The 57,307-nt window shown below is 60.2% G+C and carries 54 protein-coding genes (2 of these 54 running past the window's edge); 22 read left to right on the top strand and 32 right to left on the bottom strand.

Annotation, left to right across the window (positions count from 1 at the left end):
• The 14 genes from lpxB to rpsB form a co-directional block, all read right to left on the bottom strand.
• Positions 1-17, bottom strand: the 5' portion of a protein-coding gene (gene lpxB / locus CKW11_RS16525; protein ID WP_095138359.1) for a lipid-A-disaccharide synthase. 1,114 nt of this gene lie to the left of the window's left edge; 17 of the gene's 1,131 nt are visible here — the first part of the coding sequence; it begins with the start codon at positions 15-17; the stop codon falls past the left edge of the window.
• A gap of 2 nt (positions 18-19) precedes the next feature.
• Positions 20-796: an acyl-ACP--UDP-N-acetylglucosamine O-acyltransferase gene (gene lpxA, locus CKW11_RS16520; RefSeq protein ID WP_095138358.1), complete on the bottom strand. Its 777-nt coding sequence runs from the start codon at positions 794-796 to the stop codon at positions 20-22.
• Positions 793-1,233 (bottom strand): 3-hydroxyacyl-ACP dehydratase FabZ, encoded by a 441-nt coding sequence (fabZ, locus tag CKW11_RS16515; protein ID WP_003222142.1) that lies wholly within the window; start codon positions 1,231-1,233, stop codon positions 793-795. Before fabZ ends, lpxA begins: the two co-directional genes overlap by 4 nt.
• 106 nt (positions 1,234-1,339) lie before the next feature.
• On the bottom strand, positions 1,340-2,395 hold the full coding sequence (gene lpxD, locus CKW11_RS16510) for a UDP-3-O-(3-hydroxymyristoyl)glucosamine N-acyltransferase (RefSeq protein ID WP_095138357.1): 1,056 nt from the start codon (positions 2,393-2,395) through the stop codon (positions 1,340-1,342).
• A gap of 3 nt (positions 2,396-2,398) precedes the next feature.
• Positions 2,399-2,902 (bottom strand): OmpH family outer membrane protein, encoded by a 504-nt coding sequence (locus CKW11_RS16505; RefSeq protein ID WP_003222140.1) that lies wholly within the window; start codon positions 2,900-2,902, stop codon positions 2,399-2,401.
• 45 nt (positions 2,903-2,947) lie between these two features.
• Positions 2,948-5,323, bottom strand: coding sequence for an outer membrane protein assembly factor BamA (bamA, locus tag CKW11_RS16500; RefSeq protein WP_095138356.1), 2,376 nt, complete (start codon positions 5,321-5,323; stop codon positions 2,948-2,950).
• A 74-nt stretch (positions 5,324-5,397) separates the two neighbouring features.
• The gene (rseP, locus tag CKW11_RS16495; protein ID WP_095138355.1) at positions 5,398-6,750 is read right to left on the bottom strand and encodes a sigma E protease regulator RseP; all 1,353 of its coding nucleotides are present in this window, start codon (positions 6,748-6,750) and stop codon (positions 5,398-5,400) included.
• 54 nt (positions 6,751-6,804) lie between these two features.
• Complete coding sequence (gene ispC, locus CKW11_RS16490) at positions 6,805-7,995, bottom strand: 1-deoxy-D-xylulose-5-phosphate reductoisomerase (RefSeq protein WP_095138354.1); 1,191 nt, start codon at positions 7,993-7,995, stop codon at positions 6,805-6,807.
• Entirely contained in the window at positions 7,992-8,798 is an 807-nt protein-coding gene (locus CKW11_RS16485; RefSeq protein WP_095138353.1) for a phosphatidate cytidylyltransferase, read from the bottom strand. Before CKW11_RS16485 ends, ispC begins: the two co-directional genes overlap by 4 nt.
• Positions 8,798-9,553: a polyprenyl diphosphate synthase gene (uppS, locus tag CKW11_RS16480; RefSeq protein ID WP_003222128.1), complete on the bottom strand. Its 756-nt coding sequence runs from the start codon at positions 9,551-9,553 to the stop codon at positions 8,798-8,800. Before uppS ends, CKW11_RS16485 begins: the two co-directional genes overlap by 1 nt.
• A gap of 14 nt (positions 9,554-9,567) precedes the next feature.
• Entirely contained in the window at positions 9,568-10,125 is a 558-nt protein-coding gene (frr, locus tag CKW11_RS16475) for a ribosome recycling factor (protein ID WP_027611028.1), read from the bottom strand.
• On the bottom strand, positions 10,122-10,865 hold the full coding sequence (gene pyrH / locus CKW11_RS16470; RefSeq protein WP_003222124.1) for a UMP kinase: 744 nt from the start codon (positions 10,863-10,865) through the stop codon (positions 10,122-10,124). Before pyrH ends, frr begins: the two co-directional genes overlap by 4 nt.
• Positions 10,866-11,077: 212 nt before the next feature.
• Complete coding sequence (gene tsf / locus CKW11_RS16465) at positions 11,078-11,941, bottom strand: translation elongation factor Ts (protein ID WP_095138352.1); 864 nt, start codon at positions 11,939-11,941, stop codon at positions 11,078-11,080.
• 203 nt (positions 11,942-12,144) lie between these two features.
• Positions 12,145-12,882 (bottom strand): 30S ribosomal protein S2, encoded by a 738-nt coding sequence (gene rpsB, locus CKW11_RS16460; RefSeq protein WP_003222119.1) that lies wholly within the window; start codon positions 12,880-12,882, stop codon positions 12,145-12,147.
• A gap of 373 nt (positions 12,883-13,255) precedes the next feature.
• On the opposite strand from rpsB, the gene map reads away from it, so the two are divergent.
• From map to CKW11_RS16435, 5 genes are all read left to right on the top strand, one after another.
• The gene (map, locus tag CKW11_RS16455) at positions 13,256-14,038 is read left to right on the top strand and encodes a type I methionyl aminopeptidase (protein ID WP_007964271.1); all 783 of its coding nucleotides are present in this window, start codon (positions 13,256-13,258) and stop codon (positions 14,036-14,038) included.
• 41 nt (positions 14,039-14,079) lie between these two features.
• Positions 14,080-16,782 (top strand): [protein-PII] uridylyltransferase, encoded by a 2,703-nt coding sequence (locus tag CKW11_RS16450; RefSeq protein WP_095138351.1) that lies wholly within the window; start codon positions 14,080-14,082, stop codon positions 16,780-16,782.
• Between the two features lie 210 nt (positions 16,783-16,992).
• Positions 16,993-18,192 carry a succinyldiaminopimelate transaminase gene (gene dapC, locus CKW11_RS16445; protein WP_095138350.1) on the top strand — a complete coding sequence of 400 codons (1,200 nt, stop codon included), beginning with the start codon at positions 16,993-16,995 and terminating at the stop codon, positions 18,190-18,192.
• 164 nt (positions 18,193-18,356) lie between these two features.
• Complete coding sequence (locus CKW11_RS16440; RefSeq protein ID WP_095138349.1) at positions 18,357-19,049, top strand: M12 family metallopeptidase; 693 nt, start codon at positions 18,357-18,359, stop codon at positions 19,047-19,049.
• A 264-nt stretch (positions 19,050-19,313) separates the two neighbouring features.
• The gene (locus CKW11_RS16435; RefSeq protein WP_095138348.1) at positions 19,314-19,958 is read left to right on the top strand and encodes a hypothetical protein; all 645 of its coding nucleotides are present in this window, start codon (positions 19,314-19,316) and stop codon (positions 19,956-19,958) included.
• A gap of 21 nt (positions 19,959-19,979) precedes the next feature.
• Here CKW11_RS16435 and CKW11_RS16430 read toward each other — a convergent pair whose 3' ends face one another.
• Complete coding sequence (locus CKW11_RS16430; protein WP_095138347.1) at positions 19,980-21,611, bottom strand: Na+/H+ antiporter; 1,632 nt, start codon at positions 21,609-21,611, stop codon at positions 19,980-19,982.
• Positions 21,612-21,904: 293 nt separating this feature from the next.
• Here CKW11_RS16430 and CKW11_RS16425 point away from each other — a divergent pair, with 293 nt between their 5' ends.
• The 4 genes from CKW11_RS16425 (at position 21,905) to CKW11_RS16405 (ending at position 25,094) form a co-directional block, all read left to right on the top strand.
• Positions 21,905-22,267 carry an ArsC family reductase gene (locus CKW11_RS16425; RefSeq protein WP_003222107.1) on the top strand — a complete coding sequence of 121 codons (363 nt, stop codon included), beginning with the start codon at positions 21,905-21,907 and terminating at the stop codon, positions 22,265-22,267.
• 32 nt (positions 22,268-22,299) lie between these two features.
• Complete coding sequence (gene dapD, locus CKW11_RS16420; RefSeq protein WP_007954762.1) at positions 22,300-23,334, top strand: 2,3,4,5-tetrahydropyridine-2,6-dicarboxylate N-succinyltransferase; 1,035 nt, start codon at positions 22,300-22,302, stop codon at positions 23,332-23,334.
• A gap of 153 nt (positions 23,335-23,487) precedes the next feature.
• Complete coding sequence (locus tag CKW11_RS16410) at positions 23,488-24,693, top strand: aminotransferase class V-fold PLP-dependent enzyme (protein ID WP_095138346.1); 1,206 nt, start codon at positions 23,488-23,490, stop codon at positions 24,691-24,693.
• Positions 24,690-25,094 carry a SufE family protein gene (locus tag CKW11_RS16405; protein ID WP_095138345.1) on the top strand — a complete coding sequence of 135 codons (405 nt, stop codon included), beginning with the start codon at positions 24,690-24,692 and terminating at the stop codon, positions 25,092-25,094. Before CKW11_RS16410 ends, CKW11_RS16405 begins: the two co-directional genes overlap by 4 nt.
• 99 nt (positions 25,095-25,193) lie before the next feature.
• On the opposite strand, the gene tcdA is transcribed toward CKW11_RS16405, so the two are convergent.
• Positions 25,194-26,012 carry a tRNA cyclic N6-threonylcarbamoyladenosine(37) synthase TcdA gene (gene tcdA, locus CKW11_RS16400; protein ID WP_095138344.1) on the bottom strand — a complete coding sequence of 273 codons (819 nt, stop codon included), beginning with the start codon at positions 26,010-26,012 and terminating at the stop codon, positions 25,194-25,196.
• Between the two features lie 381 nt (positions 26,013-26,393).
• Here tcdA and CKW11_RS16395 point away from each other — a divergent pair, with 381 nt between their 5' ends.
• The 4 genes from CKW11_RS16395 (at position 26,394) to CKW11_RS16380 (ending at position 31,637) form a co-directional block, all read left to right on the top strand.
• Positions 26,394-28,985 (top strand): glycosyltransferase, encoded by a 2,592-nt coding sequence (locus CKW11_RS16395; protein WP_095138343.1) that lies wholly within the window; start codon positions 26,394-26,396, stop codon positions 28,983-28,985.
• A 238-nt stretch (positions 28,986-29,223) separates the two neighbouring features.
• A complete protein-coding gene (gene dapE, locus CKW11_RS16390) occupies positions 29,224-30,375 on the top strand; it encodes a succinyl-diaminopimelate desuccinylase (protein ID WP_095138342.1) in 1,152 nt (383 codons plus the stop codon).
• Positions 30,375-31,184: a putative RNA methyltransferase gene (locus CKW11_RS16385; protein ID WP_095138341.1), complete on the top strand. Its 810-nt coding sequence runs from the start codon at positions 30,375-30,377 to the stop codon at positions 31,182-31,184. Before dapE ends, CKW11_RS16385 begins: the two co-directional genes overlap by 1 nt.
• A gap of 75 nt (positions 31,185-31,259) precedes the next feature.
• Positions 31,260-31,637, top strand: a complete 378-nt coding sequence (locus CKW11_RS16380) for a hypothetical protein (protein WP_095138340.1) — start codon at positions 31,260-31,262, stop codon at positions 31,635-31,637.
• 141 nt (positions 31,638-31,778) lie between these two features.
• Here the strand turns inward: CKW11_RS16380 and CKW11_RS16375 are convergent, their stop codons facing one another.
• Positions 31,779-31,988: a cold-shock protein gene (locus CKW11_RS16375; protein ID WP_003222087.1), complete on the bottom strand. Its 210-nt coding sequence runs from the start codon at positions 31,986-31,988 to the stop codon at positions 31,779-31,781.
• 237 nt (positions 31,989-32,225) lie between these two features.
• Between CKW11_RS16375 and plsB the strand changes: the two genes are divergently transcribed.
• From plsB to CKW11_RS16355, 4 genes are all read left to right on the top strand, one after another.
• Entirely contained in the window at positions 32,226-34,724 is a 2,499-nt protein-coding gene (gene plsB / locus CKW11_RS16370) for a glycerol-3-phosphate 1-O-acyltransferase PlsB (protein ID WP_095138339.1), read from the top strand.
• Between the two features lie 97 nt (positions 34,725-34,821).
• Positions 34,822-35,508 (top strand): hypothetical protein, encoded by a 687-nt coding sequence (locus CKW11_RS16365; RefSeq protein ID WP_095138338.1) that lies wholly within the window; start codon positions 34,822-34,824, stop codon positions 35,506-35,508.
• A 50-nt stretch (positions 35,509-35,558) separates the two neighbouring features.
• Positions 35,559-35,957: a YbaY family lipoprotein gene (locus CKW11_RS16360; protein ID WP_095138337.1), complete on the top strand. Its 399-nt coding sequence runs from the start codon at positions 35,559-35,561 to the stop codon at positions 35,955-35,957.
• A 21-nt stretch (positions 35,958-35,978) separates the two neighbouring features.
• Positions 35,979-36,668: a DUF4197 domain-containing protein gene (locus tag CKW11_RS16355; RefSeq protein ID WP_095138336.1), complete on the top strand. Its 690-nt coding sequence runs from the start codon at positions 35,979-35,981 to the stop codon at positions 36,666-36,668.
• 63 nt (positions 36,669-36,731) lie between these two features.
• Here the strand turns inward: CKW11_RS16355 and CKW11_RS16350 are convergent, their stop codons facing one another.
• The 3 genes from CKW11_RS16350 to CKW11_RS16340 form a co-directional block, all read right to left on the bottom strand.
• The gene (locus CKW11_RS16350) at positions 36,732-37,127 is read right to left on the bottom strand and encodes a DUF6124 family protein (RefSeq protein WP_095138335.1); all 396 of its coding nucleotides are present in this window, start codon (positions 37,125-37,127) and stop codon (positions 36,732-36,734) included.
• Between the two features lie 1,133 nt (positions 37,128-38,260).
• Positions 38,261-41,329 (bottom strand): efflux RND transporter permease subunit, encoded by a 3,069-nt coding sequence (locus tag CKW11_RS16345; protein ID WP_095138334.1) that lies wholly within the window; start codon positions 41,327-41,329, stop codon positions 38,261-38,263.
• A gap of 6 nt (positions 41,330-41,335) precedes the next feature.
• Complete coding sequence (locus tag CKW11_RS16340) at positions 41,336-42,436, bottom strand: efflux RND transporter periplasmic adaptor subunit (protein ID WP_095138333.1); 1,101 nt, start codon at positions 42,434-42,436, stop codon at positions 41,336-41,338.
• Positions 42,437-42,530: 94 nt separating this feature from the next.
• Here CKW11_RS16340 and CKW11_RS16335 point away from each other — a divergent pair, with 94 nt between their 5' ends.
• A complete protein-coding gene (locus CKW11_RS16335; RefSeq protein WP_095138332.1) occupies positions 42,531-43,166 on the top strand; it encodes a TetR/AcrR family transcriptional regulator in 636 nt (211 codons plus the stop codon).
• A gap of 106 nt (positions 43,167-43,272) precedes the next feature.
• On the opposite strand, the gene CKW11_RS16330 is transcribed toward CKW11_RS16335, so the two are convergent.
• Positions 43,273-44,055 (bottom strand): class I SAM-dependent methyltransferase, encoded by a 783-nt coding sequence (locus CKW11_RS16330; protein WP_095138331.1) that lies wholly within the window; start codon positions 44,053-44,055, stop codon positions 43,273-43,275.
• Positions 44,056-44,148: 93 nt separating this feature from the next.
• Between CKW11_RS16330 and CKW11_RS16325 the strand changes: the two genes are divergently transcribed.
• Positions 44,149-44,769 carry a hypothetical protein gene (locus CKW11_RS16325; RefSeq protein WP_041063310.1) on the top strand — a complete coding sequence of 207 codons (621 nt, stop codon included), beginning with the start codon at positions 44,149-44,151 and terminating at the stop codon, positions 44,767-44,769.
• A 4-nt stretch (positions 44,770-44,773) separates the two neighbouring features.
• On the opposite strand, the gene CKW11_RS16320 is transcribed toward CKW11_RS16325, so the two are convergent.
• From CKW11_RS16320 to ppc, 7 genes are all read right to left on the bottom strand, one after another.
• Entirely contained in the window at positions 44,774-45,466 is a 693-nt protein-coding gene (locus CKW11_RS16320) for an extensin family protein (RefSeq protein WP_095138330.1), read from the bottom strand.
• A 2-nt stretch (positions 45,467-45,468) separates the two neighbouring features.
• Entirely contained in the window at positions 45,469-46,305 is an 837-nt protein-coding gene (locus CKW11_RS16315) for an oxaloacetate decarboxylase (RefSeq protein ID WP_095138329.1), read from the bottom strand.
• A gap of 33 nt (positions 46,306-46,338) precedes the next feature.
• Positions 46,339-47,199, bottom strand: a complete 861-nt coding sequence (locus tag CKW11_RS16310) for a DUF72 domain-containing protein (protein ID WP_095138328.1) — start codon at positions 47,197-47,199, stop codon at positions 46,339-46,341.
• On the bottom strand, positions 47,199-47,507 hold the full coding sequence (locus CKW11_RS16305; RefSeq protein WP_003222071.1) for a hypothetical protein: 309 nt from the start codon (positions 47,505-47,507) through the stop codon (positions 47,199-47,201). The genes CKW11_RS16310 and CKW11_RS16305 overlap by 1 nt, the downstream gene beginning before the upstream one ends.
• 256 nt (positions 47,508-47,763) lie before the next feature.
• Positions 47,764-48,438 carry a tRNA (adenosine(37)-N6)-threonylcarbamoyltransferase complex dimerization subunit type 1 TsaB gene (gene tsaB, locus CKW11_RS16300; protein WP_095138327.1) on the bottom strand — a complete coding sequence of 225 codons (675 nt, stop codon included), beginning with the start codon at positions 48,436-48,438 and terminating at the stop codon, positions 47,764-47,766.
• Between the two features lie 93 nt (positions 48,439-48,531).
• On the bottom strand, positions 48,532-49,182 hold the full coding sequence (gene adk / locus CKW11_RS16295) for an adenylate kinase (RefSeq protein WP_095138326.1): 651 nt from the start codon (positions 49,180-49,182) through the stop codon (positions 48,532-48,534).
• A 290-nt stretch (positions 49,183-49,472) separates the two neighbouring features.
• Positions 49,473-52,103 carry a phosphoenolpyruvate carboxylase gene (gene ppc / locus CKW11_RS16290; RefSeq protein ID WP_095138325.1) on the bottom strand — a complete coding sequence of 877 codons (2,631 nt, stop codon included), beginning with the start codon at positions 52,101-52,103 and terminating at the stop codon, positions 49,473-49,475.
• A 213-nt stretch (positions 52,104-52,316) separates the two neighbouring features.
• On the opposite strand from ppc, the gene CKW11_RS16285 reads away from it, so the two are divergent.
• The 3 genes from CKW11_RS16285 (at position 52,317) to CKW11_RS16275 (ending at position 54,277) form a co-directional block, all read left to right on the top strand.
• The gene (locus CKW11_RS16285) at positions 52,317-52,661 is read left to right on the top strand and encodes a hypothetical protein (RefSeq protein WP_003222064.1); all 345 of its coding nucleotides are present in this window, start codon (positions 52,317-52,319) and stop codon (positions 52,659-52,661) included.
• Between the two features lie 366 nt (positions 52,662-53,027).
• The gene (locus tag CKW11_RS16280; RefSeq protein WP_095138324.1) at positions 53,028-53,432 is read left to right on the top strand and encodes a DUF4398 domain-containing protein; all 405 of its coding nucleotides are present in this window, start codon (positions 53,028-53,030) and stop codon (positions 53,430-53,432) included.
• Positions 53,433-53,488: 56 nt separating this feature from the next.
• Positions 53,489-54,277, top strand: coding sequence for an OmpA family protein (locus tag CKW11_RS16275; protein ID WP_007964218.1), 789 nt, complete (start codon positions 53,489-53,491; stop codon positions 54,275-54,277).
• A 172-nt stretch (positions 54,278-54,449) separates the two neighbouring features.
• On the opposite strand, the gene CKW11_RS16270 is transcribed toward CKW11_RS16275, so the two are convergent.
• The 4 genes from CKW11_RS16270 to CKW11_RS16255 all read right to left on the bottom strand — a co-directional run.
• Positions 54,450-54,779 (bottom strand): hypothetical protein, encoded by a 330-nt coding sequence (locus CKW11_RS16270; RefSeq protein ID WP_007964217.1) that lies wholly within the window; start codon positions 54,777-54,779, stop codon positions 54,450-54,452.
• Positions 54,776-55,681, bottom strand: coding sequence for an alpha/beta hydrolase (locus tag CKW11_RS16265; RefSeq protein ID WP_095138323.1), 906 nt, complete (start codon positions 55,679-55,681; stop codon positions 54,776-54,778). Before CKW11_RS16265 ends, CKW11_RS16270 begins: the two co-directional genes overlap by 4 nt.
• A gap of 147 nt (positions 55,682-55,828) precedes the next feature.
• Positions 55,829-57,106: a flavohemoglobin expression-modulating QEGLA motif protein gene (locus CKW11_RS16260; protein WP_003222055.1), complete on the bottom strand. Its 1,278-nt coding sequence runs from the start codon at positions 57,104-57,106 to the stop codon at positions 55,829-55,831.
• 24 nt (positions 57,107-57,130) lie between these two features.
• Positions 57,131-57,307: the 3' end of a hypothetical protein gene (locus CKW11_RS16255; protein ID WP_095138322.1), read on the bottom strand. It continues 381 nt past the right edge of the window; 177 of the gene's 558 nt are visible here — the last part of the coding sequence; its start codon lies off the right edge, out of view; the stop codon is at positions 57,131-57,133.

The raw sequence follows: 57,307 nt of genomic DNA, 5'->3' as shown, positions 1-57,307 counted from the left end.
ATACGCAGATTAGCCATGATCAGCGAGTGATGCCGCGAGTCGACGACTGGATCGAGTCACGGAACAGCGCGACTTCCGCGAACTGCGCAGCAGGCTCAGCCAGTTCGGCCAGCGCCTGCTCCACGGTCAGGCCCTGGCGGTACACGGTTTTATAGGCGCGGCGCAGCGCGTGAATCGCGTCTTCGCTGAAGCCACGGCGGCGCATGCCTTCGAAGTTCATGCTGCGCGCTTCGGCCGGGTTGCCGAATACGGTGACGAACGCCGGGACGTCCTTGCCGATGGCGGTGCCCATGCCGGAAAAGCTGTGGGCGCCAATGTGGCAATACTGGTGAACCAGGGTGAACCCGGACAGGATCGCCCAATCGTCAACGTGCACATGCCCGGCCAACGCGGTGTTGTTGACCAGAATGCAGTGGTTGCCAATGACGCTGTCATGCCCGATGTGGGCGTAGGCCATGATCAGGTTGTGATCGCCCAGCGTGGTTTCCGAACGGTCCTGCACGGTGCCACGGTGGATTGTCACGCCTTCGCGAATGACGTTGTGATCACCGATCACCAGACGGGTTTCCTCACCCTTGTACTTGAGGTCAGGGGTGTCCTCACCTACCGAGGAAAACTGGTAGATGCGGTTGTGCTTGCCAATGCGGGTCGGGCCTTTGAGGACCACGTGCGGCCCGATCACGGTACCCTCGCCGATTTCCACACCTGCGCCGACGATCGACCACGGGCCGACCTCGACGCCGTCAGCCAGAACGGCCGACGGATCGATGATTGCGCGAGGGTCAATCAAACTCATAGCTTGCGTTCCGCACAGATGATTTCAGCCGAGCAGACCGGCTTGCCGTCGACCGAAGCCTGGCATTCGAACTTCCAGATCTGGCGCTTGCAGCTGATGAACTTGGCTTCAAGAATCAGTTGGTCACCCGGCAGAACCGGCTGACGGAAACGCAGCTTGTCGGAACCGACGAAGTAGTAAAGGGTGCCGTCGGCCGGTTTCACGTCGAGCATTTTGAAACCGAGGATCCCGGCAGCCTGGGCCATCGCTTCGATGATCAGTACACCCGGCATGATCGGGTGCGCCGGGAAGTGGCCGTTGAAGAATGGCTCATTGATGCTGACATTCTTGTAGGCGCGAATGCGCTTGCCTTCAGTGTCCAGTTCCACCACCCGGTCCACCAGCAGGAACGGGTAACGGTGAGGCAGGTATTCGCGAATCTCGTTGATGTCCATCATTTCGGGGGGAAGCCTATGTAAAGATTGGGAGCGCGACCGACGCGCACTCCTCTAGCAAATCAAGGAGGCAGTCTAGAGGCTGTGCACACTTGATATGGAAATGGTATCAGCCATCAGATGAAGCATTGCTGCCGGGGGTCACTTCCCCGACGCGCTTTTCCAGCTGCTTCAAACGTCGCGCGAGGTCATCGAGCTGACGGATGCGGGCCGCGCTTTTGCGCCATTCGGCCGCCGGTTGCATGGCTGTGCCGGAAGAATAGGCACCCGGCTCGGTAATCGAGTGGGTCACCATGGTCATCCCGGTCAGGAAAACGTTGTCGCAAATATCGATGTGCCCCACCAGGCCGACACCACCAGCGAGCATGCAATGCTTGCCGATTTTGGTACTGCCGGAGATACCGACACACGCCGCCATGGCGGTGTGATCACCGACCTGGACGTTGTGTGCGATCTGGATCTGGTTGTCGAGTTTCACGCCGTTGCCGATGACGGTGTCCGCCAGCGCGCCACGGTCGATAGCGGTGTTCACGCCGATCTCGACATCGTCGCCGATGGTCACGCCGCCGATCTGGGCGATCTTCTGCCAGATACCTTTCTCGTTGGCGAAACCGAAGCCTTCACCACCGAGCACGGCCCCCGACTGAATAACCACCCGCTTGCCGATGCGCACGTCGTGGTACAGCGTCACCCGCGGAGCGAGCCAGCCGCCCTCGCCGATTTCACTGCGGGCACCGATGACGCAATGGGCACCCAGGGTGACCTGCGCACCGATGCGCGCACCGGCCTCGATCACCACGAACGGGCCAATGCTGGCGCTTGGATCAACCACCGCGTCCGGCGCAATCACCGCTGTGGGATGAACACCCGCTGCGGCTTTTGGCTTGGGATCGAACAGGTGCGAGATGCGGGCGTATGCCAGATAAGGATCCGGCACCACCAATGCATTGCCGGCAAAACCCTCGGCATCGGCTTCCTTGAGCAATAGCGCAGCCGCCTGGGAACTTGCCAGGTATTTACGATATTGAGGATTTGCCAGAAAGCTCAACTGAGCTGGGCCAGCCTCCTGCAAGGTGGCTAGCCCAGTAATTTGCTTCTCGGGGTCGCCACGCAGGGTGGCGCCGAGGAACTCGGCCAACTGGCCGAGCTTGATAGTCACGGTCATGGGTTACTTCAGCTGATTCATGCGCTCGATAACCTGGCGCGTGATGTCGTACTGAGGTTTGACATCGATCACTGCGCCACGCTCGAACACCAGGTCAAAACCACCTTTCTTGATGACTTCTTCCACTGCGCTATCCAGTTTCGGCTTCAGTTGCTTGAGCATTTCGCGGTCGGCAACTGCCTTGGCTTCGTTCAGCTCCTTGGACTGGAACTGGAAGTCACGGGCCTTTTGCTTGAACTCAAGCTCCAGACGCTCACGCTCGCCCTGCTGCATCTTGTCGCCACCGGCCATCAGGCGATCCTGAATGCCCTTGGCGCTGCTTTCCAGCGTCTTGAGCTTGGTCAGTTGCGGACCGAACTTCTTCTCGGCATCCACGGCGTATTTCTTGGCTGCGTCGGATTCCAGCAGTGCCATCTGATAGTTCAGAACGGCGATTTTCATGTCGGCGAACGCCGGGCCTGCCACCAGTACGGAGGCCAGGAGAACCAATTGAGTCAACTTACGCACGATGCACTCCTACAAAATCCATTGTCGTTATCTTGGGTCAGACGCTTAGAACGTCTGGCCGAGGGAGAATTGGAACACTTGAGTTTCAGCTTCATCCGGTTTCTTGATCGGCATCGCCAGTGCAAAGCTCAGCGGGCCCAGTGCGGTGACCCAGGTCACGCCGACACCGACGGAGCTGGCCATGTTGCTCAGACTGATGTCGTTGCACTTGGTGTTCGACGTCGAGCCGTTCGCATTGGTAGTGTCCTTGCACTGCGAGTCAAATACGTTACCCACATCCCAGAATACCGAAGTACGCAGGGAACGCTGATCCTTGACGAATGGCAGCGGGAACAGAACCTCGACACCACCCTGGATCAGGACGTTACCACCGAACGGCAGTGGATCCTGGTCCGGGTCAGCCAGGGTACCCGGGTTGTTACCACGACTCGGCGTACTGCGCGGGCCAAGCGTACTGTCCTTGAAGCCACGAACCGAGTTGAAACCACCAGCATAGTAGTTTTCATAGAACGGCAAGCCGTCGGTTCCACCGTAGCCGTCGCCATAACCCAGCTCGGTGTGCAGACGCAGGGTGTAGTTTTCGCTGATCGGCTGGAACAATTGACCACGGTAATCGAGTTTGTAGAACGACAGATCGCTACCTGGAATGGTCGATTCCAGTGTCAGGCTCTGCGAACGACCACGGGTCGGCAGTACGCCTTTGTTCAGGGTCGATTCGGACCAGCCGGCCGAAGCCTTGAAGTTCAGGTACTTGTCGCCTTCCTTGTTAACGAAGTCGAAAATCTCGTCAACGGTGTAGGTACCGGTCTTGATCTCGTCCTGTTGAACCGACAGACCAAACGTCAGACGCGAAGTCTCGCTGATCGGGTAGCCAACGTTTACGCCGGCACCCAGGCTGTCGACCGCATAGCTCGCTACGTCGACGTCGAGGTCTTTGTAGTCGGTGGTGCGATAGAACGCGTTGTAACCCAGGCTCACGCCATCGGCGGTCCAGTACGGGTCAACGTAGCCGAAGTTGTAGCGGCTCTGGTATTCGCTGCGGGTCAGGCCCACGCTTACACGGTTACCGGTACCGAGGAAGTTGTTCTGGGTGATCGAACCACCGAGGATCAGACCGGCGCTCTGAGCGAAACCGACACTGGCAGTGATCGAACCGGAAGCCTGTTCTTCAACGGCGTAGTTCACATCCACCTGGTCGTCGACACCCGGAACAGCCGGCGTTTCAACGTTCACTTCCTTGAAGAAGCCCAGACGCTCAAGACGGGTCTTGGACTGGTCGATCAGGTAGGTCGAAGCCCAGCCACCTTCCATCTGACGCATTTCACGACGCAGCACTTCGTCCTCGGACTTGGTGTTGCCGCGGAAGTTGATGCGATTGACGTAGGCACGTTTACCCGGATCGACGGCGAACAGGATGTCCACAGTGTGATCGTCGTCATGCGGCTGAGGTACGCCGTTGACGTTGGCGAAGGTGTAACCCTCGTTACCCAGACGGCGGGTGATCAGTTCGGAGGTGGTGGTCATCAGCTTGCGCGAGAACACCTGGCCTTTCTGCACCAGCAACAGCGACTTGACCTGGTCTTCAGGCACTTTCAGGTCACCGCTGAGCTTGACGTCACGAACGGTGTACTTCTCGCCTTCGGTGATGTTGACGGTGATGTAGACGTGCTTCTTGTCCGGGGTGATGGACACCTGGGTCGAAGCGATATCCATGTTGATGTAGCCACGGTCCAGGTAGTAGGAACGCAGGCGCTCCAGGTCACCGGAGAGTTTTTCACGGGCGTACTTGTCGTCGTTCTTGAAGAACGACAGCCAGTTGGTGGTTTTCAGCTCGAACAGGTCGATCAGATCGTCATCAGGGAAGACCGTGTTACCCACCACGTTGATGTGCTGGATGGCCGCCACGGTGCCTTCGTTGATCTTCACTTTCAGCGCGACGCGGTTGCGCGGCTGCGAGACCACTTCGGTGTCGACGGTCGCCGAGTAACGGCCTTGGGCAACGTACTGACGTTGCAGCTCGTTACGGACACCTTCGAGGGTGGCGCGCTGGAAGATTTCACCTTCGGACAGACCGGACTGCTTGAGGCCCTTCATCAGGTCTTCGGTGGAGATCGCCTTGTTACCTTCGATCTCGATACTGGCGACCGACGGACGTTCGACGACCGTGATCACCAGAACGTTGCCTTCGCGGCCCAGCTGGATATCTTGAAAGAAACCGGTTTTGAACAACGCACGAGTGGATTCCACCAGGCGACGATCATCCGCCTGCTCGCCGACGTTCAACGGCAAGGCACCAAAGACGCTACCCGCGGAGACCCGCTGGAGGCCATTGACGCGAATATCAGAGATAGTGAAGGACTCGGCGTGAACTTCGGCGATCATCAATACGGTGAGAACCGCAGTTAGCAGCAGACGTTTCATGAAGTCCTTTCTTATTCCAACTGGCAATAAACAAACTGCCGCAAAATGCGGCAGATTCGCAATTCAGCGAAGCTTTACAGTCGACCCAGATCATTGACCAGAGCAAGCAACATCACTCCGACCACTAAACTGATACCGATCTGCACCCCCCAACCTTGCACCCGATCCGACAAGGGGCGACCACGCACCCACTCAATCAGATAAAACAACAAATGCCCCCCATCCAGTACAGGAATGGGCAGCAAATTCAGAACCCCCAGGCTAATACTCAGATAAGCAAGGAAATTCAGGAAATCAGCAACGCCCGACTGGGCAGAAGCGCCCGCCACTTTAGCAATGGTTATCGGCCCACTCAAGTTTTTTACCGAGAGCTCGCCAAACAGCATTTTCTTCAACGAGTCCAGCGTCAGCACGCTCATGGTCCAGGTACGACGGGCACCCTCGCCAATCGCGGCCAGCGGACCATAACTGACCTCGCGGATCATTTCCGGCGGCCAGTCTACGGCTTTTACGCCAGCCCCGAGATAACCGCTTGGCGACTTGCTTTCGCCGCGAGCTGCCAAGGTCACCGGGACCTCGATTTGAGCACCGTCGCGCTCGATTTTCAGCATGATTTTGGTATCAGGACGCGTACGAACAGTGTCGACCACCTGCTGCCAGTCATTGAGCTGCTGGCCGTCGAGCGCCAGCAGGCGATCACCGGTTTTCAGACCAGCGGCTTGCGCCGGGCCTTTCGGATCGAGTTCGGCCAGCACCGGCGGCAAGGCCGGGCGCCACGGGCGAATACCCAGCGAGCGAATCGGATCGGGCTCATCGGCGCCTTTGAGCCATTGATCGAGCGCCAGCTCACGCGGCGTGTCGGCGGTAGAACCCTGCTCGCGCACGAGCAATTGCAGGGAGCCGCTTTCCCCGAGGCGACGCACCAGTTGCAAATTGACGGCGGCCCAACCGGACGTCGGCTCACCATCGATGGCGACGATTTCCTGACCGGCATTCAAACCGGCCTTGGCCGCGATGCTGCCGGACTCGACCGCACCGATGACCGGACGGATCTGCTCGCTGCCGAGCATCGCCAGCACCCAGAAAAACACCAGGGCCAGCAGGAAGTTGGCAATCGGCCCCGCCGCGACAATGGCGATGCGCTGGCGAACCGACTTGCGATTGAAGGATTGATGAAGCTGATCGGCCGGGACTTCGCCTTCACGCTCATCGAGCATTTTGACGTAACCGCCCAGCGGAATCGCGGCGACAACAAACTCAGTGCCCTGCTTGTCGTGCCAGCGTAACAGGGGCATGCCGAAGCCCACGGAAAAACGCAGAACCTTGACGCCACAGCGACGCGCGACCCAGAAGTGGCCGAATTCGTGAAAGGTGACCAGCACACCCAAAGCGATCAGGGTGCCGGCAATCATATAGAGCGCGCTCATCTACTTTCTCCGCAATCCTGTTCAGTGCCGCGTGACGCCATGGTACTGCAACGGCTATCGGTCGTGACGACTCAGCCACTGCCCGGCCAGAGTCCGCGCTTTCGCGTCTGCGGTAAACACCGCGTCCAGATCTTCCAGTGCAACCACAGGCTCGAGATTCAACACGTCCTCGATGATACTCGCGATTTCCAGATAACCCACGCGCCCGTCGAGAAACGCCGCGACCGCCACTTCGTTGGCCGCATTGAGCATGGCCGGTGCGCTGTTGCCGGCCTCCGCCGCCTGTCGCGCCAGGCGCAGACAAGGGAAGCGCTGTTCGTCCGGCGCCTCGAAATCCAGGCGCGCGATGGCAAACAGATCCAGTGGCGCCACGCCCGAGTCGATACGCTCAGGCCAGGCCAGCGCATTGGCAATCGGCGTGCGCATGTCAGGGTTGCCCAACTGCGCCAGCACCGAGCCATCGACATAGTCGACCAGCGAGTGAATCACACTCTGCGGATGAATCACCACCTCGACCTGCGACGGCTTGGCGTCGAACAGCCAGCAAGCCTCGATCAACTCCAGGCCCTTGTTCATCATGCTGGCCGAGTCCACCGAGATCTTGCGTCCCATCGACCAGTTCGGGTGCGCACACGCCTGATCAGGCGAAACATGCACCAGCTCGCTCAACGGCGTCTGCCGGAAAGGCCCGCCCGAAGCCGTGAGCAGAATCCTTCTTACACCGACGGCGCCCAGCCCTCGGGCGAAATCCTGCGGCATGCACTGGAAGATCGCGTTGTGCTCGCTGTCGATCGGCAGCAGCACCGAACCGCTCTTGTGCACCGCCTGCATGAACAGCGCGCCGGACATCACCAGCGCCTCTTTATTGGCCAGCAGGATTTTCTTGCCAGCTTCCACCGCCGCCAGCGTCGGGCGCAAGCCTGCCGCACCGACGATGGCCGCCATCACGGCATCCACTTCAGGCGCGGAAGCGACCTGGCACAGGCCCTCCTCCCCCACCAACACGCGAGTGGAAAGACCGGCAGCCCGCAAGTCGTCCTGCAGACCACGCGCCGCCGCCACTTCAGGCACTACCGCGAATTGCGGCACATGGCGAACGCACAAGGCGAGCAACTCGCTCAGGCGCGTGAAACCGCTCAGGGCGAAAACCTGATAACGCTCGGGATGCCGAGCGATAACGTCGAGGGTGCTCAGGCCAATCGAACCGGTAGCCCCCAGAACAGTGATCTGTTGAGGACGGCTCACGGTGCAGCCATCCACAGCAATACAGCGAAAATCGGGATCGCAGCGGTCAGGCTGTCGATGCGATCAAGCACGCCGCCATGGCCGGGCAGCAGGTTGCTGCTGTCCTTGATGCCGGACTGACGCTTGAACATGCTTTCGGTGAGGTCGCCCACCACCGAAATGAACACGATCAACGCAGCGCCGATCAGCCCCTTGAGCAGTTCAGCCACCGTCCAGTCACGAACCAGACCGACGATCGCGGTGATCACCAGACTCAGCGCCAGGCCACCGTAAACGCCTTCCCAGCTCTTGCCTGGACTGACTTGCGGCGCCAGCTTGCGCTTGCCGAAAGCACGGCCGGAGAAATAGGCACCGATGTCGGCACCCCAGACCAATACCATCACCGCCATGATCAACCAGTTACCCAATGGGTACTGTTTGATCTGCACCAGCCCTTGCCAGGCTGGCAGCAGGATCAGCAAGCCGATCACCAGTTTGGTGGCCGCCGTGGACCAGTGCACGCTCGAGCGCGGATACGTCAGCACGAGATACGTCGCCACCGCCCACCACAACACCGAAGCGCCCAACACCCAAGGGGCGAGGCCCGGCAGGACGTACATGACGAACAGCATCAGCGCGACGACAGCGGCATAGCCGACACGGAACGACTGTGCGGTAAAGCCAGCCAGGCGCGCCCATTCCCAGGCGCCCAGACTTACGACCAGACCGATGAACAGCGCGAAACCGGAGCCTTCGAGCAGGAAAAACCCGCACAGGGCGATCGGCAGCAGGATCAGCGCAGTGATGATTCGTTGTTTAAGCATTAAACCCGGGCTCCAGCTTCAACCTGTTCGCTCGTTTTACCGAAGCGACGCTGGCGTGAAGCGAAATCGGCCAGCGCAGTGCGCATGGCTTCGTGTTTGAAGTCCGGCCAGAACAGGTCGGAGAAGTACAACTCGGCATACGCCAGTTGCCACAGCAGGAAGTTGCTGATGCGGTGCTCGCCACCGGTGCGGATGCACAGGTCCGGCAGCGGCAGATCACCGGTCGCCAGGCAGGTTTGCAGCAGATCCGGGGTGATGTCTTCCGGACGCAGATGCCCGGCCTGGACTTCACGCGCCAGACGCTGCGCAGCCTGGGCAATATCCCACTGACCGCCGTAGTTGGCGGCGATCTGCAGGATGAAGCGGTTGGCACCAGCGGTCATGGCCTCAGCCTCGCGCATCGCCGCCTGAAGCTCAGGATGAAAGCGCGAACGATCGCCGATGATGCGCAAGCTGATGTTGTTGTCGTTAAGGCGCTTGGCCTCACGACGCAGCGCCTTGAAGAACAGATCCATCAAGGCACTGACTTCATCGGCCGGGCGCTGCCAGTTTTCACTGGAAAAGGCGAACAGGGTGAGCACTTCGACCTTGGCCTCGGCGCACACCTCGATCACTGCCCGCACAGCATCCACGCCGGCCTTATGCCCGGCGACACCCGGCATAAAGCGTTTTTTCGCCCAGCGATTATTGCCATCCATGATGATCGCGACATGGCGCGGCACCGCGGACGGCGCAGACTGCTTGGTCTTGTCCATTTAAAACTCGACCCTTATACGGCCATCAGGTCTTTTTCTTTCTCGTCCGTGGCCTTGGTGATCTGGGCCTCGAAGTCTTTGGTCAGCTTGTCGATATCAGCGGTGGCACGACGCTCTTCGTCTTCACTGATTTCCTTGTCCTTGACCAGCTTTTTAAGCTCACCCAATGCGTCACGACGAATGTTGCGCACGGCAACGCGCGCGTCTTCCGCTGCGCTACGGGCCTGCTTGGTGAAGCCCTTGCGCGTTTCCTCGGTGAGGGCAGGCATCGGGATCAAAAGCAACTCACCCAGGTTGGTCGGATTGAGGTTCAGACCAGCACTCTGGATCGCCTTGTCGACGGCAGCGAGCATGTTGCGCTCGAAGGCCACGACTTGCAGGGTACGCGAATCTTTCACGGTGACGTTGGCGACGCTGCTCAGCGGGGTGTCGGTACCGTAGTAAGGCACCATGACGCTGCCGAGAATGCTCGGGTGAGCCTTGCCGGTACGAATCTGGCCGAACGCGTGGTTCAGGGATTCCAGGGATTTCTGCATACGCGCTTGGGCGTCTTTCTTGATTTCGTTGATCATTGTTGGCCTTCCTCGATCAAAGTCCCTTCAGCGCCGCCGTGCACAATGTTCAGCAGGGCGCCGGGCTTGTTCATGTTGAATACGCGCAGCGGCATCTTGTGATCGCGGCACAGGCAAATAGCTGTCAGATCCATTACACCCAGCTTGCGATCCAGCACTTCATCATAAGTCAGATGATCGAACTTCTCGGCATGCGGGTCTTTGAACGGGTCTGCGGTGTAGACGCCATCAACCTTGGTCGCTTTCAGCACGACGTCGGCATCGATTTCGATTGCACGCAGGCAGGCTGCCGAATCCGTGGTAAAGAACGGATTGCCGGTACCGGCGGCGAAAATCACCACGTCCTTGGAGTTCAGGTGGCGCATGGCTTTGCGGCGATCGTAGTGATCGGTCACGCCAACCATGGAAATGGCCGACATCACGATGGCCGAGATATTGGCACGTTCCAGCGCATCGCGCATGGCCAGGGCGTTCATCACAGTGGCCAGCATGCCCATGTGGTCGCCTGTCACCCGATCCATGCCAGCCTTGCTCAAGGCTTCACCACGGAACAGGTTGCCACCGCCGATCACCAGACCGACCTGTACGCCGATGCCGACCAGTTGGCCAACTTCCAGCGCCATCCGATCCAGCACTTTTGGATCGATCCCGAACTCTTCCGAGCCCATCAGGGCCTCGCCGCTAAGCTTGAGTAGAATGCGTTTATAGCGAGCCTGATAACCACTGCCCTGCTGAGCCATTGCGAATCTCTCCTGCGGCGTATTTAAAAAATTCTGTGCAAGCTGTTTTACAGCTGCCGTTCACTCTAGCTTGGCGCTGCTTCAGCGCCATCGGAACCTGGCTTTGTAAGTCAGTTCCCAGTGGAAACCAATTAAAAATTGGTAACCCCATCTGAAAAGAGGCTGCGCGCGTGAGCGGGCAGCCTCTTTCGGGCGACAGTTGAAAAACCGTCTTATTGCTTGGCGGCAGCCAGCTGGGCAGCAACTTCTTCAGCGAAGTTGTCGACCGGCTTCTCGATGCCTTCGCCTACTTTGAAGTAGGTGAAGGAAACGATTTCTGCGCCGCCTTTCTTGGCCAGCTCGCCAACCTTGATTTCAGGGTTCTTGACGAACGCCTGCTCAACCAGGCTTGCTTCTGCCAGGAACTTGCTGATACGGCCTTTGACCATGTTCTCAACAATGTTTTCTGGCTTGCCTTTGATCTTCTCTTCGTTCAGCTGCAGGAACACAGCTTTTTCACGCTCGATCGCTTCAGCCGAAACTTGCGAAGGCAGCAGGAACTCAGGGTTGCTTGCAGCAACGTGCATCGCGATGTCTTTGGCCAGCTCGACGTCACCGCCTTTCAGAGCCACAACCACACCGATCTTGTTGCCGTGCAGGTACGAACCGACAACGTCACCTTCGATACGGGCCAGACGACGGATGTTGACGTTCTCGCCTACTTTGGCAACCAGTGCTTCGCGAGCGGCTTCTTGAGCAGCGATCAGCGGAGCAGCGTCGGTCAGTTTGTCAGCGAAGGCTTTTTCTACGCTGGCAGCAACAAAGTTTTTGAAGTCGTCTTGCAGAGCCAGGAAGTCGGTCTGCGAGTTCACTTCCAGGATAACGGCAGCCTTACCGTCGTCCTTGATTGCGATTGCGCCTTCAGCGGCAACGTTGCCAGCCTTTTTCGCAGCCTTGATCGCGCCCGAAGCACGCATGTCATCAATGGCTTTTTCGATGTCGCCGTCAGCCTTTTCCAGGGCTTTCTTGCAGTCCATCATGCCTTCGCCGGTACGCTCGCGCAGTTCTTTAACCAAAGCTGCAGTAATTGCTGCCATTTTCAAATTCCTCTTGGATAGGTTTTCAACCATTCCACCCGATCGAACGGGCGTTCAATTCTTCCCGAAACACCTTGTAGCTGCTGCACGTTACAAATGCAGGAGATGCGCGGCCACAAGTGGGCGCCAACAAACGGTTTTCGAGGTGGCAAAAAGGGGGCCAAGCCCCCTTTTTGCTTACTGAGTCAACGCCAGGGCGTCGATTACTCAGCTGCAGCCTGAGTTTCTTCAGCTGCGAATTCAACAGTGCCGCCAGCAACATTGTTGCGACCACGGATCACTGCGTCAGCCATCGAACCCATGTACAGCTGGATAGCGCGGATTGCGTCATCGTTGCCTGGGATGATGTAGTCAACGCCTTCCGGGCTGCTGTTGGTATCGACAACGCCGATGACCGGGATACCCAGCTTGTTGGCTTCGGTGATCGCGATGCGCTCGTGGTCAACGTCGATCACGAACAGTGCGTCTGGCAGACCGCCCATGTCCTTGATGCCGCCCAGGGAGCGATCCAGCTTTTCCAGGTCACGGGAGCGCATCAGCGCTTCTTTCTTGGTCAGCTTGGCGAAAGTACCGTCTTCGGCTTGAACTTCAAGGTCACGCAGACGCTTGATGGAAGCACGAATGGTTTTGAAGTTGGTCAGCATGCCGCCCAACCAGCGGTGATCGACGTACGGCGAGCCGCAACGTGCTGCTTCTTCAGCAACGATCTTGCCAGCGGAACGCTTGGTGCCAACGAACAGAATCTTGTTTTTGCCTTGGGCCAGACGCTCTACGAAAGTCAGAGCTTCGTTGAACATTGGCAGGGTTTTTTCAAGGTTGATGATGTGAATCTTGTTACGCGCGCCGAAAATGTATTTACCCATTTTCGGATTCCAGTAACGGGTTTGGTGACCGAAGTGCACACCGGCCTTCAGCATATCGCGCATGTTGACTTGGGACATGATAGTTCCTTAATAAGTCGGGTTTGGCCTCCACGTATCCCAATGACCAACCAGTGGCATAAAGCCAAAAGCACCCAGGTCATCGTGTCGACACGTGTGTGGATTTAAGCTTTTCGGGGTATCCCCGGAAAGCGGCGCATTTTATACCACAGGGTGCGCAGAAACGGAACCCGGAATCTGCAATCGCACCAAGGACATGGGCGCAGCCCCCTTGGAATCGCCTTCAGGCGCACCATTGTATAGAGAGAGACGATGCACGCAGGCGCGGATTTGCGCCTTTCGTCTGTTAGAATCGGGTTTTTCAGGGTCGCAAAACGCACACCTGCCACCCTATCCGTATCAGCAAGCGCCGCCGAGCGCAGAGAGAGCCTGTATGACCGTCAACCTCAAAACCCCCGAGGACATCGCTGGCATGCGTGTCGCCGGCAAACTGGCCGCCGATGTGCTGGAAATGATTGCCGAACACGTCAAACCGGGCGTGACCACCGATCAACTGAACCAGATCTGCCATGACTACATCGTCAACGTGCAGCAAGCCATCCCTGCCCCGCTCAACTACAAGGGCTACCCGAAGTCGATCTGCACCTCGATCAACCACGTGGTCTGCCACGGCATCCCGAATGACAAGCCGCTGAAGAATGGCGACACGCTGAACATCGACGTCACCGTGATCAAGGACGGCTACCACGGCGACACCAGCCGCATGTTCCACGTTGGCGAAGTGCCGGTCTGGGCCGAACGCCTGTCGCAGGTCACTCAGGAATGCATGTACAAGGCGATCGAAATCGTCAAACCTGGCTGCCGCCTCGGCGACATCGGTGAAATCATCCAGAAGCATGCGGAAAAGAACGGCTTCTCGGTGGTTCGCGAGTTCTGCGGCCACGGTATCGGCAAGGTGTTCCACGAAGAGCCGCAGATCCTGCATTACGGTCGCGCCGGCACCGGCATGGAACTGAAGGCCGGCATGACCTTCACCATCGAACCGATGATCAACCAGGGCAAGGCCGACACCAAGGTACTGGGCGACGGCTGGACCGCGATCACCAAGGACCGCAAACTCTCGGCGCAGTGGGAACACACCCTGCTGGTGACCGATACCGGCTACGAGATTTTCACCCTGCGCGCCGACGACACTATCCCGCGCGTCTCGGCCTGATCCCAAGAACGCTCCCAGCCTTATAGAAGGAAAGCCAATCGATGCCGCAGGTGGATCCCGAACTCTTCGACCGCGGTCAGTTCCAGGCTGAACTGGCCCTGAAAGCGAGTCCCATCGCGGCGTTCAAGAAGGCGATCCGCCAGGCGCGCGAGGTTCTCGACACGCGTTTTCGCAGCGGCCGCGACATCCGCCGGCTGATCGAAGACCGTGCGTGGTTCGTCGACAATATCCTGCAAAAGGCCTGGGAGCAGTTCAACTGGAGCGAAGACGCCGATATCGCGCTGGTCGCGGTCGGCGGCTACGGCCGGGGTGAGTTGCACCCCTATTCCGACATCGACCTGCTGATCCTGCTGGACAGCGCCGATCACGAAGTCTTCCGCGATTCCATCGAGCGTTTTCTGACGCTGCTGTGGGACATCGGCCTGGAAGTCGGTCAGAGCGTACGCTCGGTGGACGAATGCGCCGAGGAAGCGCGCGCCGACCTGACCGTGGTCACCAACCTGATGGAAAGCCGCACCATCTGCGGCCCCGAGCGCCTGCGCCAGCGCATGCTCGATGTCACCAGCACCGCACACATGTGGCCAGCCAAGGAATTCTTCCTGGCCAAGCGCGCCGAGCAGAAGGCCCGCCACCACAAGTACAACGACACCGAATACAACCTGGAACCCAACGTCAAAGGTTCGCCCGGCGGCTTGCGGGATATCCAGACCATTCTGTGGGTGGCCCGTCGTCAGTACGGCACCCTGAACCTGCGCGCCCTCGCTGGCGAAGGCTTCCTGGTCGAGAGCGAAAACGCCCTGCTGGCGTCGTCCCAGGAGTTCCTCTGGAAAGTGCGCTACGCCCTGCACATGCTCGCCGGGCGCTCGGAAGACCGTCTGCTGTTCGATCATCAACGAACCATTGCCGGCCTGCTCGGTTTTGAAGGCGACGACGCGAAACAGGCCGTCGAAAACTTCATGCAGCAGTACTTCCGCGTGGTGATGAGCATCGCCCAGCTCAGCGACCTGATCATCCAGCACTTCGAGGAAGTCATCCTCGCCCCGGAAGACGAAGCACCACCGCAGCCAATCAATTCGCGCTTCCAGTTGCACGACGGCTACATCGAAGCGCGCAACGACAACGTGTTCCGTCGCACGCCGTTCGCCATGCTCGAGATCTTCGTGCTGATGGCCCAGCAACCGGAAATCAAAGGCGTGCGCGCCGACACCATTCGTCTGCTGCGCGAGAACCGGCACCTGATCGACGACAACTTCCGCAACGATATCCGCAACACCAGCCTGTTCATCGAGCTGTTCAAGTGCAAGATCGGCGTGCACCGCAACCTGCGCCGGATGAACCGCTACGGCATCCTCGGGCGCTATCTGCCGGAGTTCGGCTTCATCGTCGGGCAGATGCAGCACGACCTGTTCCACATCTATACGGTCGACGCGCACACGCTGAACCTGATCAAGCACCTGCGTAAGTTGCAGTACACCCAGGTGTCGGAAAAATTCCCGCTGGCCGCCAAGCTCATGGCCAAACTGCCCAAGCCCGAACTGATTTACATGGCCGGTCTGTACCACGATATCGGCAAGGGCCGGCATGGCGATCATTCGGACATCGGCGCAGTCGATGCCGAAGCGTTCTGCCAGCGTCATCAACTGCCCCTGTGGGACAGCCGCCTGATCGTCTGGCTGGTGCAGAACCACCTGGTGATGTCGACCACCGCCCAGCGCAAGGACTTGTCCGACCCGCAGGTGATCCACGATTTCGCTCAGGCCGTCGGCGACGAGACCCGGCTGGATTACCTGTACGTGCTGACCGTGGCCGACATCAACGCGACTAACCCGACGCTGTGGAATTCGTGGCGCGCCAGCCTCTTGCGCCAGCTCTACACCGAGACCAAACGTGCTCTGCGCCGTGGCCTGGAAAACCCGGTGGATCGCGAAGAGCAGATCCGCCAGACCCAGAGTGCGGCGCTGGACATTCTGGTGCGCGGCGGCACTGACCCAGACGATGTTGAGCAGTTGTGGGCACAGTTGGGCGATGACTATTTCCTGCGTCACACCGCCGGCGACGTGGCCTGGCACAGTGACGCGATCTTGCAGCAGCCGGCCGATGGCGGTCCGCTGGTGCTGATCAAGGAAACCACCCAGCGCGAGTTCGAGGGTGGCACGCAGATCTTCATTTATGCCCCGGACCAGCACGACTTCTTCGCCGTGACTGTGGCCGCGATGGATCAGCTCAACCTGAACATTCACGACGCCCGGGTCATCACGTCGAGCAGCCAGTTCACCCTCGACACCTACATCGTGCTCGACACCGACGGCGACTCGATCGGCGACAACCCGGCCCGGGTCAAACAGATTCGCGATGGCCTGACCGAAGCGCTGCGCAATCCGGACGATTACCCGACGATCATTCAGCGCCGGGTACCGCGCCAGCTCAAGCATTTCGCCTTCGCGCCGCAGGTGACGATCCACAACGACGCTCAGCGTCCGGTGACGGTGCTGGAACTGACGGCGCCTGACCGCCCGGGCCTGCTGGCACGGATCGGCGGGATCTTCCTCGAGTTCGACCTGTCGCTGCAGAACGCCAAGATTGCGACCCTGGGCGAACGCGTGGAAGACGTATTCTTCATCACCGACGCGCACAACCAGCCGCTCTCCGACCCGCTGCTGTGCAGTCGCCTGCAGGACGCAATCGTCGAGCAACTGAGCGTCAATCAGGAACCGGATATCAAGCTTTCGCGCATCAGTATTTGAATTAACAAACTATCCCTGTGGAGGCAGATATAGCTGCCCGGGGCTTTTGTGGTGAGGGGATTTATCCCCGATGGGTTGCGAAGCGGCCCCAAAAACTTGCATTCACGGTGTATCCGCTACACCAGACGCGATGGTTTTGCGACTGCTGCGCAGCCGATCGGGGATAAATCCCCTCGCCACGGAGTTCTCTCCACATTGAACGAGGCCCCCATGAACAACGCTCTGAACCAGCTCCAGCCCTACCCGTTCGAAAAGCTCCGCGCCCTGCTCGGCACCGTGACCCCGAACCCGGACAAACGCCCGATCGCCCTGTCGATCGGCGAGCCGAAACATCGCTCGCCAGGCTTTGTCGCCGAAGCGCTGGCGAACAATCTGGATCAGATGGCGGTGTATCCGACCACCCTCGGCATCCCGGCCCTGCGCGAAGCCATCGCCAACTGGTGTGAACGTCGCTTCGGCGTGCCGAGCGGCTGGATTGATCCGGCGCGTAATGTGCTGCCGGTCAACGGTACCCGCGAAGCGCTATTCGCTTTCACCCAGACCGTGGTCAACCGTGGCGACGATGCACTGGTGGTCAGCCCGAACCCGTTCTATCAGATCTACGAAGGCGCCGCGTTCCTCGCCGGGGCCAAGCCGCACTACCTGCCGTGCCTGGACGAAAACGGTTTCAACCCGGATTTCGACGCCGTGTCGCCGGACATCTGGAAGCGCTGCCAGATCCTGTTCCTGTGCTCCCCAGGCAATCCGACCGGCGCGCTGATCCCGATCGATGTACTGAAAAAACTCATCGCTCTGGCCGACGAATACGACTTCGTGATCGCCGCCGACGAGTGCTACAGCGAACTGTACTTCGACGAACAGACCCCGCCGCCGGGCCTGCTCAGCGCCTGCGTCGAACTCGGCCGCAAGGACTTCAAGCGTTGTGTGGTATTCCACAGTCTGTCCAAGCGCTCCAACCTGCCGGGCCTGCGCTCCGGGTTCGTGGCTGGTGATGCCGACATCCTCAAAGGCTTCCTGCTGTACCGCACCTACCACGGCTGCGCGATGCCGGTGCAAACCCAGCTGGCCAGTGTTGCGGCGTGGAATGACGAAGTGCATGTGCGTGCCAACCGTGCGCTGTACCGCGAGAAGTTCGACGCAGTGCTGGAAATCCTCAGCCCGGTGATGGACGTGCAGCGTCCGGACGGCAGCTTCTACCTCTGGCCAAAAGTGGCCGGTGACGATGCCGCATTCTGCCGCGACCTGTTCGAGCAGGAGCATGTGACCGTGGTGCCAGGCTCGTATCTGTCGCGCGAGGTCGACGGCGTGAATCCGGGCGCCGGGCGCGTGCGCATGGCACTGGTTGCGCCTTTGGCTGAATGTGTTGAAGCAGCAGAACGGATCCGCGACTTCATCACCCGCCAACACTGAGTTTTCAGTATCCGTGCCAGTCATCTGGCACGGACATACCCCTCAAGTTACATTTAAAACCACTTTACAACTACTCCAGACACTGCCCGAAGCTTAATCTTGCGCAGTGGTTTTTTTGCATGCGCGAAACAACCAAAAAGACAAATCAAGGAGCAAGACAAAGCATGGACAACTTCCAATATTGCACGCTGCAAAAACCGGCTAAAGAACTCAAATCCAGCACCCTCAACAACAGCCGAAAAAAACGCTCTTTGGTGCACTATGCCAAACTTTGGCCAAGCCGACACACTCTGAAAATAGCTTTCATGGACAACCCGACTCCGGAACACAAAAATAAAATCATTGCCGCCGCCGGAAAATGGCTTCCTTATATCAGTTTGAAGTTTGAATTCGTTGAAGGCATAGAGGGTGAGATCCGAATCGCCACCGAGGGTGTTGTGAACAGTTCATTTCTGGGTACCGATGCACTGGATATGTTTCCTGACACGCCAACCATGAACCTTGGCATCGACCCCGAACACGAAGACTTCGAGACGGTCGTCATTCACGAGTTCGGCCATGCACTTGGCGCGATGCACGAACATCAGCACCCCAAGGCGCAAATCCCCTGGAACAAAGAAAATGTTTACAACTACTACCAGAACAGACCGATGAATCCACTGTCGCGAGGCGAAGTTGACATCAATATATTTACGCCTTTTGACGATGCCGACGCGCTTTACTTGCCATACGATCGAAAATCCATCATGCACCATCCGGTTCCCAACAGTTTGACGCTTGGCAATTGGGCGAATCCGATCAATCGCGAAATCAGTGAGAAAGACAAACAGCTCATGCGATTGATTTACCCACGTTGAATCACATTTTTACCGTGCCAGTTCTGTTGGCACGGTAACCCGTCATAAAATCGCACACATATCCAATTTACCTGCTCAGGCGCAGCAACTAGCATCCTTCATTCAAAGCGACTTTCCGGGAACAACAAGCAACCCGAGGAGTTACAAATTACCAATGAAAACATGGATGTTCAGTTATGCACTTAACCCGGCTTCAGCCAAACAAAAAAACCGAAACCACACGCACCTCCCGCAACATCAAATGCACTTCGGAGGTTCAGAAAAATGTGGGCTAAAAACAATCCGGCAAAATTCTGGACCCCCGGCAGCACTCTTCGCATCGCCTTCCTCAACGGCACGCAGGAATTCAAGGACGCGACCATTGCCGCTGCCAGCAACTGGTTGCCGCACATCAACTTGAAATTCGATTTCGTCGAAGGTGAAGTGGGCGACATCCGCATACTCAGTCAGGAAGGAACGTTTTCCTCCCGGATAGGCACGGATGCTCTGCTACATCCCGATGAGCCGACCATGACACTCTGGCCGCATCCGGGTCTGCCACGTTACTTCGCAGCCAATGTCATGCATGAGTTCGGTCATATGCTGGGCGCGGAGCATGAACAGACCAATCCCACGGCAAACATTCCCTGGGACAAACCAGCCATCTATGCACAATTTGGAATCACCGCCGACCCGGAAGAAGACGACTACCAGGCCAGCGTGACGCGCAAACGCCTGCACGACTGGTACTTTGACCGCGGCAATCCCGACGAAAGCATTTATTCGGAATACGATCCAAAGTCGATCATGCACTATCGCATCAGCCAGTCCTGGACCATCGGTGACTTCCAGCTCTTCATCAATCTGGATCTCAGCGAAAAGGACAAAATCTTCATGGCGAACGCTTATCCCTGCCCCGCGAGTGAGTGAGCGCATCAGGTCCGTGTCGGGCTATTTGACCTGCCCCAGATTCGCCTCACTCAAATCCAGCTCACCCAATACCTCACGCAACACGTCATCGCCGATCTGGTGCTGACGGCTGAGGCTATACAGCTCCAGGCGCTGCGCCCGCAACGCCTTCAAGCGCAACCGGCGTTCCAGCAGATCCATCTGGAACGCCAGCGCCTGGGCCTCGGCGGAATCGTTGAACACGTCGAGCTGATGACGATACTCGGACATGATCCGCGCCTTGAGTTCCGCCGAGAGTGCGGCCTGCGCAGCATCCTGCGGGCCGACCTCTTCGGTTTCCAGCGCATGGATCGCCGCCTCGGCGGTCTTGCGCCAGGCGTCGCGCACTTCCTGACGGCGCTTGTCGTCCGGGCTTTTTTCGATGCCACGCAGCAGCAACGGCAGGGCGATGCAGGCGCAAATCAGCGACAACAGAATCACCCCGGCGGCGATGAAGATCAGCAGATCACGCTCGGGGAACGCTTGGCTGCCCATCAACATAGGCACCGACATCACACCGGCCAGCGTCACCGCCCCGCGCACTCCGCCGACAGTCAGCAACCAGCAGGATCGCGCGGTCGGCACTTGCGTCAGTTCGCCCTTGCCGCGCAGCCGTCGCAGCAGTACCGACAGGCGCCAGATGCTCTGCACCCAGATAAAGCGCAACAGCACCAGCGCGAGAAAAATCGCCACCACGTCGAGGCCGCGATACATCAGCGTCGGCCACAACGTCGGTTCGTGGCTGACCACCGCTTTGATGATGTCCGGCAATTGCAGACCCAGCAGCAGAAAGATCAGGCCGTTGAAGGCAAATTCGAGTAATGACCAGACGCTGCGATTGAGTAGCCGGGTGCTGGTCTGCCGCGGCAGCAGATCGAGCCAGCTCTGCATCATCCCCGCCGCGACGGCCGAAAGAATCCCCGATGCGCCCAGTCGCTCGGCCAGTACATAGGCGGCGAACGGCAGCAGCAACATGAACACCACGTGGGTGGCCGGATCATCCCAGCCACGGGCGATCATCCACGCGCGCAAGCGCCCGACCAGCCAGCTCAGCGCGACGCCGACGGCTAACCCACCGACCGCCACCAGCACGAACGTCAGGCTGGCATTGGCCAGCGAGAACACCCCGGTCACCGCCGCCACCAAGGCAAACTTGAACGTCACCAGACCCGAGGCATCGTTCATCAGCGCCTCGCCTTGCAGAATGTGCATCAGCGGTGTCGGCAAGCGGTTCTGCGAGATCGCCGAGACCGCCACGGCGTCGGTCGGCGAGAGCACAGCGGCCAGCGCAAAGGCCACCGGCAACGGAATGCTCGGCAACAGCCAGTGAATGAAGTACCCGGCACCGACCACGGTGAACAGCACCAGGCCAACCGCCAGCGTCAGAATTGGCCCGCGCAAATGCCAAAACTCGCGTTTGGGCATACGCCAACCGTCGGAAAACAGCAGCGGCGGCAGGAACAGAAACAGGAACAATTCGGGGTCCAGCGCGACGTGCAGGCCCAGTGTCGGCCAGGCCAGCAAGGCACCGGCGGCGATTTGCACGAGGGGCAGCGGCAGCGGGACGACCCGTCCGACCAGCCGCGAAACGCTGACCAGCATCAGCAAGATCAGGACGGTATAAGCGGTTTGCATAAAGCGGAAATCTCAGACAATCGACAGCGTTGAACTGCCATATTAGCCGCTTAGGATGCGTCTGACCGTTGCACCTATGTCGCACGCCCGCAACGCCATTCCAATGTGGGAGCGAGCTTGCTCGCGAATACGGTGTGTCATTAACAGAGATTTTGACTGACACGGCCCCTTCGCGAGCAAGCTCGCTCCCACAGGGTTTTGCATTGCCAAATGAAGCCGGGCGCCGCGAAACCGTTCGGTCATGGCATAATCCGACACCATTTTTTTCCAGCACCTGTAAAGGGGGCGATTCCTTGACCGTTTCAAGTAAAACGTTGCACCTTTTCGGCATCAAAGCCTGCGACACCATGAAGAAGGCGCGCACCTGGCTCGATGAACACGCTGTCAGCTACGACTTTCACGACTACAAAACCGCCGGTATCGACCGTGAGCACCTGACCCAATGGTGTGACGAGCACGGCTGGCAAACGGTGTTGAACCGTGCAGGCACGACCTTTCGCAAACTCGACGACGAACGTAAAGCCGATCTCGACCAGTCGAAAGCCATCGAACTGATGCTCGCTCAACCCTCGATGATCAAGCGCCCGGTGCTCGATCTCGGTGACCGAACCCTGATTGGCTTCAAGCCAGACATCTACGCGGCCGCGCTCAAGTAAGCAGCCCGTCACTTATTGCTAGAGGTATTCACATGTCCAACTCTCTGTTCAGCATCGCCTTTGGTGTCGGCACGCAAAACCGTCAAGGCGCCTGGCTGGAAGTGTTCTACGCTCAGCCACTGCTCAACCCGTCGGCCGAACTGGTCGCCGCTGTTGCGCCGATCCTCGGCTACACCGAAGGCAACCAGGCCATCACCTTCACCACTGCACAGGCTGCGCAACTGGCTGAAGCGGTCAAAGGCATCGACGCCGTTCAAGGCAAGCTGCTGACCCGTCTGGCCGAAAGCCACAAGCCGCTGGTCGCCACCCTGCTGGCCGAAGACGCACAACTGACCTCGACGCCTGAGGCGTACCTCAAGCTGCACCTGCTGTCGCATCGCCTGGTCAAGCCACACGGCGTAAGCCTGGCCGGGATCTTCCCGCTGCTGCCGAACGTGGCCTGGACCAGCCAGGGCGCGATCGACCTGAGCGAACTGGCCGAACTGCAACTGGAAGCCCGTCTGCGTGGCGAGCTGCTGGAAGTGTTCTCGGTGGACAAGTTCCCGAAAATGACCGACTACGTGGTGCCGGCCGGTGTGCGTATCGCTGACGCTGCTCGTCTGCGTCTGGGTGCGTACGTGGGCGAAGGCACTACCGTGATGCACGAAGGCTTCATCAACTTCAACGCCGGCACCGAAGGCCCGGGCATGATCGAAGGCCGCGTTTCCGCTGGCGTATTCGTCGGCAAGGGTTCGGACCTGGGCGGCGGCTGCTCGACCATGGGCACCCTGTCGGGCGGCGGCAACATCGTGATCAAGGTCGGCGAAGGCTGCCTGATCGGCGCCAACGCCGGTATCGGTATCCCGTTGGGCGACCGCAACACCGTCGAGTCGGGCCTGTACGTGACCGCCGGCACCAAAGTCGCGCTGCTGGACGAGCACAACAATCTGGTCAAGGTTGTGAAGGCGCGCGAGCTGGCCGGCCAGACCGACCTGCTGTTCCGTCGCAACTCGGAAACCGGTGCCGTGGAGTGCAAGACCCACAAATCGGCGATCGAGCTGAACGAAGCGCTGCACGCTCACAACTAAGCAGCCACACGATCCCCCCTGTGGGAGCGAGCTTGCTCGCGAAGGCGTCCGGTCAGTCAACAACAGTGCTGAATGACACGACGCATTCGCGAGCAAGCCCGCTCCCACAAGGTTCGGCGTACATCCCGCCCCTCTTCACCAGGGCTGAAAACTGTGATGATTCCCTCCCCGTGGCGCGCCGACTTTCCGGCCATCGCCGCCCTGCAACGGCAAGACCAGACCTATCTGGACAACGCCGCCACCACGCAAAAACCCCAGGCCCTGCTCGACGCATTGACGCATTACTACGCCAACGGCGCGGCCAATGTGCATCGTGCGCAGCATCTGCCCGGCGCGCACGCGACGCAGGCGTTCGAAGACAGTCGGCTCAAGGTTGCCCAGTGGCTGAACGCCGGTGACAGCGGGCAGATCATCTTCACCCACGGCGCCACCAGTGCGCTGAATCTCCTGGCCTATGGCCTGGAACATCTTTTCCACCCAGGCGATGAAATTGTCATCAGCGCCCTGGAGCATCACGCCAACCTGCTGCCGTGGCAGCAACTGGCACAACGTCGCGAGCTGAAACTGGTGATCCTGCCGCTGGACGCCGACGGCGTGATCGACCTCGGCGCCGCTGTGCGTCTGATCACCCCGCGCACTCGCTTGCTGGCGGTCAGTCAGCTGTCCAACGTGCTCGGTGCCTGGCAACCATTGCCGGCGCTGCTGGCGATGGCCAAGGCGCACAACGCGCTGACCGTGGTCGATGGCGCCCAGGGTGTGGTGCACGGTCGCCACGACGTGCAGGCGCTGGGTTGCGACTTTTATGTGTTTTCCAGCCACAAGCTATACGGCCCCGATGGCCTCGGCGTGCTGTTCGGGCGCAACAAGGCGCTTGAACAACTGCAGCCGTGGCAGTTCGGCGGAGAAATGGTGCTGGAAGCCAATTATCACGATTCACGCTTCCGCCCTGCTCCGCTGGGCTTCGAAGCGGGCACGCCGCCGATTGCCAGCGTGATCGGCCTCGGCGCGACCCTCGACTATCTGGCCGGGCTGGATCAGGACGCGGTGTCGGCCCACGAAGCGGCGCTGCACGCCTACCTGCTGCAAGGCCTGGCCGCGCGCAACGGCATTCGTCTGCTGGGCAAGCCGCAATTGGCGCTGGCGAGTTTTGTCGTCGAGGGCGTGCATAACGCCGATCTGGCGCATCTGCTGACCGAGCAAGGTATTGCCGTGCGCGCCGGACATCACTGCGCCATGCCGTTGCTGAAAAGCTTCGAACTGGCCGGCGCGATTCGCGTGTCGCTGGCGCTGTACAACGATTCCGAAGATCTCGAACGCTTCTTCGAGGCACTGGATCAGGCCCTGGAGTTGCTGCGATGAGCCTGCCGCTCGCCGCCGCCGAAGCGCTGCAGACTTTTCAGAATGCTGCCAGTTGGGAACAACGGGCGCGGTTACTGATGCGGTTTGGTGATCGTCTGTCGCCGCTGGATGACGCGGACAAATGCGAAGCCAACCGCGTGCATGGCTGTGAGAGCCAAATGTGGCTGGTGGGGGAATTGCAGGACGGTCACTGGCAGTTCAGCGCTGCCAGCGATGCGCGAATGATTCGTGGGTTGGTGGCGTTGCTGCTGTTGCGGGTCAACGGTTTGAGCGCTGCCGAATTGCAGCAGGTGGATCTGCCCGATTGGTTCAATCAGCTGGGGCTGTCGCGGCAGTTGTCGCCTTCGCGCAGTAATGGCTTGAATGCCGTGCTCCAGCGGATGAATGAGTTGGCTGGTTAATCGCCTTCGCGAGCAAGCCCGCTCCCACAGGGGATCTGTGGCGTTCACAAATCCCCTGTGGGAGCGAGCTTGCTCGCGAAGAGGCCCTCAGCCCCGGCATCAAACCTGAGGTTTTACTCGGTCAGCCGGTCGCCGCACACCCGCCACAATCTTGTCCACAGCCTTGGTCGCCGCGACCATGCCGAACGTCGCCGTGACCATCATCACCGCGCCAAACCCGCCGGCGCAGTCCAGCTTCACGCCATCGCCGACAAAACTCTTCTGCAAGCAAATGCTGCCATCCGGTTTCGGATAACGCAGCTGTTCGGTGGAGAACACACACGGCACGCTGTAATGGCGAGTCACGGTACGCGAGAAGCCATAGTCGCGACGCAACGTCGAGCGCACTTTCGAGGCCAGCGGGTCATTGAACGTGCGGTTGAGGTCGCAGACCTGAATCAGCGTCGGATCAATCTGCCCACCGGCACCGCCAGTGGTGATGATCTGGATCTTGCGGCGCTTGCACCAGGCGATCAGCGCAGCCTTGGCGTTGACCGCGTCAATGCAGTCGATCACGCAGTCGATGTTCGGCGTGATGTACTCGGCCATGGTGTCGCGGGTGACGAAATCCGCCACCGCATGCACTTTGCAGTCCGGGTTGATCCCGCGCAGACGCTCGGCCATCACCTCGACCTTGGGTTTGCCGACGGTGCTGTCCAATGCGTGCAACTGGCGGTTGGCGTTGCTGACGCAGACGTCGTCGAGGTCGAACAGCGAAATCTCGCCGACGCCACAGCGGGCCATGGCTTCCGCCGCCCAGGAACCGACGCCACCGACGCCGACAATCGCCACATGGGCCGCACGCAGGCGCTCAAGGCCCTCGATGCCATACAAACGGGCGATGCCTGCAAACCGCGGATCTTCTGTACTCATGACCATTACCCCAAAAACCGGCGCGCATTATAGGGCCGTCGGCGGCCAAGAGCATCTTTGACGCTATGAACGGTGAACGCAGCCGTTTGCACGAACCTTGTGGCGAGGGAGCTTGCTCCCGCCGGGTCGCGAAGCGGCCCTTTGAAAGCGGCCTGCTTCGCAGTCCAGCGGGAGCAAGCTCCCTCGCCACGGGGAATTGCTATAACTGAACAACAAAGTTTTCTCTTACAAGCTGCAACTAAAGAACTTAAATCAGGTTGGACTGCCCAACGTCGGGCATTTCCCTGTCCGATGTACGACTTGCGAACTGCCGGTGTAGGATGCGCGCCCCTCGGGCGTATAGCCGACCGATCCTCCGTTCCACAGCCTTTGGAACCCGAAATAGCTATGTCATCGCGTAAATTTGGTCTCAACCTGGTGGTGGTTCTGGCAATCGCCGCCCTGTTCACCGGTTTCTGGGCGCTGATCAACCGCCCGGTCTCCGCGCCCAACTGGCCGGAGCAGATCTCCGGTTTCTCTTATTCGCCATTCCAGCAGGGCCAATTCCCGCAGAAGGATCAGTATCCGACTGACGATGAAATGCGCCGTGACCTGGAGATCATGAGCAAGCTGACGGACAACATCCGCATCTACTCGGTCGACGGTTCGCTGCAGGACATCCCGAAACTGGCGGAAGAGTTCGGTCTGCGCGTGACCCTCGGAATCTGGATCAGCCCCGATCAGGAACGCAACGAAAGGGAAATCCAGCGCGCCATCGAACTGGCCAATACTTCGCGCAGCGTGGTTCGCGTGGTGGTCGGTAACGAGGCGATATTCCGCAAGGAAATCACTGCCGAGCAACTGAGCGTGCTGCTGGATCGCGTGCGCGCGGCGGTGAAAGTGCCAGTGACCACCTCCGAGCAGTGGCACGTCTGGGAAGAACACCCGGAACTGGCCAAGCATGTCGACCTGATCGCTGCGCACGTGCTGCCGTACTGGGAATTCATCCCTGTCGACAAGGCCGGGCAGTTCGTCTTCGACCGCGCCCGTGACCTGAAAAAGCTGTTCCCGAAAAAACCGCTGCTGCTGTCCGAAGTCGGTTGGCCGAGCAACGGGCGCATGCGCGGTGGCGCCGATGCGTCGCCAGCGGATCAGGCGATCTACCTGCGCACGCTGGTCAACAAACTCAACCGTCAGGGCTTCAACTATTTCGTGATCGAAGCGTTCGACCAGCCATGGAAGGCCAGTGACGAGGGTTCGGTGGGCGCCTACTGGGGCGTGTTCAACGCTGCGCGCCAGCAGAAATTCAACTTCGAAGGCCCGGTCGTCGCGATTCCGCAATGGCGCGTGCTGGCCATCGGTTCGGTGGTGCTGGCGCTGCTGTCGCTGACCCTGCTGATGATCGACGGCTCGGCCCTGCGTCAGCGTGGCCGGACCTTCCTGACCTTTATCGCGTTTCTCTGCGGTTCGGTGCTGGTGTGGATCGGTTACGACTACAGCCAGCAATACAGCACGTGGTTCAGCCTGACGGTGGGTTTCCTCCTGGCGCTGGGTGCGCTCGGGGTGTTCATCGTGTTGCTGACCGAGGCGCATGAACTGGCCGAGGCGGTGTGGATTCACAAGCGTCGGCGGGAATTCCTGCCGGTGATCGGTGATTCGCACTATCGGCCGAAAGTCTCGATCCACGTGCCCTGCTACAACGAGCCGCCGGACATGGTCAAACAGACCCTCGACGCCTTGGCCGCCCTCGATTACCCGGACTATGAAGTCCTGATCATCGACAACAACACCAAGGATCCGGCCGTCTGGGAGCCGGTGCGCGACTACTGCGCAACCCTCGGCCCGCGCTTCAAGTTCTTTCACGTATCACCGCTGGCCGGGTTCAAGGGCGGCGCGCTGAACTACCTGATTCCGCACACCGCCAAAGACGCCGAAGTGATCGCGGTGATCGACTCCGACTACTGCGTGCACCCGAACTGGCTCAAGCACATGGTGCCGCACTTCGCCGACCCGAAAATCGCCGTGGTGCAGTCGCCGCAGGACTATCGCGACCAGAACGAAAGCACCTTCAAGAAGCTCTGCTACGCCGAATACAAAGGCTTCTTCCACATCGGAATGGTCACCCGCAACGACCGCGACGCGATCATCCAGCACGGCACCATGACCATGACCCGGCGTTCGGTTCTGGAAGAGCTGGGTTGGGCTGACTGGTGCATCTGTGAAGACGCCGAACTCGGTCTGCGCGTGTTCGAGAAAGGCCTGTCGGCAGCGTATTACCACGACAGTTACGGCAAGGGTCTGATGCCGGATACGTTTATCGACTTCAAGAAGCAGCGTTTCCGCTGGGCCTACGGCGCAATCCAGATCATCAAGCGCCACACCCGCAGCCTGCTGCGCGGCAAGGACACCGAGCTGACCCGTGGCCAGCGTTACCACTTCCTCGCGGGCTGGCTGCCGTGGGTCGCGGACGGCATGAACATCTTCTTCACCGTCGGCGCCCTGCTGTGGTCGGCGGCGATGATCATCGTGCCGCAACGGGTCGATCCGCCGCTGCTGATTTTCGCCATCCCGCCATTGGCACTGTTCGTGTTCAAGGTCGGCAAGATCATCTTCCTCTACCGTCGCGCCGTCGGCGTGAACCTCAAGGATGCGTTCTGCGCGGCACTGGCCGGGCTGGCGTTGTCGCACACCATCGCCAAAGCCGTGCTGTACGGCTTCTTCACCAGCAGCATTCCGTTCTTCCGCACGCCGAAAAACGCCGACAACCATGGCTTCTGGGTGGCGATTTCCGAAGCGCGGGAAGAGCTGTTCATCATGCTGCTGTTGTGGGGCGCGGCGCTGGGGATCTACTTGGTGCAGGGCATTCCGAGCAACGACATGCGCTTCTGGGTGGCCATGCTGCTGGTGCAGTCGCTGCCGTACGTCGCGGCGCTGATCATGGCGTTCCTCTCGTCGCTGCCGAAACCGGCCGCTGCGCCTGAGCCGGCGCCTGTCGTCTAATTCCTCTTTGATCCACTAAACGGCGGCCAATGGTCGCCGTTTTGCTTTAAGATAACCGCCATTTTGCGGGGCTTGGCGTGATACGCGGTGTAACCGACCGAACCCAATCCCTGTGGGAGCGAGCTTGCTCGCGAAGGCTTTGTAACATTCAACCCTTAAGTTGCCTGATACACCGCTTTCGCGAGCAAGCTCGCTCCCACAGTGGCCCCAGCCCAATTTCAAGCTCCCGGAGTTTTCCATGACGGCCCACGCCGACCTTTCGCCGACCCTCCAACTCGCCATCGACCTGATCCGCCGTCCGTCCGTGACGCCGGTCGACGCCGATTGCCAGAAGCAGATGATGCAGCGCCTGGGCGATGCCGGTTTCACCCTGGAGCCGATGCGCATCGAAGATGTGGATAACTTCTGGGCCACCCACGGCAACGACGACGGCCCGGTGCTGTGCTTCGCCGGCCACACCGACGTGGTGCCGACCGGTCCGGTGACCGCCTGGCAGATCGACCCGTTCAACGCGGTGATCGACGAACACGGCATGCTCTGCGGCCGTGGCGCAGCAGACATGAAAGGCAGCCTGGCGTCGATGACCGTGGCCGCCGAGCGTTTCGTCGCCGACTACCCGAACCACAAGGGCAAGGTCGCGTTTCTGATCACCAGCGACGAAGAAGGCCCGGCGCACCACGGCACCAAAGCGGTGGTTGAACGTCTGGTGGCGCGCAAGGAACGTCTGGACTGGTGCATCGTCGGCGAACCGTCGAGCACCACGCTGGTCGGTGACGTGGTGAAAAACGGTCGTCGCGGCTCGCTGGGCGCCAAGCTGACCGTGCGCGGCGTGCAGGGTCACGTGGCCTACCCGCATCTGGCGAAGAACCCGATCCACCTCGCCGCCCCGGCACTGGCCGAACTGGCTGCCGAGCATTGGGATCACGGCAACGATTTTTTCCCGCCGACCAGTTTCCAGATTTCCAACCTCAACTCCGGCACCGGTGCGACCAACGTGATCCCGGGTGATCTGGTGGCGGTGTTCAATTTCCGTTTCTCCACCGAATCCACCGTCGAAGGCCTGCAGAAACGCGTGGCCGACATCCTCGACAAGCACGGTCTGGACTGGCACATCGACTGGGCGCTGTCCGGCCTGCCGTTCCTCACCGAGCCGGGCGCGCTGCTCGACGCGGTGTCGTCGAGCATCAAAGACATCACCGGCCGCGAGACCAAGGCGTCGACCAGTGGCGGTACCTCCGATGGCCGCTTCATCGCGACCATGGGCACGCAAGTGGTTGAGCTGGGCCCGGTCAACGCGACCATTCACCAGGTCAATGAACGTGTGCTGGCGGCCGATCTCGACGTGCTGACCGAGATCTACTACCAGACCCTGATCAAGTTGCTCGCCTGATGCTCGCGTGCCCGATCTGCAGTGAACCGCTGAACAGCGTCGATAACGGTGTGGTCTGCCCCGCCGGCCACCGCTTCGACCGCGCGCGTCAGGGTTACCTGAACCTGTTGCCGGTGCAGCACAAGAACAGCCGTGATCCTGGTGATAATCAGGCGATGGTCGAGGCGCGCCGCGACTTCCTGAATGCCGGGCATTACGCGCCGGTGGCCAAGCGTCTGGCCGAGCTGGCGGCGGGTTATGCGCCGGCACGCTGGGTCGATATCGGTTGCGGTGAGGGTTACTACACCGCGCAGATTGCCGATGCCTTGCCGGATGCCGATGGCTACGCGCTGGACATCTCCCGCGAGGCGGTGAAACGCGCCTGCAAGCGTAATCCGGCAATCACCTGGTTGATCGCCAGCATGGCCCGCGTGCCGTTGGCGTCGGGCAGTTGCCAGTTTCTCGCCAGCGTTTTCAGTCCTCTGGACTGGGAAGAGGCCAAGCGTCTGCTCAGCGTCGGCGGCGGCCTGATGAAGGTCGGCCCGACCAGCGGCCACCTGATGGAACTGCGCGAACGCCTGTACGACGAAGTGCGCGAATACACCGACGACAAGCATCTGGCATTAGTGCCCGAAGGCATGGCGCTGGCGCACAGTGAAACCCTGGAATTCAAACTGACGCTGGACAAGCCCGAGGATCGCGCCAACCTGTTGGCGATGACGCCCCACGGCTGGCGCGCCAGTGCCGAACGCCGCGCCGCCGTGATCGAACAGGCCGAGCCGTTCGTGACCACGGTGTCGATGCGCTACGATTATTTCGTTCTTCAATAACTTTTGGTCTCGGGCAGGTGCCCGGGGCCGGCTAAATCCGCGAATGGATTTTTCAGACCCGCAGTGAGGACATCCATGCGCCAACCGGATATCGAGATTTACCTGAAAGACGCCGACGTCGACCACAAGGCGATTTCCGCCTGGCTCGGTGAGGCTCTGGGCCCGTGCAGCGACTGGGTACAGAAAGGCCAGACCTACAAGTGCAAGGCCGGCAATGTTCCGGTGACCTGGCTGCCGAAAGCCGTGGGCAAATGGAACAGCCTGTACCTGGAAAGCGACGCGACCCCTTGGGACGACGACATCGCCTGCGCCCGTGCAGCCTTTGCCGCGCTGAACGTCGAGGTGCGTTGCGCACCGGGCACGTGGGTCGAGGAAGAAGGTGAGGAAACGGCTGATCGCTGGATTCGCATCAGCGCCGACGGTGAAGAAGAGATCACCTGGAAAACCGCGTAACAACTGTCAACGCAGATCCAAATGTGGGAGCGGGCTTGCTCGCGAATGCGGTGTATCAGTCACTATTGATATCGACTGATACACCGCATTCGCGAGCAAGCCCGCTCCCACATTGGTTTTGGGATGTTTTGGAGGGTTGTGTTACAGACCAACCACATCCTCAGCCTGCAATCCCTTCTCCCCCGTCACCACCGCATACTCAACCTGCTGACCTTCAGTCAGCGACCTATGCCCTTCACCGCGAATCGCGCGGTAGTGCACGAACACGTCCACCCCGTCGTCGCGCTGAATGAAGCCGTAGCCCTTGGCGTCGTTGAACCACTTCACATTGCCGGTTTCACGTGTTGCCATCTGTTCATACTCCTTTTTTATTATTGAACAGGCTTTTCGCAGGAAAGCCTTTGCGGAACGTCAGCCTGCGCCCGACGTCCATAAAGGGCCCCGGCGACAGATTGCCGAGTATATGACAGGCGCAAAAACTCTCAACAGGAGATTACTTCGCCGCTTTTTTGCCGATTTTCGATGAATCCGGCAAACTGTCGACCGCCCGAGCATCTGCTCGGTTTTATCAACTCACGCAGAAGCCGTATGACCCGTTCCCCGTTCCGCCGTCTAGTGTTTGGCACCTTGCGCCGACTGTTGTACCTCTGGGTTCGCTCCGAGACGATCAACCAGTCGTCGCTCACCCTCAACCTCGACCGCAGTCGTCCGGTGTTCTACGTCCTGCAAAACCCTTCGCTCACCGATCTGGCGGTGGTCGACACCGAGTGCACCAAGGCCGGTCTGCCGCGTCCGGTACTGCCGGTGTCGGTAGGGCCGTTGATCGAACCGGCGGCGTTTTTCTATCTGACGCCGGACCCGGACTGGCTTGGCCGGCAGGACAAGCGCGGCGCACCGCCGACCCTGACCCGCCTGGTCAGCGCCCTGACCCAGAACGCCGCCGAAGACGCGCAGATCATTCCGGTCAGCGTGTTCTGGGGCCAGTCGCCGGACAGCGAAAACAGTCCGTGGAAGTTGCTGTTTGCCGACAGCTGGGCCGTCACCGGGCGCTTGCGCCGACTGCTGAGCATCATCGTCCTCGGGCGCAAGACTCGCGTGCAGTTCTCGGCGCCGATCCACCTGCGCGAACTGATCGAGCACAACAAGGGCCACGAACGCACCGTGCGTATGGCCCAGCGCATCCTGCGCGTGCACTTCCGCAACCTCAAGGCGGCAGTGATCGGCCCGGACATTTCCCACCGGCGCAATCTGGTCAAAGGTCTGCTCAACCAGCCCTTGGTCAAGCAAGCGATCCTCGACGAAGCCGAACGCGAGAACATTTCCCCGGAAAAAGCCAAGGCCCAGGCCCTGCGTTACGGCAACGAGATCGCCTCGGACTACACCTACACCGCGATCCGTTTCCTCGAAGTGGTGCTGAGCTGGTTCTGGAACAAGATCTACGACGGGATCAAGGTCAACCACATTGAAGGCGTGCAGAAGGTCGCCCAGGGTCACGAAGTGATCTACGTGCCGTGCCACCGCAGCCACATCGACTACCTGCTGCTCTCGTACTTGCTGTTCCGCAACGGCCTGACCCCGCCGCACATTGCCGCCGGGATCAACCTCAACATGCCGGTGATCGGCAGCCTGCTGCGCCGTGGCGGCGCGTTTTTCATGCGCCGCACGTTCAAGGGCAATCCGCTGTACACCTCGGTGTTCAACGAATACCTGCACACCCTGTTCACCAAAGGTTTCCCGGTCGAATACTTCGTCGAGGGCGGCCGCTCGCGCACCGGACGCATGCTGCAACCGAAGACCGGCATGCTCGCGATCACCCTGCGCAGCTTCCTGCGTTCGTCGCGGATGCCGATCGTTTTCGTGCCGGTGTACATCGGCTATGAACGCGTTCTTGAAGGTCGCACCTACCTCGGCGAACTGCGTGGCGCGAGCAAGAAGAAAGAGTCGATCTTCGATATTTTCAAAGTCATCGGCGCGCTCAAACAGCGCTTCGGTCAGGTCGCGGTGAACTTCGGCGAGCCGATCAAACTCGCGGAGTTCCTCGACAGCGAGCAGCCAGACTGGCGCCAGCAGGAACTCGGCCCGCAGTACAAACCGGCATGGCTCAACGAAACCACCCATCGCCTCGGCGAGAAAGTCGCGCAGCACCTGAACGAAGCGGCGGCAATCAACCCGGTCAACCTGGTGGCGCTGGCGTTGCTCTCGACTACGCGTCTCGCGCTGGATGATCGAGCCATGGCGCGAGTGCTGGATCTGTATCTGGCGCTGCTGCGCAAAGTCCCTTACTCGCCGCACACGACCCTGCCGGAAGGCGATGGCCGCGCGCTGATCGAGCATGTGAAGGACATGGATCTGCTGTCCGAGCAGAACGATGCGCTGGGCAAGATTCTCTATCTGGACGAGCAGAACGCCGTCCTGATGACCTACTACCGCAACAACGTGCTGCACATTTTCGCCTTGCCGGCGCTGCTGGCGAGCTTCTTCCAGAGCACCTCGCGCATGAGTCGCGAACAGATCCTGCGCTACACCCGCGCGCTGTATCCGTACTTGCAGTCGGAGCTGTTCATTCGCTGGTCGCTGGAGGAACTGGACGGCGTGGTCGATCAATGGCTGGAAGCCTTCGTCGAGCAAGGCCTGCTGCGTTTCGAGAAGGACGTGTATATGCGCCCGGCGCCAAGTTCACGGCACTTTGTGCTGCTGACCCTGCTGTCGAAAAGCATTGCGCAGACCCTGCAGCGCTTCTACATGACCGTGTCCCTGCTGCTCAACAGCGGCCAGAACAGCATCAGCGCCGAAGAGCTGGAAGACCTGTGCACGGTCATGGCCCAGCGCCTGTCGATCCTCCACGGTTTGAACGCCCCGGAGTTCTTCGACAAGAGCCTGTTCCGCCACTTCATCCAGACCCTGCTCGACCTCGACGTACTGCGGCGCGACGAAGCCGGCAAGCTGAGCTACCACGAACTGCTCGGCGAACTGGCCGAAGGCGCGGCCAAACGCGTATTGCCGGCGGAGATTCGTCTGTCGATTCGTCAAGTGGCCTTGCATCGCAGTGAAGATGCCGCCGAAACAGCGGATACACCACAAGTCTGAAACTTGCTGACAACTAACGGGCGCGCACTTCAATGGCCCCGTTAGTTGATTCATGGATTAATAGGCTCACTCCACCAATCACGATACGGATATCGAGATGAGCCTGTTAAACGAAGAAACTTGCGCAGTAATCCTGGACTTCCGTCTACCGCCCGAATTCCACGCACCTGCCGATGGTGTCAATGAAACCATTGTCAGCGTCAAAGTATTCAATTCCCAATCGCCTATTAACATCAAGGATTGGCACCGTGCTGCGATCTTCGACGCCGGCTGGAAATTCGACTTCCCTCATCACTACGGCGATGTAGGCGTCAGGTACCAAGTCAATGTGCAGATCCTTCATGACCAAATTCCCTTGCTGATCGAGCAGGACTACTTCGTTACTGTCAACAACACTCCCCATCGCCAAACCCTGCACCTGAGCCCGATCGGGTTTCTATATGTCGAGGCTCAAGAAGCCGAAATTGTCGCGCCAGAAGAAGCGGTCACCATCAGTCTGCATGAAGCAGAGTCTCCCGATGTTGAGCTGGTAAGTGTCAAACAGGACGAACAGTCAGTGTCCGGGTTTTATCTGAAATATGATCCTGCCAGCGTTATACCCGGTAAACGCTATGCACTGACGGGTATTGAAAACCGCTACCATCAACGTCTTGTGATCTCGCCTGAACAAGTCGAACTGGCTCCCGCGGGGCCCAGTACCAGCGCGCTGTCGTTTCAGAAATTGATGCAGTGGCTGGAAAAACCCTTACGTTTGTTCACTGACGCTGGCGCCAAAATCCGCTAGATTTCCATCGGCGCCGGGATTCTTCCGGCGCAAAAGTCTCAGAGGCCCCGATGAAAAAACTCACCCTTCTCGCCGCAGCCACCCTGTTGAGCGCCTGCCAGTCGAATACCCCCGCCGGCAAAGTCGGCCTCGATGGCGAAGTGTTCTACCTGCAACGCATCGCACTGCCACCGAGCGCGACTTTGAGCGTGAGCCTGCAGGACGTGTCGCTGGCCGACGCCCCGGCGGTGGTCCTCGACGAACAGAAAGGCCCGGTCAAAGGCCAGGTGCCACTGCCGTTCCACTTGAGTTACGATCCGGCCCAGGTCAAACCCGGCCACCGCTACTCGGTCAGCGCGCGCATCGAAGTCAACGGCGAGCTGATGTTCATCACCACCGAAAACCACGCCGTGCAACTGGACGGCAATGATCCGCAGCCGCTGAAAATCCGCGTCGACGCCATTCGCTAATTGTCTTTCAAGGAAGCTGCCATGCTCCGCCCTACCCTTCGCTTTGCCGGCCTGTGCGCGGGCCTGATGATCTCTGCCAGCGCTCTGGCACTGTCGCTCAGCGACCTCTCGCAACAAGACGCCGCCGGCGGCCTCAAGGACGCCCTGACCCAAGGCGCGCAAATCGCCGTCAAACAACTCGGCACCCCGGGCGGCTTCAGCAACAACCCGGATGTAAAAATCGAACTGCCGGGCAAACTCGGCAAAGTCGCCGGCAAGATGAAAGCGTTCGGCATGGGCGCCCAGGTCGACGAACTCGAAACCGCGATGAACAAGGCCGCAGAAAGCGCCGTGACCCAGGCCCAACCGATCCTCGTCGACGCCGTGAAGAAAATGACCGTGGCCGACGCCAAGGGCATCCTCAGCGGCGGCACCGACTCGGCCACCCAATACCTGGACAAAACCAGCCGCGAACAGATCCGCGCCAAGTTCCTGCCCATCGTCAAACAAGCCACCGACAAAGTCGGCGTAGCACAAAAGTACAACGCCTTCGCCGGCCAGGCCGCGACCTTGGGCGTAGTGGATGCGAAAAGCGCCAACGTCGAAAACTACGTGACCGAACAAGCGCTGAACGGCCTGTTCGAAATGATCGGCAAACAGGAAGAAACCATCCGCAAGAATCCGGCTGCTGCAGCGACCGGTCTGGCGAAAAAGGTGTTCGGCACTTTGTAATTTTTGCCGCTGCACGAAAAAGCCCGCTGCACCTGTAAAGGTCAGCGGGCTTTTTATTGTGGGTCAGCCTTGCGGATCGACCTGATCGAGCACGCGGTTTACCGACAGCTCAGCGAGCGAAATCATCTGTTGTATGCCCAGCAACTGACTGCACGTCGGGCCGCTCAGGGTAAACGCCAACTCACTGGCCATGACATTGGCCGACGCCAGCGTTTCACAGGCATGGGCCAGCAGGGTCTCGGAATCGACTTCGGGGAGGACAGTAAAGATTGTGCTCGGCTGAGTGACGGGCTTGGGCTGTTTTTCAGGCTGGGGCAGCAGGTAGTGATCGAGCGCACGCAGGGCTGCGTCGTGGAGCTTGCGCGAGTCGAGGAAGGCGTAAGGGGAGACGGGGTCGGTTGGTCGTTCGGGGGTGGTTTCGGGTTCGGATTCTGGGGGATTTGGGGTGTGTTTGAACATGGTGGAACTCCTAACTATTCGAGTGGAGCTACCACCATCACTTGCAGATGATGGGTGGCAGCTGTGCACGGGTCTGCAAGACCGAGTTGTTAGGCCCTCGGCACACCCAAAGGTATCCCGCACACAGCCACCATAAAACGATGGCCGCTAAAAAGCGCCACGATTATAGGGGCGCTGATCAGTACCTAACAAACTATCGGCGGGCTTGCAGACCCGGTCGCTGAATTGGCAGCGACAGACTCAGGCTAGAGATCGCGCTTCCGACGGGCAACCTGAAAACCTTGTGGGAAGGTTCTGGTTATCTGGAACATTTTTAAACAGACCAAAGAGGTTGGGTGGCTGGGCAGGCCTCTTCGCGAGCAAGCCCGCTCCCACAGTTGGATTGGGTGTGGGCAGTTGGAGATTGGTCGGCTACTAGGCCGCCATCGCGAGCAGGCTCACTCCTACAGTGGGATTGGGTGCAGGCAGTTGGAGATTGGTCGGCTGTCAGGCCGCCTTCGCGAGCAGGCTCACTCCTACAGTGGGATTGGGTGTGGGCAGTTGCAGATTGGTCGACTGTCAGGCCGCCTTCGCGAGCAGGCTTACTCCTACAGTGGGATTGGGTGTGGGCAGTTGCAGATTGGTCGGCTACTAGGCCGCCATCGCGAGCAGGCTCACTCCTACAGTGGGATTGGGTGTGGGCAGTTGGAGATTGGTCGGCTACTAGGCCGCCATCGCGAGCAGGCTCACTCCTACAGAAAAGCAAAAGCCGACCGCACGCTTTTCACCACTCAACAGGATGAGCGCAAGCTCGGCTGCAGCTTTTGATCTTGCCGTGCCGGCCCCTTCGGCAGGCTGAGTGGAGGGGTTTATCCGGGGGTGGGAGCGCAGCGACGTTTGGCGCAGCCAAACACATCGAGAGGAGGTGCAGCGAAGCAAACCGGAGGCGATGCCCCCGGATGAACCCCGCAACGAAGGAACCCGAGCCTAAGCGAGGGCCGAACGCCGGGGCCCAGCGTTTTGGTTACTTTTGGGCGTCTGCAAAAGTGACTCGCTGTAAGAGCGAAACCGCCAGCCGCAACCCCCGAAGCAACGGATATTCACAAAGAACACCCAGAACATGGTCGGCCCAAAGGCCGCCACGTCCAAAACCATCAAGCGTCGCGACGCACCCTGAACCAGGCCGCATACAAAGCAGGCAAAAACAAAAGCGTCAAAGCCGTAGCCACAATCAACCCCCCCATGATCGCCACCGCCATCGGCCCGAAAAACACACTGCGCGACAAAGGAATCATCGCCAGCACTGCTGCCAAAGCCGTCAAGACAATAGGCCGAAACCGCCGCACCGTCGCCTCGATAATCGCCTGCCAAGGCTTGAGACCAGAGGCAATATCCTGCTCGATCTGATCCACCAGAATCACCGAGTTGCGCATGATCATCCCCGACAGCGCAATCGTCCCCAGCATCGCCACAAACCCGAACGGCTGGCGGAACACCATCAGAAACAACACCACCCCGATCAACCCCAGCGGCGCCGTCAGAAACACCATCGCCGTACGCGAAAAACTGCGCAATTGCACCATCAGCAACGTCAGCACCACCACGATAAACATCGGCACCCCGGCATTCACCGACTTCTGCCCACGCTCCGAATCCTCCACCGTCCCGCCAACATCCAGCAGATACCCGTCAGGCAATTCGGCACGGATCGGATCCAGCGTCGGCTCGATCTGCTTGACCAGGGTTGCCGGTTGCTCCTTGCCATAAATATCCGCACGCACCGTCACCGTAGGCAGACGATTACGGTGCCAGATGACCCCTTCCTCAAACCCATATTCCAGCGTGGCAATCTGCGACAACGCCACACTGCGACCGTTATCGGTCGGCACCGCCAGACTCGGCAGCAACGACAACTCGGTACGCTCATGCACCGTGCCGCGCAGCAGAATCTCGATCAACTCGTTGTCCTCGCGATACTGGCTGACACTCGAACCGGTCAGCGAACTCTGGAGGAATTTCGCCAGATTGGCCGTGCTCACACCAAGCGCCCGCGCACGATCCTGATCAATGTTCAGGTACACCACTTTGCTCGGCTCTTCCCAATCCAGATGCACATTGACCACGTGCGGGTTCTCGCGCACCTTGGCCGCCACTTTGCGCGCCAGCGCGCGGACTTCCTCGATGTGTTCACCGGTGACGCGGAACTGCACCGGATAGCCAACCGGCGGACCGTTTTCCAGACGCGTGACCCGCGAGCGCATGGCCGGGAATTGCTCGTTCAACGTGTCGATCAACCAGGTGCGCAGAGTCTCGCGCTCCTCGATGTTTTTCGCCAATACCACAAACTGGGCGAAGCTCGCTGCCGGCAGTTGTTGATCCAGCGGCAGGTAAAAACGCGGCGAGCCGGTGCCGACATACGCCACATAGTTATCGATACCGGCGTGATCCTTGAGCATCGCTTCCAGACGTTTGACCTCGGCCGTGGTGTTGGCCAGCGACGCACCTTCAGCCAACTTCAGATCGACCATCAATTCCAGTCGATTGGAGGCCGGGAAGAACTGCTGCGGCACGAAACGGAACAGCATCACCGACGCGATGAACAGCCCCACTGTCAGCACGATCACGGTTTTGCGATGCGCTACGCACCACTCCACCAGACGTCGCACCCGTTGATAGAACGGCGTGCCATAGGGGTCGGCCTGGCCGTCGGTCGTACCGTGTTTGGCCGCATGAATCTTCGCCAGATCCGGCAGGAGTTTTTCCCCCAGATACGGCACGAACATCACCGCTGCCACCCATGAGGCGAGCAACGCGATGGTCACCACCTGAAAGATCGAACGGGTGTATTCGCCGGTGCCGGACTGCGCGGTGGCAATCGGCAGGAAGCCGGCGGCGGTGATCAGCGTACCGGTGAGCATCGGGAACGCGGTGCTGGTCCAGGCGTAGCTCGCGGCCTTGATCCTGTCGAAGCCCTGCTCCATTTTGATCGCCATCATTTCCACGGCGATGATCGCGTCGTCCACCAGCAAGCCCAGCGCCAGCACCAGCGCGCCGAGGGAGATCTTGTGCAGACCGATGCCGAGGTAATACATGCAGGCGAAGGTCATCGCCAGCACCAGCGGAATGGTCAGCGCAACCACCATGCCGGTGCGCACGCCGAGGGAGAAGAAGCTCACCAGCAACACGATTGCCAGTGCCTCGACCAGCACCTGGACAAATTCGCCGACTCCGGTTTTCACCGCCGCCGGTTGGTCGGACACCTTACGCAGTTGCATGCCGGCCGGGAGGTTTTTCTGCAGTCGCGAGAACTCGCCTTCCAGCGCTTTGCCCAGCACCAGAATGTCGCCGCCGTCCTTCATCGCCACCGCCAGACCAATGGCGTCTTCGCCCATGAAGCGCATGCGCGGCGCCGGTGGATCGTTGAAACCGCGATGCACATCGGCGACATCGGAGATGCGAAACGTCCGATCACCGACGCGGATCGGGAAGTTCTTGATCTCCTCAACCGTCTGGAAATTCCCCGAGACCCGCAGTTGCACACGCTCGCTGCCGGTTTCGAAGAAGCCAGCGGTGGACACCGCGTTCTGCTCTTCCAGTGCCTGCTGCACCGCCGCCAGTGGCAAACCGAGGGTGGCGAGTTTGACGTTGGACAGCTCGACCCAGATCTTCTCGTCCTGCAAACCGAGCAGATCGACCTTGCCGACATCCTTGACCCGTTGCAGCTGAATCTGGATGCGGTCGGCGTAATCCTTGAGCACCGCGTAGTCGAAACCGTCGCCGGTCAGCGCGTAGATATTGCCGAAGGTAGTACCGAATTCATCGTTGAAAAATGGCCCCTGAATCCCCGGCGGCAAGGTCTGGCGAATGTCGCTGACCTTCTTGCGCACCTGATACCACAGGTCGGGAATTTCCTTGGAGTGCATCGAGTCGCGGGCAATGAAGGTGACCTGCGACTCGCCCGGGCGGGAGAACGACACGATGCGTTCGTACTCGCCGGTTTCCATGAGTTTCTTTTCGATGCGTTCGGTGACCTGACGCGAGACTTCCTGCGCGGTCGCCCCCGGCCAACGGGTCTGGATGACCATGGCCTTGAAGGTGAACGGCGGGTCTTCGCTCTGGCCGAGTTTGGTGTAGGACAAGGCGCCGACGATGGCCAGCAAAAGCATCAGGAACAGTACGATCTGGCGATTACGCAGCGCCCATTCGGAAAGGTTGAAGCGCATCGGGACTTACTCCTTGTCCGCCAGATTGACCACACGGTTGGAGCGATCCACAGGCCGCACCTGCTGACCTTCGAGCAATACGTGAACACCAGCGGCCACCACCCAGTCGCTGGCGTTGAGGCCTTCGAGCACCGGCACGCTTTTCTCGCCGAACGGGCCGATGCGCACTGGAGTCTTTTTCAGGGTGTTGTTGGCGTTGACGACCCAGACGTAGGTCGCGCCGTTCTCGGCAGTCAGGGCCGAAAGCGGCACCGACAGCGGCACAGCATCCGCCGATTGCACGAACACCCGGGCGCTCTGCCCGAGCTCAGCCGGAACTTTGCCGCTGGTGAACGAGATGCGCGCGGCGAAGGTGCGGGATTTCGGGTCGGCTGCCGGCGACAGTTCACGAATCTGCCCGGCGAAGCGCTGGTTCTGCTGCGTCCACAGTTCAACGGTCACTGGCTGGCCGACCTTGAACCGCCCGAAGCTCTGCTCCGGCAGGCTGATCGACACTTCGCGCTCGCCATCAGTAGCGAGAGTGAACACGGTTTGCCCGGCGGCAACCACTTGCCCGACTTCCACCGAACGCTTGGCCACCACGCCGTCCTGCGGCGCGCGCAACACGGCGTAACTGGCCTGGTTGGTCGAGACGTTGAACTCGGCCTTGATCTGCTTGAGGCGCGCTTCGCCGGAGCGGTAGAGGTTTTCCGCGTTGTCATAGGCGGAACGGCTGACCATCTGCCGCTCCATCAAGGTTTTGTAACGGTCACGCTCGGCGCGCACCAGATTCAGGTTGGCTTCGGCGGCGGTGACCTGTGCGCGGGTGGCTTCCAGTTGCAGGCGCACATCCTGCGGATCGAGCTCGGCCAGGGGCTGATCGGCCTTGACGCGCTGGCCTTCTTCGACCAGTCGTCGGCTGACTTTGCCGCCAATGCGGAATGCCAGATCCGGTTCGTAACGGGCGCGCACCTCGCCCGGATAACTTTCCATCGCCTGCGCTGAAGGCTCTGGCTGCACCACCATGGCCGGTCGAACGCTGACTTGCGTCGCCTCTTCCTGACCGCATGCGGACAATAAAACAGCCAGGCTGACTGGCACGGCAAACGACAACGCATGGCGGAACATGGTGACGGACCTTTCGCTAATGGTGCTTGGAATATTTATACTGGCCGGTATGGTATTAATAGCAAACTCACCAGTCCAGTATTAAAAGCGAAGAATGTCGAACAATCTTGCAGCTCCAAACGGCCCGGGCCGTCCGAAGGATCCGGCCAAGCGCCGGGCGATCCTCGACGCGGCGAAGACCCTGTTTCTGAGTCACGGCTACGCCAACACCAGCATGGACGCGGTCGCCGCCGAGGCTGGCGTGTCGAAACTGACGGTTTACAGCCACTTCAACGACAAGGAGACGCTGTTCTCTTCCGCCGTGATGGCCAAATGCGAGGAGCAACTACCGCCGCTGTTCTTCGAATTGCCCGCCGGAATCCCCGTGGAAAATGTGTTGCTGAACATTGCCCGAGGCTTTCATCAGCTGATCAACAGCGACGAGTCGGTGAATCTGCACCGTTTGATGATGGCGCTGGGCACCCAGGATCCGAAGCTGTCACAGATTTTCTTCGAGGCCGGCCCCGAGCGCATGGTGCAAGGCATGGAGCGGCTGCTGAAACGCATCGACGAGACCGGCGCGCTGAGCATCGACCTGCCGCGTAATGCGGCCGAGCATTTCTTCTGCCTGATCAAGGGCGCGGGGAATTTTCGCTTGTTGTATTGCTGCGGTGAGCCGCTGAGCGAAGAAGCTGCAGAGAGTCATGTGCAGGAAGTGGTGGGGTTGTTCATGCGGGCGTATCGGCCCTGATTCTGCGGTGTTTTTGCGGACGCCTTCGCGAGCAAGCTCGCTCCCACATTTGAAATGCATTCCAAATGTGGGAGCGAGCTTGCTCGCGAATGGGCGTAACTCGGTCTTAAGGTTTTAACGCTTTCTTCGGGTAGATGTCATACCGGCTCGATTTGCCATCCAGCGCATGGCTCGGCTTCGGCCCCTCGATGCACGGCGCCTTGCGCGGGCGCTTGACCACCACCCTGTGTGTCGCCAGGGCCAGCGCCGCTTCGAGCAGTGCCGGCGCATCCGGATCATCCCCGACCAGCGGCCGAAACAGGCGCATTTCCTTCTTCACCAGCGCGGTCTTCTCGCGGTGCGGGAACATCGGGTCGAGGTAGATCACCTGCGGTGGCTCGCCCTCCCAGTTGCGCATGACCTCGATCGAGTTGCCCTTGAGCAGCTTCATCCGCGCGACAATCGGCGCCACGTCGAAATCTTCCGCCGCCCGCACCAGACCATCCTCCAGCAGCGCGCCGATCAGCGGCTGGCGCTCGATCAGGCTCATCTCGCAGCCCAGACTGGCCAGCACGAACGCGTCCTTGCCCAGCCCCGCCGTGGCGTCCAGTACCCGTGGGCGCACACCTTGGGCGATGCCAACTGCCTTGGCGATCATCTGCCCGCTGCCGCCGCCGTACAGACGCCGGTGCGCCGCGCCTCCCTCGACAAAGTCCACCCGCACCGGCCCTGGTGCATCCGGGCCGAGCTGCTGCAGCTGCAAACCCTGCTCGCCGACCTGCAAGGCGAACTCGCCGTCGTCCTCCTGCAGCGGTAGGCCCAGACGCTCGGCCCACTGCTCGGCTTGCGCTTCAAACGTCGGGCCGAGGGCCTGGACATGGATGCGGCAGGCCGCGGGTTGCTCAATCATGAAAACACGCTCAAAAAAGTTAAGGATCGGCAAAAAGTGGCCGATAAACCAATCAACGCGCATTTTGCCAGAGCTGAGCGTCAACCGAAAAAAATGTCAGGCATTCTTCCCACATCGATTGGCTACATTTCGCCCAAGGGCGACTTCAGCCGTCATAACACTCAAGCATTGGGCGGCGTCAGTCACCTGTGGCAGGATTTCTTTGCCCAGGCGATGGCCGAACAAACGAGTGATGTGGTGCCGGCCTGTGGCACCTTTCCACCGGTTGACTTGAACAGCCCGGAAGAACCGACCCTGGGCAGCGAGTTGCATGCGCACATCGTCGAGCAGCGTCAGTGCGACGTGGTCGAGACCGAGGTGCGTCCGCCGGAGCCGCTGTTCCTGCCGATCGCCGAGTTCGAAACCGATCTGCTGGACAAGCCGTTCCCACCGTTCCCGCCAGAAGAACTCAAGGCTCAGCAAGAGCAGCAGGATTTCGACAGCAGCTGGGTTCGTCCGATCGTGATCAACAATGGTCAGCCGGTGCCAGAGCCTGGCCCGGCGCCGCAGAAGAAGCCGCTGTACCTGCCGATTGCCGAATTCGACCTCGACCTGCTGCAAAAACCTTATCCACCGTTCCCGCCGGAAGAAATCGTCGAGCAGCAGAAGGCTTTGGACTTCGATAACGGTTGGGCGCGCCCGATCGTGTTGCAGAACCTGCGCCTCGCCGCCTGACACCTCAGCGACACACGCTCCAGCGCCCGACATCGACATGAAAGTGATTGCGGTGGGCGGCGTTGTAATCCGGACTCAACACCACACTGAACGCCTCGCAGGCGCCCTCGCGTACCTGACGTAGAAACTGCGCGTCCTGATTTTGTTTCGGCCAGTCCCTGAGCACGCTGATGCTGCGCCCGTCGGCCAGCCGAAAACCGCTGATGTCCAGCGCATCGGCACTGGCATGCCGGCTGAGCGCCCCGCTCTCGCGGTTATAGACATTGCGACAGGCAAAGCTGCCGAGGTGATCAAGGCGCGCCACCCTCTGCCCGTAAACAGATTGCGCGGCGGGTTGCAGGCTATGCCGTTCAAACATCGCGTAAGCCACCGCCAGCGGGCAACTGGCGAGGAAGCTGCTGCTCAGCGCCACCTCTGCGCCCTGCACGCGCACGGCGTCAATCAGCGGGCACTTGGCGTCAGGGCTGTCGGCTTGCGCGGTGACGCGCAGACCCGAGTTGCTCAGGACTTGTGCGCATAATTCGGGATTGCCGCGCAGGCGCATCAGCTTGAAACCGGTCAGCCAGTTCGGCGCAGCCTTCACGTCCAGCGGCGCCCACGGGTTCCACTCGGCCGGCACGTCGAGCCAGCCACGCCAGACGCTGACCACGGCGCCAGCGATCATCAACAGTACCGACAGCGCGATCCAGCGGCCCATGCTCAGCCTTTGAAAAACTGATTGGCCTTGGCGTACGGCATCGACTGCGACGTAAAGCCGAACGTCCCGCGCTGCTGGATCTCTTCAGCCGCGCGGAAGAACTCGCCAAATGCCGCCAGCGCCAATGCCGAGCCGGTACTGATTCGCCGCACACCCATTTCTTCCAACTCCTGCACGGTCAGTTTCAAACCGCCGGACATCAGCACATTGACCGGTTTGGGTGCCACCGCGCGTACCACCGCCAGCACCTCTTCGGCACTGCGCAAACCCGGCGCATACAACACGTCGGCGCCCGCCTCGGCAAAGGCTTGCAGGCGGCGAATGGTGTCGTTGAGATCGGGATTACCGTGCAGGTAGTTTTCCGCGCGGGCGGTCAGGGTGAAGGGAAATGGCAACGTGCGCACCGCAGCGACGGCGGCTTTGATGCGTGCCACCGCGTGTTCGAAGCAGTAGATCGGTGCGTCGGCGCGGCCCGTGGCGTCTTCGATCGAACCACCCACCGCGCCGGCCTCGGCGGCGCGCAACAGGCTTTTCGCGCACTCGGCGGGGTCATCGGCGAAACCGTTTTCCAGATCCACCGCCACCGGCAAATCCGTGGCCGCGACAATCGCCCGGACGTTGGCCAAAGTGTCATCGAGACTCAGGGCGCCGTCAGCCTTGCCCTGGGAAAACGCGTAACCGGCGCTGGTGGTCGCCAACGCCTGATAGCCCAGACTGGCGAGCATCTTCGCCGAGCCGGCATCCCACGGGTTGGGAATCACGAAAATCCCCGCACCTTCATGCAGGGCCTTGAAGGCTTGGGCTTTGCGGGCTTGTTGGTTAAGGGCGTGGGCGTCCATCGGCAGGCTCCTGGGCAGGCATGAAAAACCGCCTCAGAGCAGACCAAGTTGCTCGGCAGCGGGTTCTCTGTATAGCTCAGGCAGGGATGGCAGGCCAGGCAAACGTTGCATCAATTGTGCGTGAAAACGTTGCGCCAGCTTCGCCGCCATGACGTTGTCGGCGGTGTGCAGGAAGATGTACGGCGTGCGGCCCTCTTCGATCCACTCGGCGATTTTCGCCACCCACGGCACCAAAAACGGATCGTTGGCTTCCAGCTCCGGGTGGCCGATGAAGCGCACCTGCGGAAATTGGGTGAACGCCGCCGGCCGCGTCGGCACCCGCGGCTTTTTCGATTGCGCGTGGATCACCGAAGACTCGGTCGACAGGCAACTGAACAGCGCCCGTGGATCGAGGCAGATGCGCTCCACGCCACGGTCGAGCAGCAGGCGATTGAGCAGGCGTTCGCTCTCGCCCTTGGCGAAGAACTGCTCGTGACGCACTTCCACCGCCAGTGGCCGGTCCAGCGCGTCGATGAACGCGGTCAGCTCCGGCAATCGATGCGGGGTGAAGCTTTTCGACAGTTGCAGCCACAGCGGCGAGACACGCTCACCGAGTGGGCCGAGAAGATTTACGAAAGTTTCAGCGGCAGTCAGTTGATCGCGCAGGTCACCGCTGTGGCTGATGTCGCCGGGAAACTTGGCGGTGAAGCGAAAGTGTTCGGGCATGGTCTCGGCCCAACGCTGCACGGTGGCCGGCGAGGGGCTGGCGTAGAAGGTCGTGTTGCCTTCGACGGCGTTGAACACTTGGGAGTAGAGAGCGAGGAAGTCGGAGGTCTTGGCGTCTTCGGGGTACAGATAATCGCGCCAGGCGTTTTCACTCCAGGACGGACAGCCGAGGTAGTAAGGCAGAGCCATCAGATGTACAGATCGAGGCCCAGCACATCCGCATCCCAATCGACAAAACCGGCGGTGCTCAGGTAGCTGGCCAAGGCCATCGCTACGCTTTTGCTCATGGCGCGGTGATAAATCATGTCTTGCTGACGGGCAGGCAGATTGGCCAGGCGTTGTGCGGAGGCTTTGGCAGCGCGGGCGGCCAGTTGCTCTTCAGTCGGGAATTCCAGCTCGCCGTCGATATCGTCGACGGATTCATCGAGCGCCACATTGCCTTTGCGAGGCTTGCGCTTGATCGGGTAGGACTGAGAGGAAAGGCCGTCTATACGCATAATTTCATGCTCGGTATCGATGATGGCAATTTAGCGGCACCTGACCGACTTAGCAAACTGCCGAGTGATAACTAGAACACATAAAGCGCAAAAGGTTTAAAACGGGGAGTTGGAAACTGACGATTGGCAGTGACTTTAAGTGAACACCGAACCTGTGGGAGCGGGCTTGCTCGCGAAAGCGGTGTGTCAGGCACCTGGATAGAGACTGACATGGCCTCTTCGCGAGCAAGCCCGCTCCCACAGGTTTTGTGGTGAGTCAGCGAGCCTTCGGGGTGGCGACTTTGTCGCGCAGGTAAACCGGTTGTGCATCATCGGCCGGGATCGACTCGCCGCGCTGCCAGGCAAACCGCGCCAGGGTCAGCAGGTCTTCGGCGTGAGGCAGCATGCCAGCGTCGGAGCCGGTGAGGTCGACCGCGATCCGCTCGCCATAACCCCAACCGGTACCTGCACCGAACCACTCACCGCTGGCATCACCCGGCAGCGCTGCTACTTCCGGCGGCAGTACCGCCTCGACGCCGACCAGACGCATCTCGCCAGCCGTTTCGCGGTAGCAGCCCCAATAAACTTCATCCATCCGCGCATCGATGGCCGCCGCGACCTGGCTGACGCCGTGCTCGCGATACGCACGCTGCGCCAGAACGGCGAGGTTGGACACCGGCAGCACCGGACGATCCAGCGCGAACGCCAGTCCCTGCACCACGCCAATCGCAATCCGCACCCCGGTAAACGCACCCGGCCCGCGACCGAACGCGATCGCATCCACCGCTTGCAGCGTGGTGCCGGCATCGGCCAGCAGTTGCTGGATCATCGGCAGCAGTTTCTGCGCGTGCAGACGCGGGATCACCTCGTAATGACTCGTGACCTTGCCGTCATGCAGCAAGGCAACGGAGCAAGCTTCGGTCGCGGTGTCCAGGGCCAGCAAGGTGCTCATCGATGTATCCAAAACAGGTGAGGGAAAAAGTGCGTCAGTATAAACAACTACGGCCCGCAAGCGGGCCGTGGATGATGCAGCCAATCAGCTTTTTCAGCTCAGCGCTTCAAGCACCTTGGCGGTGATCGCTTCAACCGAACCAACGCCCGGAATGTGGCTGTACTTTGGCTTGCCAGCGTTTTTGGCGGACAGGCTCTGATAGAACTCCACCAGCGGCTTGGTCTGCGAATGGTAGACCGACAGGCGATGACGCACGGTTTCTTCGGTGTCGTCCTTGCGCTGCACCAGCTCTTCGCCAGTGATGTCGTCTTTGCCAGCGATTTTCGGCGGGTTGTAGACGATGTGGTAAACGCGGCCGCTGGCTTCGTGAACACGACGACCGGCGATGCGTTGAACGATTTCTTCGTCTTCAACAGCGATTTCAACTACAGCGTCCAGCTCGACGCCGGCGGTAACCAGTGCTTCCGCCTGCGGAATGGTGCGCGGGAAGCCGTCGAACAGGAAGCCGTTGGCGCAGTCAGGCTGAGCGATACGATCTTTGACCAGCGCGATGATCAGGTCATCCGACACCAGGCCGCCGGCATCCATGATGCTCTTGGCTTGAACGCCCAGCGGAGTGCCGGCCTTGACCGCAGCACGCAGCATGTCGCCGGTGGAGATTTGCGGAATGCCGAATTTCTCGGTGATGAACTTAGCCTGAGTACCTTTACCGGCCCCGGGAGCTCCCAGCAGAATGACGCGCATCGATGTGCTCCTCAATTTTTTATATAGAAAACAACGGGATTCGCCTCTTTGGGCCAATCTCAAAAAAACGGGTCGTGGCCGCACAAACGGCCAAAGGCTGATCAAGATACACAGCAGGCTGCGCCCACACAAGACGCCAAAAGTCGGAGAAACCCGCGCCTGCCGCGACCTTGCGACGCGGTAACCCAAGTCGCAACCCCAACATTAACTGTCGCCTGCCCGCACTTTGTGCCTGTGTAGAAAGCAGCACCCGGCCTGTGCACCGGGCGCCTGATACCACCGCAAAAACCTTAGCCGGTATTTCGCAAACCGGCGGCAATCCCCGCCACAGACACCAGCAGCGCCTGCTCCACCGGGCTGCCCTGCTCGACATTCTGTTGCCGCGAACGGGCCAGCAGCTCGGCCTGCAATAGATGAAGCGGGTCGAGGTAGGTGTTGCGCAGACGGATGAATTCCAGGGTGTCGGGGCTATGTGCCAGCAGTTGCGACTGACCGGTCAGGCCGAGCACTACCGCGCACGCCTGCGACAATAGGTCGCGTAACTGCGCGCCCAACGGCAGCAGGTCCGGCTCGACCAGCCGCTGATCGTAAGACAGCGCGATGTCGGCGTCGGCCTTGGCCAAAACCATTTCCAGCATGTCGATACGGGTGCGGAAGAACGGCCACTGTTCGCGCATCTGCCCGAGCAACTCGCCCTCGCCGCGCTCCAGCGCCTTGCTCAACGCGGTTTCCCAGCCGAGCCAGGCCGGCAGCATCAGACGAGTCTGGGTCCAGCCGAAAATCCACGGAATCGCCCGCAGGCTCTCGATCCCACCGGCACGGCGCTTGGCCGGACGGCTGCCGAGGGGCAAGCGTCCCAGTTCCTGCTCCGGTGTGGACTGGCGGAAGTACTCAACGAACTGCGGATTCTCCCGCACCACGGCGCGATACGCAGCGACGCCGTCGGCGGCCAGTTCATCCATCAGGTGCCGCCATTCGGGCGTCGGTGGCGGTGGTGGCAACAGCGTCGCTTCGAGCACGGCAGCCAGATACAGATTGAGGTTCTGCTCGGCGATGTCCGGCAGGCCGAATTTGAATCGAATCATTTCGCCCTGCTCGGTGGTGCGGAAACGCCCCGCTACCGACCCCGGCGGCTGCGACAGGATCGCCGCGTGCGCCGGACCGCCGCCTCGGCCCACGGTGCCACCGCGACCGTGGAACAACAGCAGTTCGACTTGCTGCTCGCGGCAGATCTCCACCAGCCGCTCTTGCGCGCGATATTGCGCCCAGGCCGCAGCGGTGGTGCCGGCGTCCTTGGCCGAGTCGGAATAACCGATCATCACTTCCTGCGGGCCTTGCAGCCTCGCGCGGTAGCCCGGCAGCAGCAATAGACGCTCCATCACCGGCCCGGCGTTGTCGAGGTCGGCAAGGGTTTCGAACAGCGGCACCACACGCATCGGCCGCAGCACACCGGACTCTTTCAGCAGCAGTTGCACCGCCAGCACGTCGGAGGCGGCACCCGCCATCGAGATCACGTAAGAGCCCAGCGAGGCGCCCGGTGCGGCAGCGATTTCCTTGCAAGTGGCGAGCACTTCAGCAGTGTCGGCGGACGGTTTGAAATGCGCCGGCAGCAGTGGCCGGCGATTGCTCAATTCGCGGGTGAGGAAGCTGATGCGCTGTTCTTCGTCCCAGTCTTCGTAGCGACCGAGGCCGAGGTAATCGGTGATTTCGGTCATCGCCGAGCTGTGCCGCGTCGAATCCTGGCGCACATCGAGGCGCACCAGGAACAGGCCGAAGGTCACTGCCCGACGCAGGCAATCGAGCAACGGCCCGTCGGCAATCACGCCCATGCCGCACTCGTGCAGTGAGTTGAAACACAGCTCCAGCGGGTCGAGCAGATCGCGGTTGTTGTGCAACACGTCGGCCGGCGCAGGCATGCTCGCAGTCAGCGACGCATGGGCCCAGTTACGCGTGGCGCGCAGGCGTTCGCGCAATTGCTTGAGCACCGCCCGATAAGGCTCGGCGCTGTCACCGGCCTTGGCCTTGAGCGCATCGCTGGCCTGCTGCATCGACAGTTCGGCGGCCAGATGATCGACATCGCGCAGGTACAGATCGGCAGCCATCCAGCGCGCCAGCAACAACACTTCGCGGGTCACTGCCGCAGTGACGTTGGGATTGCCGTCACGGTCGCCGCCCATCCACGAAGCAAAGCGAATCGGCGCCGCTTCCAGTGGCAAACGCAGGCCCGTCGCTTCATACAGCGCTTTGTCGGCCTTGCGCATATGGTTGGGGATCGCCTGCCACAGCGAATGCTCGATCACCGCAAAACCCCATTTGGCTTCATCGACCGGAGTCGGCCGGGTGCGGCGGATTTCTTCGGTGTGCCAGGCTTCGGCGATCAGCCGTTGCAGGGTGTTCTGAATCTGTTCGCGCTCGGCGCTGGTCAGGTCGCGATGATCCTGCGCGGCCAGTTGCGCGGCGATCGCGTCGTACTTCTGGATCAGCGTACGCCGCGCCACTTCGGTCGGGTGTGCGGTCAGCACCAGTTCGATTTCCAGGCGCGCCAGTTGCCGCGCCAGCGATTCCGCGCTGTGGCCTTCGTTGCGCAGGCGGGCAAGCAGTTCCGGGAGCACGCGGGACTCGAACGGCGCTGGCTGCGACTCTTCACGGCGATGAATCAGCTGATACTGCTCGGCGATGTTTGCCAGGTTGAGAAACTGGTTGAACGCCCGCGCCACCGGCAGCAGTTCGTCCTCGCTCAACTGGTTGAGGCTGGCGCTCAGTTCGGCGTCCATCGAGCCACGGCGGTCGGCCTTGGCGCCCTTGCGAATCTGCTCGATCTTGTCGAGAAATTCCTCGCCGTACTGGTCACGGATGGTATTGCCCAACAGCTCACCGAGCAGGTGAACGTCCTCGCGCAAGCGTGCATCAATATCGGTCATCAGCAGTTCTCCAGCGGTAATCGGGACGGCGCAGAAACGAATGCTTTGCCCAGAGAGTGCCGCTCTACGGCGCTTCTTACAAGCAGACGACGAAGGGACTTTAAACCTTGGGGCTTGGAGCTAGTCTCAATAGCAAGCCGCACAACGGCTTGCCGCCGGCCCCGCCGGACACTCACCCAGGCCTGCCACGAGCAGGCGCGAAATGAGGTCATCATGAAAATTCGTGAACTCGCCCAGCATTGGGAAGAAAACGCCAAGGGTCGCCTGACCGACACCGGCTACACGATTCATCTGGACGTCGAGGCCGCTGCGCGACTGGCGGCGATTGCCGAGATGTACCCCAAACGCCACCCGGAAGAACTGCTCGGCGAACTGATTGGCGCCGCGCTCGAAGAGTTCGAAGCGAGCCTGCCGTATGTGAAAGGTTCGACGGTGGTGGCCACCGATGAGGAAGGTGATCCGCTGTACGAAGATGTCGGGCCGACGCCGAGGTTTCTGGCACTGTCGCGCCGGCATTTGCAGGATTTGTCCGCCGCTGCCGGCAAGCAAAAGCACTGACACAACAAAGATCAAACTGTAGGAGTGAGCCTGCTCGCGATAGCGGTGTGTCAGTAGCTATTGATGCTGACTGACACACCGCTATCGCGAGCAGGCTCACTCCTACAGGGGTCGTGTTTTCATCTGGAAAATTGCCTGTTTTCCCCTGCGCGTACCTCTCCCCGCCTCCAAAGTTCCCGACTCAGAGCCTTGTCGGTTCGGTCAAAAAAAATTTTGGCGATAGGCCATCTTTTCTGAACTTTTGAAAAACGCCTCCGGTCGGAAGCTGTAACCACGCCTGGAACGAGCGTTTCAAAAACGCGCTTTCACATGACGCTTGCGGCTCCTCGACCAGGATGGATTTTCGGTTTTATCAGGAGTTAAACAATGGAGTTGAAGACCATGAAGACCCAAACCTCGTTCTCCCACCTGCGCGGTCTGAAACTGGCTGCTCTGGCTATCGGTTCCAGCTTCGTTCTGGCCGGTTGCGCCGGTAACCCGCCGACCGAGCAGTACGCTGTGACTCAATCGGCCGTCAACAGCGCCGTCAGCGCCGGTGGTACCGAGTTCGCTGCAGTGGAAATGAAGCAGGCTCAGGACAAGCTCAAGCAAGCCGAAATCGCCATGCACGACAAGAAGTATGAAGAGGCTCGTACCCTCGCTGAGCAAGCCGAATGGGACGCTCGCGTAGCAGAACGCAAGGCTCAGGCTGCCAAGGCCGAACAGGCTGTGAAGGATTCCCAGAAAGGTGTTCAGGAACTGCGTCAGGAAAGTCAGCGCACCGTGCAGTAAGCGCGCATCCCGAATCGCAAAGCTGAAACTTTTATCGATAGAAAGGACGACAAATTATGCGTAAGCAACTGATGATCCCCGCTCTTCTGGCCGCAAGCGTTGCCCTGGCTGCCTGCTCCACCCCGCCTAACCCGAACCTGGAACAGGCGCGCACCAACTACGCCGGCCTGCAGGCCAACCCACAGGCGAGCAAAGTCGCTGCCCTGGAAACCAAGGACGCCAGCGATTACCTGGACAAGGCCGACAAGGCTTATCTGGACAAGCAAGACGCGGCCAAGGTTGACCAACTGGCCTACCTGACCAACCAGCGCGTGGAAGTGGCCAAGCAGACCATCGCCCTGCGCACCGCTGAGAACAACCTGAAGAACGCTGCCGCGCAACGTGCCCAGGCGCGTCTGGACGCTCGTGATCAGCAGATCAAACAACTGCAGCAGAGCCTGAACGCCAAGCAGACCGATCGCGGCACCCTGGTGACCTTCGGTGACGTACTGTTCGCCACCAACAAGGCTGACCTGAAATCCAGCGGTCTGGTGAACATCAACAAACTGGCGCAATTCCTTCAGGAAAACCCTGATCGCAAAGTGATCGTCGAGGGTTACACCGACAGCACCGGCGCGGCTTCGTACAACCAGTCGCTGTCCGAGCGTCGTGCCACCTCGGTACAAGTCGCACTGATCAAGATGGGCGTAGATCCTTCGCGCATCGTGGTTCAGGGTTATGGCAAGGAATACCCGGTTGCCGATAACAGCAGCGTTTCCGGTCGTGCAATGAACCGTCGTGTGGAAGTGACCATTTCCAACGACAACCAGCCAGTGATGCCACGTTCGGCGGTCAGCTCGAACTAAGCAACACGCGTTAACGCAAAAGCCCCGCCTGAGTGATCAGGCGGGGCTTTTTCATACACGAACACAAAACCCTGTAGGAGTGAGCCTGCTCACGATAGCGGTGTGTCAGCCAACATATATATTGAATGTCAGACAGCTATCGCGAGCAGGCTCACTCCTACAATGGGTCGGGTTATGGTTCGAGTTTCTGCGGGGTTTCCTGGCCCATGCAGCGCACGGCTTTTTTCTGTGCATTGATCAGCACCCCGGTCAGGCCTTTCTGTTCGGTGTCGAACAGCACCAGCACGCCGTCGATGCACTGCGCCACTTGCGGCGCCGGGTCCAGCGAGACTTTGTAGTCTTCGCCCGGCACGGTCTTGAGCATGGTGAATTCGTTGAGCAGCAGCGCATCCTCGGGTTTGGCGAAGTGCAGGTAGCCGTAGTACCACAGCGCCCCGACCGTGCCGAGGATGCTGCAGATACCGGTGATGATCAGCGGGATGGCGTTACGTTCTTCAGTCATTGCGGACTCTCATCTTCAGAATTCGGAGGTTGCGGATAATTCGGGCTCTCGCCGAGGCGGCGCAGGCCGTTGAAGTGTTCGGGATCTTCCAGATAGCGCAGCATTACCTGGCGCCAGACCGGGTCGCCGAAGGTCTGCACGTGACCGCCGCGGGTCAGCTGCAGCACGCGCGGTGGCGGTGCAGCCTGATACAGGCGGATGGCGTTGGCCATTGGCACCAGCGGGTCATCGATGCTGTGAAAGATCAGTTTCGGCACCCCGTTGAGCTGCGGCATCGAGTTGATCGCGCTGTCGCCGTCCGGCACCAGCCACGACAGCGGCACCTGCAACGGCCAGGTCAGCCACGAGGTGCTGAGGGCGTACTGGCCGACGCTGCGATAGCTGGCGGGCACACCGTCGAGCACCAAGGCCTTTAGCTGTTTCTGCCGCTCGGGGTGCTGCACCAGCCAATGCACGGCCATCGAGCCGCCGAGGCTCTGACCGAGGAGGATCAGCGGTTTGCCTTTGACCTCTGGCGCCTTGTCGAGCCAGGCGAACGCGGCGTCGATGTCCTGATAGATCGCCGGCAGGCTCGGTTCGCCCTCGGACAAGCCGTACCCGCGATAGTCCACCAACAGCACCTGATAGCCGTTTTTCGGCAACCACCAGCTGCCGCCGAGGTGCATCGGCAGATTGCCGCCGTTGCCGTGCAGGTGCAGCACTGTGCCTTTGACCTCGACCCCGGGTTTGGCCGGCAGCCACCAGGCATTGAGCTTGAGGCCATCGGCCGTAACCAGTGTGACGGTGCGGTATTCGAGCTTGGCTTTTTCCGGGGTAAAGATCTGGCCCGGTTCGGGGTAAAACAGCAGCGAACTGCAACCGCTGAGGGTCAGGAGCAGGCAAAGGATGCCGAGGATTCTCATCCGGTGAAACCTCGCGAACGAAATTAGCAAAACACATGACCCTGTGGGAGCGAGCTTGCTCGCGAAGGCGGAGTATCAGTCGACATTCAGGCTGAATTGCAGACCGCTTTCGCGAGCAAGCTCGCTCCCACAGGGGTAACTCATCGCCTAGAGGATATTCGAGTAATCCGCCTCGATCCGGTCCAGGCTCAAGTGATTGAGGAAGTTGGAGAAGCACATCCACGCCGACAGCGCGTTCATGTCGCGGAACTGTTCCGGCAGATATTTCGGCGGCACCACCAGACCTTCATCGACCAACTGACGCAGGGTACGCATGTCTTCCAGCGTAGTCTTGCCGCAGAACAGCAGCGGCACCTGCTCAAGTTTGCCTTTACGCACGGCCAACTGAATGTAGTTGTAAACCATGATAAAGCCCTTGAGATAGGACAAGTCTTTGGTGAATGGCAGACCGGTCGGGGTCGAGCCACGGAACACCCGGCTGGCGTTGCCGTAGCTTTCGGCCATTTCAAAGCCCTGCTCACGGAAGAACTCGAACACCTGCAAAAAGTCCGCGCCCTCCTCGACCATGTGAATGGCGCGGGTGCGGTTGGTCAGTTTGCGCAGACGGCTTGGGTAGGAGGCGAAGGTGATGATTTCCATCAGGATCGCCAGGCCTTCCTGGGTCACCGTCGACGACGGTGGGCCTTTGGACAGGAAGGTGCAGATCGGCTGGTTCAAGCCATTGAGCGTGGTGCCGACGTGCACCAGACCTTCGTGGACTTCCAGTGCGCGCACATCGCGGTCGTTGAACAGCGCGTCGGTGCGGATCTTGATGTAATCGGCGCCCGCCGCGGCGTCAGCGACGATGCCGTCGGACTCGAACACGCGGATGGTTTCCTCGGCCTCGCCAAACACCTTGTTCAACCGGGTTTGCAGCAGGTGCACGGCATCCTTGGCGGTGAGGATCTTCGGCTCGTCCTTGAGGTCGCCACGGCCATCGATGTTGTTCAGGTAGTCGGACATCATCAGGCCAAGGTCGGCCAGGGTCGGGTCACCAGCGTGGAACGCATCGGAGGCGGCGCCGTACAGCTCTTGCGAAATCAGGCCGAAATCCTCGGTGCCGCGCGCTTCGAGCATGCGCACCACCATGCGGTATTCCTTGCACATGCGCCGCATGATCTGCCCGACCGGGTTGAACTGGCCGAGCTGGCGGGTGATGTCGCGCTCGATGTTCTGGAATTCCAGTTTGACCTTGCTCGAATCGAAAGATAGCGGCCGATTGAGGTAGTAATCACGATCCACCGCCGGCATTTCCTTGCCCTTGGCTTTGAGAAAGCCCTTGCGGATGTTCTCGTCCCACTTCACCGCATCGAGCACGCGAATCGGCGTCTGTGCCAGCACAATGCGATCGGACAGCGTGCGTATCGTCTGCTGGTAATCGTCCACCCGAAACTCCTGTAGAAAACTGAATTATTTGGCGCGGGCCTGGCGCTGATAGCGCGCGGCCTCGACGAATACATCGGAATTGGCCGGATCGTCGAGGTAAGCAAAGACCTTGTCGAGGCGACTGTCGACCTGCACGCCGTCACCGTCGTCCTCGGTCTGGAAAGCCTTGCCGTCGAGGGTTTGCTGTTTGATCGCCTGATT

The organism is Pseudomonas sp. Irchel s3a10, assembly GCF_900187525.1.
Taxonomy (GTDB): Bacteria; Pseudomonadota; Gammaproteobacteria; order Pseudomonadales; family Pseudomonadaceae; genus Aquipseudomonas; species Aquipseudomonas koreensis_G.
Note: the sequence above shows the minus strand (reverse complement) of the source record. Positions and strands in the feature narration are given on the sequence as shown.

Bases quoted from the DNA above. Each gene is read 5' to 3' on its own strand.
- CKW11_RS16435 (WP_095138348.1), top strand. From the start codon at position 19,314: ATGTGGGCTAAAAACAATCCGGCAAAATTCTGGACCCCCGGCAGCACT.
- tsf (WP_095138352.1), bottom strand. From the start codon at position 11,941: ATGGCAGCAATTACTGCAGCTTTGGTTAAAGAACTGCGCGAGCGTACC.
- CKW11_RS16305 (WP_003222071.1), bottom strand. From the start codon at position 47,507: ATGCGTATAGACGGCCTTTCCTCTCAGTCCTACCCGATCAAGCGCAAG.
- CKW11_RS16375 (WP_003222087.1), bottom strand. From the start codon at position 31,988: ATGGCAACACGTGAAACCGGCAATGTGAAGTGGTTCAACGACGCCAAG.
- CKW11_RS16335 (WP_095138332.1), top strand. From the start codon at position 42,531: ATGTCGAACAATCTTGCAGCTCCAAACGGCCCGGGCCGTCCGAAGGAT.
- CKW11_RS16320 (WP_095138330.1), bottom strand. From the start codon at position 45,466: ATGGGCCGCTGGATCGCGCTGTCGGTACTGTTGATGATCGCTGGCGCC.
- CKW11_RS16285 (WP_003222064.1), top strand. From the start codon at position 52,317: ATGAAAATTCGTGAACTCGCCCAGCATTGGGAAGAAAACGCCAAGGGT.
- fabZ (WP_003222142.1), bottom strand. From the start codon at position 1,233: ATGATGGACATCAACGAGATTCGCGAATACCTGCCTCACCGTTACCCG.
- CKW11_RS16315 (WP_095138329.1), bottom strand. From the start codon at position 46,305: ATGGACGCCCACGCCCTTAACCAACAAGCCCGCAAAGCCCAAGCCTTC.
- CKW11_RS16440 (WP_095138349.1), top strand. From the start codon at position 18,357: ATGGACAACTTCCAATATTGCACGCTGCAAAAACCGGCTAAAGAACTC.
- CKW11_RS16395 (WP_095138343.1), top strand. From the start codon at position 26,394: ATGTCATCGCGTAAATTTGGTCTCAACCTGGTGGTGGTTCTGGCAATC.
- lpxD (WP_095138357.1), bottom strand. From the start codon at position 2,395: ATGACCGTGACTATCAAGCTCGGCCAGTTGGCCGAGTTCCTCGGCGCC.
- dapC (WP_095138350.1), top strand. From the start codon at position 16,993: ATGAACAACGCTCTGAACCAGCTCCAGCCCTACCCGTTCGAAAAGCTC.
- CKW11_RS16380 (WP_095138340.1), top strand. From the start codon at position 31,260: ATGCGCCAACCGGATATCGAGATTTACCTGAAAGACGCCGACGTCGAC.
- CKW11_RS16265 (WP_095138323.1), bottom strand. From the start codon at position 55,681: ATGAGAATCCTCGGCATCCTTTGCCTGCTCCTGACCCTCAGCGGTTGC.
- CKW11_RS16350 (WP_095138335.1), bottom strand. From the start codon at position 37,127: ATGTTCAAACACACCCCAAATCCCCCAGAATCCGAACCCGAAACCACC.
- dapE (WP_095138342.1), top strand. From the start codon at position 29,224: ATGACGGCCCACGCCGACCTTTCGCCGACCCTCCAACTCGCCATCGAC.
- CKW11_RS16355 (WP_095138336.1), top strand. From the start codon at position 35,979: ATGCTCCGCCCTACCCTTCGCTTTGCCGGCCTGTGCGCGGGCCTGATG.
- ppc (WP_095138325.1), bottom strand. From the start codon at position 52,103: ATGACCGATATTGATGCACGCTTGCGCGAGGACGTTCACCTGCTCGGT.
- CKW11_RS16330 (WP_095138331.1), bottom strand. From the start codon at position 44,055: ATGATTGAGCAACCCGCGGCCTGCCGCATCCATGTCCAGGCCCTCGGC.
- map (WP_007964271.1), top strand. From the start codon at position 13,256: ATGACCGTCAACCTCAAAACCCCCGAGGACATCGCTGGCATGCGTGTC.
- bamA (WP_095138356.1), bottom strand. From the start codon at position 5,323: ATGAAACGTCTGCTGCTAACTGCGGTTCTCACCGTATTGATGATCGCC.
- CKW11_RS16345 (WP_095138334.1), bottom strand. From the start codon at position 41,329: ATGCGCTTCAACCTTTCCGAATGGGCGCTGCGTAATCGCCAGATCGTA.
- frr (WP_027611028.1), bottom strand. From the start codon at position 10,125: ATGATCAACGAAATCAAGAAAGACGCCCAAGCGCGTATGCAGAAATCC.
- CKW11_RS16405 (WP_095138345.1), top strand. From the start codon at position 24,690: ATGAGCCTGCCGCTCGCCGCCGCCGAAGCGCTGCAGACTTTTCAGAAT.
- CKW11_RS16270 (WP_007964217.1), bottom strand. From the start codon at position 54,779: ATGACTGAAGAACGTAACGCCATCCCGCTGATCATCACCGGTATCTGC.
- tsaB (WP_095138327.1), bottom strand. From the start codon at position 48,438: ATGAGCACCTTGCTGGCCCTGGACACCGCGACCGAAGCTTGCTCCGTT.
- CKW11_RS16280 (WP_095138324.1), top strand. From the start codon at position 53,028: ATGGAGTTGAAGACCATGAAGACCCAAACCTCGTTCTCCCACCTGCGC.
- plsB (WP_095138339.1), top strand. From the start codon at position 32,226: ATGACCCGTTCCCCGTTCCGCCGTCTAGTGTTTGGCACCTTGCGCCGA.
- CKW11_RS16360 (WP_095138337.1), top strand. From the start codon at position 35,559: ATGAAAAAACTCACCCTTCTCGCCGCAGCCACCCTGTTGAGCGCCTGC.
- uppS (WP_003222128.1), bottom strand. From the start codon at position 9,553: ATGGACAAGACCAAGCAGTCTGCGCCGTCCGCGGTGCCGCGCCATGTC.
- CKW11_RS16275 (WP_007964218.1), top strand. From the start codon at position 53,489: ATGCGTAAGCAACTGATGATCCCCGCTCTTCTGGCCGCAAGCGTTGCC.
- CKW11_RS16365 (WP_095138338.1), top strand. From the start codon at position 34,822: ATGAGCCTGTTAAACGAAGAAACTTGCGCAGTAATCCTGGACTTCCGT.
- rpsB (WP_003222119.1), bottom strand. From the start codon at position 12,882: ATGTCCCAAGTCAACATGCGCGATATGCTGAAGGCCGGTGTGCACTTC.
- adk (WP_095138326.1), bottom strand. From the start codon at position 49,182: ATGCGCGTCATTCTGCTGGGAGCTCCCGGGGCCGGTAAAGGTACTCAG.
- lpxA (WP_095138358.1), bottom strand. From the start codon at position 796: ATGAGTTTGATTGACCCTCGCGCAATCATCGATCCGTCGGCCGTTCTG.
- rseP (WP_095138355.1), bottom strand. From the start codon at position 6,750: ATGAGCGCGCTCTATATGATTGCCGGCACCCTGATCGCTTTGGGTGTG.
- tcdA (WP_095138344.1), bottom strand. From the start codon at position 26,012: ATGGTCATGAGTACAGAAGATCCGCGGTTTGCAGGCATCGCCCGTTTG.
- CKW11_RS16340 (WP_095138333.1), bottom strand. From the start codon at position 42,436: ATGTTCCGCCATGCGTTGTCGTTTGCCGTGCCAGTCAGCCTGGCTGTT.
- CKW11_RS16485 (WP_095138353.1), bottom strand. From the start codon at position 8,798: ATGCTTAAACAACGAATCATCACTGCGCTGATCCTGCTGCCGATCGCC.
- dapD (WP_007954762.1), top strand. From the start codon at position 22,300: ATGTCCAACTCTCTGTTCAGCATCGCCTTTGGTGTCGGCACGCAAAAC.
- CKW11_RS16430 (WP_095138347.1), bottom strand. From the start codon at position 21,611: ATGCAAACCGCTTATACCGTCCTGATCTTGCTGATGCTGGTCAGCGTT.
- CKW11_RS16450 (WP_095138351.1), top strand. From the start codon at position 14,080: ATGCCGCAGGTGGATCCCGAACTCTTCGACCGCGGTCAGTTCCAGGCT.
- pyrH (WP_003222124.1), bottom strand. From the start codon at position 10,865: ATGGCTCAGCAGGGCAGTGGTTATCAGGCTCGCTATAAACGCATTCTA.
- CKW11_RS16310 (WP_095138328.1), bottom strand. From the start codon at position 47,199: ATGGCTCTGCCTTACTACCTCGGCTGTCCGTCCTGGAGTGAAAACGCC.
- CKW11_RS16385 (WP_095138341.1), top strand. From the start codon at position 30,375: ATGCTCGCGTGCCCGATCTGCAGTGAACCGCTGAACAGCGTCGATAAC.
- CKW11_RS16325 (WP_041063310.1), top strand. From the start codon at position 44,149: ATGTCAGGCATTCTTCCCACATCGATTGGCTACATTTCGCCCAAGGGC.